At 58.1% G+C, this 53,293-nt stretch carries 60 protein-coding genes and 1 tRNA gene (2 of these 61 cut by a window edge); 36 read left to right on the top strand and 25 right to left on the bottom strand.

What is annotated here, in order from left to right:
- From V6936_RS10610 to mutM, 4 genes are all read right to left on the bottom strand, one after another.
- On the bottom strand, nucleotides 1–35 hold the 5' end (the start) of the coding sequence (locus V6936_RS10610) for a DUF2783 domain-containing protein (protein ID WP_003803823.1). It extends 175 nt beyond the left edge of the window; the window shows 35 of its 210 coding nt (coding positions 1–35); it begins with the start codon at nucleotides 33–35; its stop codon lies beyond the left edge, outside the window.
- Entirely contained in the window at nucleotides 23–1,696 is a 1,674-nt protein-coding gene (locus V6936_RS10605) for an FAD-dependent oxidoreductase (protein WP_059318638.1), read from the bottom strand. The genes V6936_RS10610 and V6936_RS10605 overlap by 13 nt, the downstream gene beginning before the upstream one ends.
- A gap of 24 nt (nucleotides 1,697–1,720) precedes the next feature.
- The gene (locus tag V6936_RS10600; RefSeq protein WP_003803820.1) at nucleotides 1,721–2,677 is read right to left on the bottom strand and encodes an MBL fold metallo-hydrolase; all 957 of its coding nucleotides are present in this window, start codon (nucleotides 2,675–2,677) and stop codon (nucleotides 1,721–1,723) included.
- A gap of 163 nt (nucleotides 2,678–2,840) precedes the next feature.
- Nucleotides 2,841–3,668: a bifunctional DNA-formamidopyrimidine glycosylase/DNA-(apurinic or apyrimidinic site) lyase gene (gene mutM / locus V6936_RS10595; protein WP_131071284.1), complete on the bottom strand. Its 828-nt coding sequence runs from the start codon at nucleotides 3,666–3,668 to the stop codon at nucleotides 2,841–2,843.
- Nucleotides 3,669–3,790: 122 nt separating this feature from the next.
- Here mutM and V6936_RS10590 point away from each other — a divergent pair, with 122 nt between their 5' ends.
- The 9 genes from V6936_RS10590 (at nucleotide 3,791) to ychF (ending at nucleotide 11,690) form a co-directional block, all read left to right on the top strand.
- Nucleotides 3,791–5,536: a tetratricopeptide repeat protein gene (locus tag V6936_RS10590; protein WP_336579835.1), complete on the top strand. Its 1,746-nt coding sequence runs from the start codon at nucleotides 3,791–3,793 to the stop codon at nucleotides 5,534–5,536.
- A gap of 2 nt (nucleotides 5,537–5,538) precedes the next feature.
- Nucleotides 5,539–6,129, top strand: a complete 591-nt coding sequence (locus tag V6936_RS10585; protein WP_059318641.1) for an outer membrane lipoprotein LolB — start codon at nucleotides 5,539–5,541, stop codon at nucleotides 6,127–6,129.
- A gap of 20 nt (nucleotides 6,130–6,149) precedes the next feature.
- Nucleotides 6,150–7,088 carry a 4-(cytidine 5'-diphospho)-2-C-methyl-D-erythritol kinase gene (ispE, locus tag V6936_RS10580; RefSeq protein WP_336579834.1) on the top strand — a complete coding sequence of 313 codons (939 nt, stop codon included), beginning with the start codon at nucleotides 6,150–6,152 and terminating at the stop codon, nucleotides 7,086–7,088.
- 5 nt (nucleotides 7,089–7,093) lie between these two features.
- Nucleotides 7,094–7,170: transfer RNA gene (locus V6936_RS10575), tRNA-Gln, on the top strand.
- Between the two features lie 104 nt (nucleotides 7,171–7,274).
- Complete coding sequence (locus tag V6936_RS10570) at nucleotides 7,275–8,225, top strand: ribose-phosphate pyrophosphokinase (protein WP_003803813.1); 951 nt, start codon at nucleotides 7,275–7,277, stop codon at nucleotides 8,223–8,225.
- Between the two features lie 97 nt (nucleotides 8,226–8,322).
- Nucleotides 8,323–8,919, top strand: coding sequence for a 50S ribosomal protein L25/general stress protein Ctc (locus tag V6936_RS10565; RefSeq protein ID WP_003803811.1), 597 nt, complete (start codon nucleotides 8,323–8,325; stop codon nucleotides 8,917–8,919).
- Between the two features lie 126 nt (nucleotides 8,920–9,045).
- On the top strand, nucleotides 9,046–9,642 hold the full coding sequence (gene pth / locus V6936_RS10560) for an aminoacyl-tRNA hydrolase (RefSeq protein WP_003803810.1): 597 nt from the start codon (nucleotides 9,046–9,048) through the stop codon (nucleotides 9,640–9,642).
- Nucleotides 9,643–9,645: 3 nt separating this feature from the next.
- A complete protein-coding gene (locus tag V6936_RS10555; protein ID WP_003803808.1) occupies nucleotides 9,646–10,467 on the top strand; it encodes a CPBP family glutamic-type intramembrane protease in 822 nt (273 codons plus the stop codon).
- A 131-nt stretch (nucleotides 10,468–10,598) separates the two neighbouring features.
- On the top strand, nucleotides 10,599–11,690 hold the full coding sequence (ychF, locus tag V6936_RS10550) for a redox-regulated ATPase YchF (protein WP_003803805.1): 1,092 nt from the start codon (nucleotides 10,599–10,601) through the stop codon (nucleotides 11,688–11,690).
- A gap of 248 nt (nucleotides 11,691–11,938) precedes the next feature.
- Here the strand turns inward: ychF and V6936_RS10545 are convergent, their stop codons facing one another.
- A complete protein-coding gene (locus V6936_RS10545; RefSeq protein ID WP_336579833.1) occupies nucleotides 11,939–13,174 on the bottom strand; it encodes an autotransporter outer membrane beta-barrel domain-containing protein in 1,236 nt (411 codons plus the stop codon).
- Between the two features lie 270 nt (nucleotides 13,175–13,444).
- Nucleotides 13,445–14,095: a carbonic anhydrase gene (locus V6936_RS10540; RefSeq protein ID WP_003803801.1), complete on the bottom strand. Its 651-nt coding sequence runs from the start codon at nucleotides 14,093–14,095 to the stop codon at nucleotides 13,445–13,447.
- A gap of 108 nt (nucleotides 14,096–14,203) precedes the next feature.
- Between V6936_RS10540 and cynR the strand changes: the two genes are divergently transcribed.
- Entirely contained in the window at nucleotides 14,204–15,091 is an 888-nt protein-coding gene (gene cynR, locus V6936_RS10535) for a transcriptional regulator CynR (RefSeq protein WP_336579832.1), read from the top strand.
- A 42-nt stretch (nucleotides 15,092–15,133) separates the two neighbouring features.
- On the opposite strand, the gene V6936_RS10530 is transcribed toward cynR, so the two are convergent.
- The gene (locus V6936_RS10530; protein ID WP_230406250.1) at nucleotides 15,134–15,676 is read right to left on the bottom strand and encodes an ureidoglycolate lyase; all 543 of its coding nucleotides are present in this window, start codon (nucleotides 15,674–15,676) and stop codon (nucleotides 15,134–15,136) included.
- A gap of 214 nt (nucleotides 15,677–15,890) precedes the next feature.
- Here V6936_RS10530 and ccmA point away from each other — a divergent pair, with 214 nt between their 5' ends.
- Genes ccmA through V6936_RS10480 form a run of 10 tightly spaced genes read left to right on the top strand, consistent with a single transcriptional unit; the run spans nucleotide 15,891 to nucleotide 23,109 of the window.
- On the top strand, nucleotides 15,891–16,511 hold the full coding sequence (gene ccmA, locus V6936_RS10525; RefSeq protein WP_039943770.1) for a cytochrome c biogenesis heme-transporting ATPase CcmA: 621 nt from the start codon (nucleotides 15,891–15,893) through the stop codon (nucleotides 16,509–16,511).
- Nucleotides 16,505–17,173, top strand: a complete 669-nt coding sequence (gene ccmB / locus V6936_RS10520; protein WP_003803794.1) for a heme exporter protein CcmB — start codon at nucleotides 16,505–16,507, stop codon at nucleotides 17,171–17,173. The genes ccmA and ccmB overlap by 7 nt, the downstream gene beginning before the upstream one ends.
- A gap of 5 nt (nucleotides 17,174–17,178) precedes the next feature.
- Complete coding sequence (gene ccmC, locus V6936_RS10515; RefSeq protein ID WP_003803793.1) at nucleotides 17,179–17,910, top strand: heme ABC transporter permease CcmC; 732 nt, start codon at nucleotides 17,179–17,181, stop codon at nucleotides 17,908–17,910.
- A gap of 2 nt (nucleotides 17,911–17,912) precedes the next feature.
- Entirely contained in the window at nucleotides 17,913–18,095 is a 183-nt protein-coding gene (gene ccmD / locus V6936_RS10510; RefSeq protein ID WP_336579831.1) for a heme exporter protein CcmD, read from the top strand.
- Nucleotides 18,088–18,537: a cytochrome c maturation protein CcmE gene (gene ccmE, locus V6936_RS10505; RefSeq protein ID WP_003803788.1), complete on the top strand. Its 450-nt coding sequence runs from the start codon at nucleotides 18,088–18,090 to the stop codon at nucleotides 18,535–18,537. Before ccmD ends, ccmE begins: the two co-directional genes overlap by 8 nt.
- Nucleotides 18,534–20,501, top strand: a complete 1,968-nt coding sequence (locus tag V6936_RS10500; protein WP_003803787.1) for a heme lyase CcmF/NrfE family subunit — start codon at nucleotides 18,534–18,536, stop codon at nucleotides 20,499–20,501. The genes ccmE and V6936_RS10500 overlap by 4 nt, the downstream gene beginning before the upstream one ends.
- Entirely contained in the window at nucleotides 20,498–21,028 is a 531-nt protein-coding gene (locus tag V6936_RS10495; RefSeq protein ID WP_003803786.1) for a DsbE family thiol:disulfide interchange protein, read from the top strand. The genes V6936_RS10500 and V6936_RS10495 overlap by 4 nt, the downstream gene beginning before the upstream one ends.
- Nucleotides 21,025–21,498 (top strand): cytochrome c-type biogenesis protein, encoded by a 474-nt coding sequence (locus V6936_RS10490; RefSeq protein WP_003803785.1) that lies wholly within the window; start codon nucleotides 21,025–21,027, stop codon nucleotides 21,496–21,498. The genes V6936_RS10495 and V6936_RS10490 overlap by 4 nt, the downstream gene beginning before the upstream one ends.
- Nucleotides 21,495–22,370 (top strand): c-type cytochrome biogenesis protein CcmI, encoded by an 876-nt coding sequence (gene ccmI, locus V6936_RS10485; RefSeq protein WP_003803784.1) that lies wholly within the window; start codon nucleotides 21,495–21,497, stop codon nucleotides 22,368–22,370. Before V6936_RS10490 ends, ccmI begins: the two co-directional genes overlap by 4 nt.
- Nucleotide 22,371: 1 nt before the next feature.
- Nucleotides 22,372–23,109 carry a cytochrome c biogenesis CcdA family protein gene (locus V6936_RS10480; protein ID WP_219235648.1) on the top strand — a complete coding sequence of 246 codons (738 nt, stop codon included), beginning with the start codon at nucleotides 22,372–22,374 and terminating at the stop codon, nucleotides 23,107–23,109.
- Between the two features lie 59 nt (nucleotides 23,110–23,168).
- Here the strand turns inward: V6936_RS10480 and V6936_RS10475 are convergent, their stop codons facing one another.
- The 4 genes from V6936_RS10475 to V6936_RS10460 form a co-directional block, all read right to left on the bottom strand.
- Nucleotides 23,169–23,918 (bottom strand): SDR family oxidoreductase, encoded by a 750-nt coding sequence (locus V6936_RS10475; protein WP_336579828.1) that lies wholly within the window; start codon nucleotides 23,916–23,918, stop codon nucleotides 23,169–23,171.
- Nucleotides 23,919–24,142: 224 nt separating this feature from the next.
- Nucleotides 24,143–25,207 carry a bifunctional DNA-binding transcriptional regulator/O6-methylguanine-DNA methyltransferase Ada gene (ada, locus tag V6936_RS10470; protein WP_336579827.1) on the bottom strand — a complete coding sequence of 355 codons (1,065 nt, stop codon included), beginning with the start codon at nucleotides 25,205–25,207 and terminating at the stop codon, nucleotides 24,143–24,145.
- Between the two features lie 219 nt (nucleotides 25,208–25,426).
- Nucleotides 25,427–25,621, bottom strand: a complete 195-nt coding sequence (locus tag V6936_RS10465) for a heavy-metal-associated domain-containing protein (RefSeq protein WP_003803780.1) — start codon at nucleotides 25,619–25,621, stop codon at nucleotides 25,427–25,429.
- A gap of 72 nt (nucleotides 25,622–25,693) precedes the next feature.
- The gene (locus V6936_RS10460; RefSeq protein WP_003803779.1) at nucleotides 25,694–26,131 is read right to left on the bottom strand and encodes an Ivy family c-type lysozyme inhibitor; all 438 of its coding nucleotides are present in this window, start codon (nucleotides 26,129–26,131) and stop codon (nucleotides 25,694–25,696) included.
- Between the two features lie 325 nt (nucleotides 26,132–26,456).
- On the opposite strand from V6936_RS10460, the gene V6936_RS10455 reads away from it, so the two are divergent.
- The 8 genes from V6936_RS10455 (at nucleotide 26,457) to V6936_RS10420 (ending at nucleotide 33,980) form a co-directional block, all read left to right on the top strand.
- The gene (locus V6936_RS10455; protein WP_003803778.1) at nucleotides 26,457–27,626 is read left to right on the top strand and encodes an ABC transporter substrate-binding protein; all 1,170 of its coding nucleotides are present in this window, start codon (nucleotides 26,457–26,459) and stop codon (nucleotides 27,624–27,626) included.
- Between the two features lie 20 nt (nucleotides 27,627–27,646).
- Entirely contained in the window at nucleotides 27,647–28,567 is a 921-nt protein-coding gene (locus tag V6936_RS10450) for a branched-chain amino acid ABC transporter permease (RefSeq protein ID WP_003803777.1), read from the top strand.
- A 3-nt stretch (nucleotides 28,568–28,570) separates the two neighbouring features.
- Nucleotides 28,571–29,533: a branched-chain amino acid ABC transporter permease gene (locus V6936_RS10445; protein ID WP_003803776.1), complete on the top strand. Its 963-nt coding sequence runs from the start codon at nucleotides 28,571–28,573 to the stop codon at nucleotides 29,531–29,533.
- A complete protein-coding gene (locus V6936_RS10440) occupies nucleotides 29,530–30,348 on the top strand; it encodes an ABC transporter ATP-binding protein (protein ID WP_003803775.1) in 819 nt (272 codons plus the stop codon). The genes V6936_RS10445 and V6936_RS10440 overlap by 4 nt, the downstream gene beginning before the upstream one ends.
- The gene (locus tag V6936_RS10435) at nucleotides 30,341–31,045 is read left to right on the top strand and encodes an ABC transporter ATP-binding protein (protein ID WP_003803774.1); all 705 of its coding nucleotides are present in this window, start codon (nucleotides 30,341–30,343) and stop codon (nucleotides 31,043–31,045) included. The genes V6936_RS10440 and V6936_RS10435 overlap by 8 nt, the downstream gene beginning before the upstream one ends.
- Before the next feature lie 275 nt (nucleotides 31,046–31,320).
- Nucleotides 31,321–32,322 (top strand): cytochrome-c peroxidase, encoded by a 1,002-nt coding sequence (locus V6936_RS10430; protein WP_003803773.1) that lies wholly within the window; start codon nucleotides 31,321–31,323, stop codon nucleotides 32,320–32,322.
- 223 nt (nucleotides 32,323–32,545) lie between these two features.
- The gene (gene serA, locus V6936_RS10425; RefSeq protein WP_003803772.1) at nucleotides 32,546–33,754 is read left to right on the top strand and encodes a phosphoglycerate dehydrogenase; all 1,209 of its coding nucleotides are present in this window, start codon (nucleotides 32,546–32,548) and stop codon (nucleotides 33,752–33,754) included.
- Between the two features lie 22 nt (nucleotides 33,755–33,776).
- A complete protein-coding gene (locus V6936_RS10420; RefSeq protein WP_336579826.1) occupies nucleotides 33,777–33,980 on the top strand; it encodes a hypothetical protein in 204 nt (67 codons plus the stop codon).
- Here V6936_RS10420 and V6936_RS10415 read toward each other — a convergent pair.
- The gene (locus V6936_RS10415) at nucleotides 33,966–34,418 is read right to left on the bottom strand and encodes an RrF2 family transcriptional regulator (protein ID WP_003803771.1); all 453 of its coding nucleotides are present in this window, start codon (nucleotides 34,416–34,418) and stop codon (nucleotides 33,966–33,968) included. The genes V6936_RS10420 and V6936_RS10415 overlap by 15 nt on opposite strands.
- A gap of 2 nt (nucleotides 34,419–34,420) precedes the next feature.
- Entirely contained in the window at nucleotides 34,421–34,825 is a 405-nt protein-coding gene (locus tag V6936_RS10410; protein ID WP_003803768.1) for a group III truncated hemoglobin, read from the bottom strand.
- A gap of 344 nt (nucleotides 34,826–35,169) precedes the next feature.
- Between V6936_RS10410 and V6936_RS10405 the strand changes: the two genes are divergently transcribed.
- Both V6936_RS10405 and V6936_RS10400 read left to right on the top strand, forming a co-directional pair.
- Nucleotides 35,170–36,189, top strand: coding sequence for a glycosyltransferase family 2 protein (locus V6936_RS10405; RefSeq protein WP_003803766.1), 1,020 nt, complete (start codon nucleotides 35,170–35,172; stop codon nucleotides 36,187–36,189).
- Between the two features lie 124 nt (nucleotides 36,190–36,313).
- Nucleotides 36,314–37,984, top strand: a complete 1,671-nt coding sequence (locus V6936_RS10400) for an ArnT family glycosyltransferase (protein WP_336579825.1) — start codon at nucleotides 36,314–36,316, stop codon at nucleotides 37,982–37,984.
- Here V6936_RS10400 and V6936_RS10395 read toward each other — a convergent pair.
- A complete protein-coding gene (locus V6936_RS10395; protein ID WP_039943765.1) occupies nucleotides 37,923–38,300 on the bottom strand; it encodes a GtrA family protein in 378 nt (125 codons plus the stop codon). The two genes, V6936_RS10400 and V6936_RS10395, sit on opposite strands and share 62 nt — an antisense overlap.
- 66 nt (nucleotides 38,301–38,366) lie before the next feature.
- On the opposite strand from V6936_RS10395, the gene V6936_RS10390 reads away from it, so the two are divergent.
- Complete coding sequence (locus V6936_RS10390; RefSeq protein ID WP_100214885.1) at nucleotides 38,367–39,125, top strand: ChbG/HpnK family deacetylase; 759 nt, start codon at nucleotides 38,367–38,369, stop codon at nucleotides 39,123–39,125.
- A gap of 9 nt (nucleotides 39,126–39,134) precedes the next feature.
- Here the strand turns inward: V6936_RS10390 and V6936_RS10385 are convergent, their stop codons facing one another.
- Nucleotides 39,135–39,731 (bottom strand): GNAT family N-acetyltransferase, encoded by a 597-nt coding sequence (locus V6936_RS10385; protein ID WP_003803761.1) that lies wholly within the window; start codon nucleotides 39,729–39,731, stop codon nucleotides 39,135–39,137.
- Nucleotides 39,732–39,781: 50 nt separating this feature from the next.
- On the opposite strand from V6936_RS10385, the gene V6936_RS10380 reads away from it, so the two are divergent.
- Complete coding sequence (locus tag V6936_RS10380; RefSeq protein WP_003803759.1) at nucleotides 39,782–40,123, top strand: TIGR01244 family sulfur transferase; 342 nt, start codon at nucleotides 39,782–39,784, stop codon at nucleotides 40,121–40,123.
- An 87-nt stretch (nucleotides 40,124–40,210) separates the two neighbouring features.
- A complete protein-coding gene (locus V6936_RS10375) occupies nucleotides 40,211–40,672 on the top strand; it encodes a universal stress protein (RefSeq protein WP_003803758.1) in 462 nt (153 codons plus the stop codon).
- Nucleotides 40,673–40,837: 165 nt separating this feature from the next.
- Here the strand turns inward: V6936_RS10375 and V6936_RS10370 are convergent, their stop codons facing one another.
- The 5 genes from V6936_RS10370 to V6936_RS10350 are packed head-to-tail and all read right to left on the bottom strand — an operon-like array spanning nucleotide 40,838 to nucleotide 46,993.
- On the bottom strand, nucleotides 40,838–41,089 hold the full coding sequence (locus tag V6936_RS10370; protein WP_219235656.1) for a formate dehydrogenase subunit delta: 252 nt from the start codon (nucleotides 41,087–41,089) through the stop codon (nucleotides 40,838–40,840).
- Nucleotides 41,086–41,952 carry a formate dehydrogenase accessory sulfurtransferase FdhD gene (gene fdhD, locus V6936_RS10365; protein ID WP_003803754.1) on the bottom strand — a complete coding sequence of 289 codons (867 nt, stop codon included), beginning with the start codon at nucleotides 41,950–41,952 and terminating at the stop codon, nucleotides 41,086–41,088. The genes V6936_RS10370 and fdhD overlap by 4 nt, the downstream gene beginning before the upstream one ends.
- A 31-nt stretch (nucleotides 41,953–41,983) precedes the next feature.
- Nucleotides 41,984–44,908: a formate dehydrogenase subunit alpha gene (gene fdhF / locus V6936_RS10360; RefSeq protein ID WP_059318652.1), complete on the bottom strand. Its 2,925-nt coding sequence runs from the start codon at nucleotides 44,906–44,908 to the stop codon at nucleotides 41,984–41,986.
- A 13-nt stretch (nucleotides 44,909–44,921) separates the two neighbouring features.
- Nucleotides 44,922–46,490 carry a formate dehydrogenase beta subunit gene (locus tag V6936_RS10355; protein ID WP_003803749.1) on the bottom strand — a complete coding sequence of 523 codons (1,569 nt, stop codon included), beginning with the start codon at nucleotides 46,488–46,490 and terminating at the stop codon, nucleotides 44,922–44,924.
- Entirely contained in the window at nucleotides 46,487–46,993 is a 507-nt protein-coding gene (locus V6936_RS10350) for a formate dehydrogenase subunit gamma (RefSeq protein ID WP_003803748.1), read from the bottom strand. Before V6936_RS10350 ends, V6936_RS10355 begins: the two co-directional genes overlap by 4 nt.
- A gap of 201 nt (nucleotides 46,994–47,194) precedes the next feature.
- On the opposite strand from V6936_RS10350, the gene V6936_RS10345 reads away from it, so the two are divergent.
- The 3 genes from V6936_RS10345 to mobA all read left to right on the top strand — a co-directional run bounded on the left by V6936_RS10345 (nucleotide 47,195) and on the right by mobA (nucleotide 50,220).
- Nucleotides 47,195–48,301 carry a substrate-binding domain-containing protein gene (locus tag V6936_RS10345; RefSeq protein WP_039943870.1) on the top strand — a complete coding sequence of 369 codons (1,107 nt, stop codon included), beginning with the start codon at nucleotides 47,195–47,197 and terminating at the stop codon, nucleotides 48,299–48,301.
- Between the two features lie 69 nt (nucleotides 48,302–48,370).
- Nucleotides 48,371–49,624, top strand: coding sequence for a GTP 3',8-cyclase MoaA (gene moaA / locus V6936_RS10340; protein ID WP_230406253.1), 1,254 nt, complete (start codon nucleotides 48,371–48,373; stop codon nucleotides 49,622–49,624).
- Nucleotides 49,625–49,638: 14 nt separating this feature from the next.
- On the top strand, nucleotides 49,639–50,220 hold the full coding sequence (mobA, locus tag V6936_RS10335) for a molybdenum cofactor guanylyltransferase MobA (protein WP_081050097.1): 582 nt from the start codon (nucleotides 49,639–49,641) through the stop codon (nucleotides 50,218–50,220).
- Between the two features lie 218 nt (nucleotides 50,221–50,438).
- On the opposite strand, the gene V6936_RS10330 is transcribed toward mobA, so the two are convergent.
- From V6936_RS10330 to moaC, 5 genes are all read right to left on the bottom strand, one after another.
- On the bottom strand, nucleotides 50,439–51,644 hold the full coding sequence (locus V6936_RS10330; RefSeq protein WP_131071297.1) for a molybdopterin molybdotransferase MoeA: 1,206 nt from the start codon (nucleotides 51,642–51,644) through the stop codon (nucleotides 50,439–50,441).
- Nucleotides 51,645–51,747: 103 nt separating this feature from the next.
- A complete protein-coding gene (gene moaB / locus V6936_RS10325) occupies nucleotides 51,748–52,278 on the bottom strand; it encodes a molybdenum cofactor biosynthesis protein B (RefSeq protein ID WP_059318656.1) in 531 nt (176 codons plus the stop codon).
- A complete protein-coding gene (locus V6936_RS10320) occupies nucleotides 52,271–52,750 on the bottom strand; it encodes a molybdenum cofactor biosynthesis protein MoaE (RefSeq protein WP_059318657.1) in 480 nt (159 codons plus the stop codon). Before V6936_RS10320 ends, moaB begins: the two co-directional genes overlap by 8 nt.
- 1 nt (nucleotide 52,751) lies before the next feature.
- Complete coding sequence (moaD, locus tag V6936_RS10315) at nucleotides 52,752–53,036, bottom strand: molybdopterin converting factor subunit 1 (RefSeq protein WP_301606738.1); 285 nt, start codon at nucleotides 53,034–53,036, stop codon at nucleotides 52,752–52,754.
- Between the two features lie 35 nt (nucleotides 53,037–53,071).
- Nucleotides 53,072–53,293: the final stretch of a cyclic pyranopterin monophosphate synthase MoaC gene (gene moaC, locus V6936_RS10310; protein WP_003803737.1), read on the bottom strand. Its footprint extends 282 nt past the window's final position; 222 of the gene's 504 nt are visible here — the last part of the coding sequence; its start codon lies off the right edge, out of view; it ends in the stop codon at nucleotides 53,072–53,074.

Here is a 53,293-nt window from a genome sequence, read left to right as displayed (position 1 = left end):
CGTTCCAAGGGGGTATGGGTATTCAGTGTAGACATGAAGCACTCTCCAGGAAATGGCCACAGGCTTTTTGCAGGGCAATACGCACAGCCTGCCCATCCAGATGACGCCAGCGGGCGCACAGGTGTTGATCGGGACGGATCAGATAGCAGGAGCCGGGCTGAGCGTCATAACGCTGACGCAGCATATCCTGGCTGTCGATGATGTCACCTTGGGCCTGGACAACTGGCGTGCCTGCCGGCCAGACGCGCCGGCGGGTCATGAGACCTTGGGCGACCAATTCTTCTAGCGCTTCAGGCTGGCTGGTCTGGCCTTCGCCAAATTCCAGCAAGGTAAAGCCTCTACCCAATTGACCCAGCCACCAGCCTGCCTGACCGTTTTGCTCGATAGGCGCATCGGGGACGCAGGCGCCCAATGGCGTGGCGCAGGCGGCAAATTCGTGTGTGTCAGCCGTATTCAACGGGCTGTCCGGATAAGCGCTGGGCAAGGACAGGCGACCGCTATTGACCAGCACACGGGCAAAGGCGTGGCGACGCGCCAGAATCAAGGCTGCATCACGGAACAGGCGGCTGACTTCGCTTTTAGGGGTAATGAAATCTGTTGAACGGCTGGAGTGACGAATGTTCTCGTCCGCGGCCAGCTCACGTTCATGACGGTAGCTGTCCAGCAGGCTGTCGGGGGCCTGGGCATTCAGAACCAGATTCAGCTTCCAGGCCAGGTTGTCGGCGTCCTGGATACCGCTATTGGCGCCGCGTGCGCCAAAGGGCGAGACACGGTGGGCCGAGTCTCCGGCAAACAGGATGCGGCCATGACGAAAGCGCTCCATGCGCTCGCAGGCAAAGGTGTAAATGCTGACCCACTCCAGTTCAAAGGGGGCGTCGGCACCGAGCAGGGCGCGAATGCGGGGCAGCACGTTCTCGGGCTTGACGGCTTCCACGGGGTCCGCATCCCAGCCTAGCTGGAAGTCGATGCGCCAGACATTGTCCGGTTGGCTGTGCAGCAAAACAGACTGGTTGGGATGAAAAGGCGGGTCAAACCAGAACCATCGTTCAGCGGGAAAGTCCGCCTGCATGCGCACGTCCGCAATCAAAAAACGGTCCTTGAACACGCGTCCGCTGCTGCTTTCCCCCAAGGCGCGGCGAATGGCCGAGCGTGAACCATCGCAGGCCAGCAGCCATTCTGCTTCCAGAGTGTAATGGCCTTGCCGGGTTTCTATATCCAGATGCACGCCGTTTGCCTGATTCACCACGTTCAGCACTTTATGGCCGGAGCGCAGCTCAATCAGGGGCTGGGCGCAGACCGCTTCGTAGAGATAGCCTTCGCAGTAGTACTGCTGCAAGTTGATGAAGGCGGGACGCTGGTGGCCTTCTTCCGGCAGCAAATTGAAACTCCAGACCTCCTGGTTGCGGAAAAAAACTTTGCCCACATTCCAGGACACGCCTTTGTCCATCATGCGAGCGCCCACGCCCAGGCGGTCCCAGATGTCCAGGGTGCGCTTGGCAAAGCAGATGGCCCGTGATCCTTTGGACAGCGTCGTGTCGTCGTCCAGAATCACGACCTGGTGGCCTTTGGCCGCCAGGTCCAGAGCCATGGTCAGCCCCACCGGGCCGGCCCCCACCACCACGACAGGGTGGCGGTGATGGGCGGCCGGCGGGGGGGCTTGTGTCAGCTCCAGGGTCTGGTAATTAATGTCTCCCATCTTCTCTCTCCCTGGCCTGGCGTCTTATTGACCTTCGAGCTGCTTCCACATTTCCAGATCGCGCTCGGCGGTCCAGATACGTGGGTCTTCGTGACCGTTGACCTCGTCGTAGGCACGGGACACATCAAAGGGCATGCAGTGATCGAAAATGACCCAGTCCGCATAGCGCGGCTTCATGAAATCGTAGGTTTCGCGGTAGATGGTTTTCAGATCTTTGCCCGCCGCAGCGCCTTGCTGCACGCTGGAATACAAGTCGGTCAGAAAGGCACGGGTGCCTGCCAGGGCCTGACGCACCTCCGTAGCGTTCTTCAGCGCAGGGCCACGGCCAGGAACCATTTTCTCTGCCTTGAATTCGTCCAGACGATCTAATGTGCGTGGCCATTCGCGAAAGTAGCAATCGCCTGCGTAGGGAGTGGACTGATACTCGACCAGATCACCGGCAAACAGGATTTTTTCCTTGGGCAGCCAGGCGATGGTGTCGCCTTTGGTATGGCCGCGGCCTACTTGCATCAGATGGACCTCCAGATTGCCCAGGTCCACCGTCATGTGTCCTTCAAACGTCATGGTGGGCCAGGTCAGGCCGGGAGGGATGGATTCGGCGTTGCGAAACAAGCGAGGAAAACGGCCAATTTCGCTGGCCTTGTCCTGCTCGCCACGTTCCACGATCAGGTCGTAAGTGTCACGGCTGGCCAGGATCTCCTGAGCCTGGTAAGCCGATGCGCCCAGTACGCGCACGGCGTGGTAGTGCGACAGCAGCACATACTTGATGGGTTTGTCGCTGACTTCGCGGATGCGGCGAATGACATCCTGTGCCATTACCGGCGTGGCTTGAGTGTCGATCACCATAATGGCCTCATCACCAATGATGATGCCTGTGTTGGGATCACCTTCAGCCGTGTAGGCGTAGGCATGGTCGGACAGTTTTTCAAAGGCAACGACTTTGTCTTCCAGGTCGTTGTGCGAGGCGAAGGACTTGCTCATGAAAATGACTCCACAGTCGATAGGGATGATGTCAGATTAGTTTATGGCGAATCAGTTAGATATAGGTGAATACCTGAATAGGGTATAGGCCTGCTGTTAAAACGCGCGTGCGCCTGCCTGCCGGAACCGGCATGACAGGCAGACAGAAGGGAAGAGAGCGGGCTTAGCGGCGTTGGCAGCGCGAGCAGTAGTAGGTGGCGCGCTGACCCTGAACGATACGTTTGATGGGCTGTTGGCAACGCGGGCAGGCTTTGTCCACCCGTTCGTACACATTGGCGTGAATGGCAAAGTAGGCACCTGGCTCGCCACTGGCGTTCACGTAGTCGCGCAAGGTGCTGCCCCCTGAGTCCAGGGCGGCCTGCAGGGTGCTCAGGATAGCCGCGTGCAGTTTCTCGCAGCGATGCAGAGAAACTTCACCGGCAGGCAGTTCGGGATGAATGCCCGCCAGAAAAAGAGATTCGGAGGCATAGATATTGCCCACGCCCACGACAATCTTGCCGCCGAGCAGAGCCTGTTTGATGGCCATGCGTCGTCCCTGCAAATGCCGGAACAGATAGGCCGGCGTAAACAAGGGGTCAAAAGGCTCAATGCCTAAAGTACGTAGCAAAGGATGGTTTTCCAGCGGGCCGTCCTGGTGGGCATGCCATAATATCGCACCAAATCGTCGTGGGTCATGCAGCAGGAAGCGGGCCTCGTCAAAAATCCATTCCGCATGATCATGTTTGCGGCGTTCTTCCTCCAGCGCCACGCGCCGCAGGGAGCCCGACATGCCCAGATGGATGATCTGCACGCCTTTTTCAAAATGCAACAACAAGTACTTGCCTCGACGCGTGCAGTCAAGAACGGTCTGGTCTACCAGGCATTGGGGCAAGGAGGCGGGCACGGGCCAGCGCAGACGTGGTTCGTGAACCAGGAATTGTCGGACGTTTTTTCCTTGGATAACCGTCGCAATTCCGCGACGAGTTGTTTCAACTTCTGGCAGTTCAGGCATGGGGGGGTGATACCATCAACAAATCTGATTCCTTTATTGTGCCATCGGGCGTTTTATCGCGCGTATCAGGGCACGGGTTTTTCTGGATGAATGCTCTGACCTTAGCACTAAAGCTGGGCCTGATGTCGTTGCTTGCAGCGGTTTCGGCGCAAGCACAAACCTCACTTCCCATACTCAAGGCGGAGCCGCCTGTCGACACCATCCGCTTGCGCAGCGGACAACTGCCGTTGGTAGGCTTGACCTCGGACATCCTCTATCGCATTTTGGTGGCCGAGGTTGCGGCTTCCCGAGGCGAGTACGATGTTGCCAGCCAGACTTTTCTATCCTTGGCTCGTGACACCAGTGATCCTCGGCTGGCTCAGAGCGCGTTTCAATATGCAATGGCCGACCGTGATCTGGGCCGCGCATTGCGGGCTGCCAAAGAGTGGGCCCTGTTAGCCCCCAACGATGCGGAAGCCAAGGCCACTGCCCTGGCGCTGGAAGCGTCCAGCGGTCAGACCGAAGGCCTGGCAGATGCCTTGTGGCTGCGCATTTCACGGGCTGAAGATAAAGAGCAGGCCGTGGTACAGGCCATGAGCATGGTCAGCAAAATGGTGGATCGCCGACTGGCGCTGGAGGTGCTGGACAAGGCCTTGCAGCAGCCGGTGCGTTCTTTGCCTATCGCCCGTCTTGCTCTGGCCGATACCGCCTGGAGTGCCGGTGACGCAGCACGCGCGGAGCGCGAGGCACGGGAAGCCCTGAAACTGGACCCGCATTCTGAAGCAGCCGCGCAGCGAGTGCTGGAATATGGCATCAAGATTGATCCTTCGGCTGCCTTGCAAAGCGCACGTGCCTTCGTACGCGACAATCCGGACAGCCGCAAGCTGCAGTTATTGTTGGCCAATCGTTTGGTCGAGCGTCAACAGTTTGACGAGGCCCAGGCCATTGTCAGCGCCTTGCAGCGCGCTAACCCGGAAGACTTTGACCTGCTCTATACCCAGGCCGAAATTCACATCCGCGCCAAGGAGTATGCGCAGGCCCGCCAGTTGCTGGAACAATATATTACGGTTCAGCAGCAGCGCCGCCAGTCCTTGAATGACGCCGTCAATACGGCTTTGGCCAGCATCTCCGAAGCTCGCTTGTCCCTGGTGCAGATTGCCGAGGCGCAGGGTGATCTGAACGAGGCTATTCGTCAGCTGGATTTGATCGAGGAGCCTGCGCTGCGTTTTCAGGCGCAGATTCACAAGGCGGTTCTGCAGGCCCGTCAGGGCAACTTGCCCCTGGCACGCCGTACTTTGGAAAGCTCCCGCCCGCGAGATATGAGTGAGCAGGTGGTGGTGGCCCTGACCTATTCCTCCATTTATCAGGACAGCGGTCGTACGGATCAGGCTCTGGAAGTGTTGGAGCGCGCTGACCGTGAGCTGCCCGACAGCCCTGAAATCAAATACAACCTGGCCATGCTGTACGAGCAGCGGGCCAAGCATGATCAGTTCGAGGCTCTGATGCGCCGCGTTATCGAGTTGCGCCCTGACCACGCGAATGCGTATAACGCCTTGGGCTATACCTATGCGGATCAAAATCGCCGTATGGACGAGGCCCAGGATTTGCTTGAGCGCGCCATGGAACTGGAGCCGGACAACCCCTATATTCTGGATAGCGTTGGCTGGTATCTGTTTCGCATCGGTGATTTGCAGGCCGCGCTGGAGTATCTGCAACGTTCCTACGAGCGTTTGCCCGAGGCGGATGTGGCTGCCCATCTGGGAGAAGTGCTCTGGGTCAAAGGCCGTCGCGAAGATGCCATGCTGGTCTTTCGGGCGGGCTTGAGTAAAGATCCAGACAATCGCACTTTGACTGAAACCCTCAAGCGACTGGGAGTGCCGCTGCCGTGAAGATGTTGAAACAGCGCTTATGGTATCGGGCTGCGGCCCTGACGCTGCTTGCCGTGCTCAGTGCCTGTGCCACCCCCCCCCAGCCCAAGGACGGCAGTGGCGCCGAGGCTGATCAGGCCTCCAGCGCGTTGTCACGTTCAGGTCGCTTTGCCGTAAGCGTGACGCACTCCAGCTCGCAGGTCGAAGCCGTGCAGGGTGGTTTTTCCTGGCGTGATGATGGGCGCAAGCTGATGCTGGATTTGAGCAATCCATTGGGTAATACCTTGGCGCGTGTCTGGGTACTGCCGGGGCAGGCCATTTTGGAGCGTACCGACGGAAGCCAGGAGCTCGCCACTCATCCGGATGCGTTGGTGGAACAGGTTCTGGGCAGCCCCGTGCCCGTGGCCGGCTTGCGGGACTGGCTGCATGGCCGCACGGGCAGTGCCCCCGTTCAAAGTGAACGCAGGGACGATCAGCAAAAACTGAGCAGTTTCGAGCAGTCCGGCTGGCGTGTGACGCTGTCGCGTTACGACGAACAAGGCCCGCGCTTGCTCCAGTTGAACCGTCATGAAGCCAATCGCTCCATCAGCGTGCGTTTGGTTGTGGACCAGTAAAGCGCGAGCAGGTTTGTGTCATGGCGCTCTACAACGTCCCGGCTCCGGCCAAGATCAATCTGTTTTTACACGTCACGGGTCGTCGTGAAGACGGCTACCATTTTCTGCAAACCGCCTTCCGCTTTGTGGATCTGAATGACTACCTGAGCTTCGTTCCACGTAGTGACGGACAAATCTGCCGGGTACACAGTACCTTGAGCGATGTGGAGCCTGAACAGGATCTGGTGATCAAAGCCGCTCGTGCCCTGCAACAAGCGACGGGCACCCGGCAAGGCGTGGATATTTCTTGTGTCAAGAACATTCCGTCGGGAGCGGGGATGGGCGGTGGCTCCAGCGATGCGGCCACGACCCTGATTGCCTTGAACCGTTTGTGGAACCTGGGCCTGAGCCGTCAGGCCTTGATGGATATTGGCTTGCCTCTGGGCGCCGATGTGCCGGTTTTTGTATTCGGACAGGCTGCATTTGCGGAAGGGGTAGGGGAACAATTGCAGGCCATTCAGATGCCGCCCCGGGACTACATCATCATTCGGCCACCGCAATTTATATCCACAGGAAAAATATTTAGCGCCGAATGCTTGACACGCGATGAGAAACCGATCACAATAACGTTCTTTACTGATTGGCAAGAAAAATTCTGGCAAGCCAAGGATAATAATCCTTATTTTGGCAGAAACAATCTAGAGTCGGTTGCATTTAATCTTTATCCTGATTTGTTGCTGTTAAAGCAGGGTTTGCAAAGTTTAAAATTAAATGCTAGAATGACGGGCTCAGGTTCTTGTTTGTTTGTTGAGTGCAGAGACAAACAAAGCGCCATGAAAGGTCAGTTTGAAATTGACCGAAATAGCAGTAAAATAGATTTTTCTGGTAGCGAAGAATCAAATAGTGGTAAATTGCTGGTCGATCAAACATGGGTTTGTTCTGGTTTGCAAGATCATCCGCTACGCTACTGGATTAAGTAAGTATTTGGGGAATCGCCAAGCTGGTTAAGGCACCGGATTTTGATTCCGGCATGCGAAGGTTCGAATCCTTCTTCCCCAGCCACCTTTCAGGCCTGGCCTGCGATAATGTAAAGCTGTTGAGTCGTTTCCTTGTAGGGGTTTCGATCAACAGCTTTGCTTTTCCTGCATCAAAATCTATCTCCCATCATGGCACAAGACCGATTCATGATCTTCACCGGCACGGCTAATCCTCGCCTTGCTGTCGATGTCGTCAACCACCTTGATATGTCGCTGGGGAAAATGACGGTGGGTCGCTTCTCTGACGGGGAAGCCATGGTTGAAATCAACGAGAACGTGCGCGGTCGCGATGTTTTTGTTCTGCAGCCCACCTGCGCTCCCACTAACGACAATCTGATGGAAATCATGGTGATGGTCGATGCCTTGCGCCGCGCGTCGGCCGGTCGCATCACCGCTGCCATCCCTTACTTTGGTTACGCCCGCCAGGATCGACGCCCCCGTTCGGCGCGTGTGTCGATCTCGGCCAAAGTCGTGGCCAATATGTTGCAAGTGGTCGGTGTTGATCGCGTCATGATGATGGATCTGCACGCAGACCAAATCCAGGGTTTCTTCGACATCCCGGTCGACAATATCTACGCTTCCCCCATTTTGCTGGGCGATATCTGGCGCTGTAATTACCAGGACATGGTGGTTGTCTCGCCTGACATCGGCGGCGTGGTGCGCGCACGTGCACTGGCCAAGCAACTGGAAGTGGATCTGGCCATTATCGACAAACGTCGCCCGCGTGCCAACGTATCCGAAGTCATGAACATCATTGGTGATGTCAACGGACGCACCTGCATCCTGATGGATGACATGGTGGATACGGCCGGTACGCTGTGCAAAGCGGCCGAAGCCCTGAAAGAGCGCGGTGCCAAGGCGGTTTACGCTTACTGTACGCACCCTGTGCTCTCGGGCGAAGCCATCGAACGCATTACGCAGTCCCAATTGAACGAGCTGGTTGTGACGGACACCATTCCGTTGTCCGCCAAGGCCCGCGAGTGCAGCAAGATTCGTCAGCTGTCCTGTGCAGCACTGCTGGGCGAGACCATCTTGCGTATCTCGAACGCCGAGTCGGTCAGCTCCTTGTTCAGCGATTAAGTTTTTTAACGTGTGCTGGTCGCGGCACACGTCAACTAGGTAGTCCGCTACCACTTTTCAGCAGTACGCCTCAAGCGTTCTGCCATTGGAGTTTTAAATGAAATTCACCGCTACGTCGCGTGATGTACAGGGTACGAGTGCGAGCCGCCGCCTGCGTCACGCTGGTCGAGTTCCTGCAATTGTTTACGGTGGCGAAGAACAGCCCGTCGTAATCTCGCTGGACCATAACGAGATCTACCACAACCTGCGCAAAGAAGCGTTCCACGCATCCATCCTGACGATGGAACTGGACGGTAAAGCTGAAAAAGTGCTGTTGCGCTCGGTTCAGTGGCACCCCTACAAGCAGCAGGTTCTGCACGTTGACTTCCAACGCGTTCTGGCTTCGCAAGCCATCACCACCAAAGTTCCTCTGAACTTTGAAGGTGGTGAAGTGTCCCCAGCTGTCAAGCTGAGCGGCCAGGTCATCAGCCACATCCTGACCGAGCTGGAAATCACCTGCTTGCCCGGTAACCTGCCTGCGTCCATCACGGTGGATCTGAGCGGTATGACGGCTAACGCCAACCTGCACCTGGACAGCATCAAGCTGCCACTGGGCGTGACTTACGCTGGCAACGACACCAACCCTCTGCTGGCTGCTGCCTTGCCAGTGGGTGGTGCTGCTGCTTCGGAAGAAACCGAAGAAGGCGCCGAGTAATCAAGATTGCCTGTCGGCTTTGGCCGGCTTGCAGCTTGGCGAATCAACCCCTGTCAGCGTATGCTGGCGGGGGTTTGTTATTTCTGCCTGCGCCATTGCTGGTGTATGCCTCCTGCGAAAACATTCATGTCTGAGCCTATCCGTTTGATTGTTGGCCTGGGTAATCCCGGCCCCGAGTATGAAGCCACCCGTCATAATGCGGGCTTTTGGTTGGCAGACCAGTTGGCCGATGATCTGCATGCGAGCTTCAATCTGGAAAAGTCATTTTTTTCCTGGGTCGCCAAAGCGCGCTTTGAAGGTGAGAACGTCATCATCGCCAAACCCATCACCTTCATGAACAAGTCTGGGCAAGCCGCCGGGGCCTTGATGCGTTTTTACAAGCTCAAGCCCGAGCAGGTGCTGGTCCTGCATGACGAGCTCGATTTGCTGCCCGGACAGGTGAAGATGAAAAAAGGAGGCGGGCACGCGGGGCATAATGGCCTGCGCGATATTCAGTCCGCCTTTGGCACGCCGGATTTCTGGCGCTTGCGCCTGGGGATTGGTCACCCTCGCACCCTGGGCCTGGCCCAGCAAGTGGTGAATTTCGTACTGCATGCGCCCCGTCAAGAAGAGTTGCGCGAGATTGAAGATGGCATGAACCGGTGCCGGCTTATGATGCCTGCCTTGCTGCGTGGCGACTTTGAGCAGGCCACCCGCCAGCTTTATGCTCCGCAGAAGGCCTGATGCATGAAGTCAGTGCCTAGTAGCCCGCTGCGTTTTAGGGATGAGCTCAAAGACTTCTTTTACTTTTTGCGCCATCCCCGCAGCGCCCGACGCTTGCCTGGCAGGGTACCGGGTGATGGCTGGTATCTGGACTGGTTTGCTCCCTTGCCCTGGAAGCGTCTGCTGCAATGGGCGGGCATGCTGTGGCTGATTAATGCATTGGTACTGGGCCCAATCGCGGTCTCGGTGGCGGGTCTAGGTGGTGCACAGCATCGTCTGGACCCGACCCGCATTCCTTGGGCGCAAGCCATCATCTGGGCGCCCATTGTGGAAGAGCTGGTTTTCCGCTTTGTGCTCAGACGTCCGTCCCAATGGCTGACAGTGGTCCCCTTGGCCGTGTTTCTGATGTTTCAGGGACCAAGTGGGTGGTTGATACAAGCACTGCTGGTTTTGTGTCTGGCCGTCTGGATCAGTCGTTATACCGGCATGCCCCGTGAAGCCTTGCCCGCAGATAGCGGATGGTGGCGCAGGTTGGTGGGAGCAGTGCAGGGGAGGGCATGGCGTTTTTCATCCATGCGACGCTATTGGCGTTGCTTTCCCTGGGTGTTTTATGGTGCAACGCTGGCCTTTGGCGCATTGCATTTGTATAACTTCCAGCTCAACAGCATGAGCTGGTATTTGCTGCCCTTGCTGGTCCTGCCCCAATGTATGACCGGACTGGTGTTGGCCTGGCTGCGTGTGCGTCGAGGCATGGGCGCCTCGATTGTGCTGCATGCCATCTTTAACGGTGGCCCGGTCTTGCTGATTATCGGACTGCTCAAGTTGTTTGACGGTATTCCGGTTTAAGAATACCTGCCGTTCAAGGCGCTCTCCTGTGTCCCCGGCACGACTGTTCTGATCCGTCTGCAGGCGCTGTAGCGCCCAAGGGCGCTACAATAGCGCATCGTTTATATAACTCTTTGATTTTCAGGATACTCATGGCACTGCAATGCGGCATCGTTGGCTTGCCCAACGTTGGTAAATCCACTCTGTTTAACGCTCTGACCAAAGCCGGCATTGCGGCTGAAAACTACCCCTTCTGCACTATCGAACCGAACGTCGGTGTGGTCGAAGTTCCTGACCAGCGTTTGCAAGATCTGGCTAAGATCGTGAATCCCGAGCGCATTTTGCCTGCCGTGGTGGAATTCGTAGACATTGCCGGTCTGGTGGCGGGCGCCTCCAAGGGTGAAGGTCTGGGTAACCAGTTCCTGGCCAATATCCGTGAAACCGACGCAACCGTGCATGTGGTGCGCTGTTTTGCCGATGAGAACGTGATTCACGTTGCCGGCAAGGTGGACCCCTTGGCAGACATTGAAATCATCAATACTGAATTGGCGCTGGCTGATCTGGGCGTGGTCGAGAAAGCCCTTCACCGCAATCAGAAACTGGCTCGTTCGGGCGATAAAGACGCTGCCAAGCTGGTTGCCTTGCTGGAGCGTATCGAAAAAGCGCTGGGCGAAGGCAAGTCCGTGCGCTCGCTGAAGCTGGACGAAGACGAACTGCACCAGATCAAATCCTACGGCTTCATCACCGCCAAGCCCACCATGTACGTGGCCAACGTGAAAGAAGACGGCTTTACCAACAACCCACACCTGGAAGCCGTGCAGAACTACGCTGCCGCTGATGGCGCTCCTGTGGTTGCCGTATGCGCTGCCGTGGAAGCCGAAATCGCTGAGCTGGACGACGCCGACAAGATCGAATTCCTGTCCGATCTGGGCATGGAAGAACCTGGTCTGAACCGTGTGATTCGCGCCGCCTACAGCTTGCTGGGCCTGCAAACCTACTTCACCGCAGGTGTCAAAGAAGTGCGTGCCTGGACCATCCGCGTGGGCGACACCGCCCCTCAAGCCGCTGGCGTGATTCACACCGATTTCGAGCGCGGCTTCATCCGTGCCCAGACCATCGCCTTTGACGACTTCGTGGCTTGCAAGGGCGAACAAGGTGCCAAAGAAGCTGGCAAAATGCGTGCGGAAGGCAAGGAATATGTCGTGAAAGACGGTGATGTGCTGAATTTCCTGTTCAACGTCTAAGCGAGTTGTGCCGGTGGTAGAAATGGCAGGCCCCTCTCGGGGGCCTGCTTTTTTATGCTTCCGTTGTGCCCGGACACGACTCTTGCCTCAGGTGTCGGGCTGCCACTGTTGTGCGAGGTGTGGTTTTAGTGAGCGTGCCGCGCGAGTCGTCTGGAGCCGTTTCTGAATAGAGTGACGGTGCCCTGAGCAATTGGGCTCTGGCTCAGGCGCGAGGCAGAACGCGGCAAGGAGCGGCAAGACAGACCAGCCTAGAAAAGATAGGCCGTATTCAAGTACATGGCTGTTTGTGGACGGGTGCCTGGAGCCAGCTGCACGCTGATGCCTGCACCCAGTGTCCAGTGATGGCTGAGCTGACCCATTACCCCCCATTCCAGCAGTCCTGCATCACGCGCCTCTTCCTGATCCGTGGGCAGGTAAAGGTGGCGTTTACTGTAGGGGCCGTCCTGCAAACGTGCGCCTAGCAGTTCCGCCGGTTTTCTGAATTCGTGCAGCCACTCTGCGGAAGTGTACAAGGACCACTGATGGCTGATGGCGACATTGATTTGGTAGCCCACACTGCTTTGCACAGAACGTTGGGACTGTGCATCAAAACTCATGGTGGTGGACAGATTCGGATCATCTTCGGATAAAGGCTTGATCCGGGATTGTTGCATGCTCAGGCTCAAGAGCGGCCCGTGAGTCACACTACCTGTCTGCCAGTCGTAGCCCGTGCTGATCTTGCCGCCATACTGCTCGCCCCCCGCTTTGGCCTGATGCTCTCGCGCCGCCGTGCCCAAATACAGATGGCGGCGGGTCTTGTTATCCAGATCGCTGTAGAACAACTGAGCATTCACCCAAAATTTCTCGGATTGCCAGCGTCCGTACAGACCTGCCGATTGGCGCTTTTGACTATATGTTCCTTCCTCGTCCGTGTCGCCATCCAGGTTCTCGTAAGACAGATAGGCGCCCAGTGTCCACGCATCCAACGGTTGGTCCACGCCCAGTTTCCAGGCGGTCTGAATACCCTCCGGGCGCGCATTCGCGCTGTTGCGACTGCCGGTTATGGCTTCTCCCTGAAACCAGACGGCCAGCTCTGAATCCTGGGAGGCGCTGAGCGTTTGCAGACGACGGTCAATATGCTGCATTTGCATTTGGCCGGCCGTGTTGGCCGAGGAGGCCAGCATGGCAACCTGGCTAGGGGCGCTGACGACAGACTGTGCATATTCGGCAAGGAGCTTGTGATGCTCTTCGCCTGTGGCTACCGGAGTGACGCCATAAGCCTGCGGGTCGGCAGCGATCTCCTGCAAAAGTGCTGACACATTCAGGGAAATAGTCTCGGTCGCCGGATCGCTTATTGGCCCAGCCAGCGCGTGGTTGTAGACGTTTCCTGGCAAGAGGGCGGCAGTTGCGCGGGCGTGAGCGGCGGTCTCTTTGTCGGAACCGGCTTGGGCTTGGGTGGCGGCGTGCAGGGCCATCAGAGCCAGAGCAAGACAAGTTTTCTTCATGGGCCTGCTCATTCTGTAAAGAGCCTTTCATCGGCCTGGGCGGTACCGCTTTGAATTGTGTGTGTTGCGGTGTTCACCCTGCCGTGGCAGCTCGGATGGAACAGAAGGATGACGCATTATCGGATTACCGTCCATCTTAGCGAGGGAGCGTTTATTTCTGTGGGACGCTGGCGCGGCGCGTGCTGGTGGGCTAAAGGACCGTTACAAGCAGGTTCAAAGACGAAAAAAAACGCCTGGCAACGGCCAGGCGTGAATCAGTCCCGGATACGTTTACACGCGTCTTACCGGGGCGGCAGCAACGTCTGGGTTGTCTGCCAGCGACACGAATTTCATGCTGCCACCGTCATAGGCATCAATCGTGCCGGACTCAATGTCGTAAACCCAGCCGTGCAGGGTCAGGCGACCTTCTGACATGGCCAGCCGCACGGAAGGGTGGGTCTGGATATTGGCCAATTGAGCCACCACATTCTCGCGCACCATGGAGGCGATGCGCTCTTGTTCGTTGGCGTGAGTACGCGCCTCGTTGACCAGGCGAGCCGAGTCTGCGTAGCGTAACCAGTGCTCGACGGCAGGCATATGATCCAGACACTGGCAGGACGCGATGGCAGTCATGGCGCCGCAGTCCGAATGTCCGCAGATCACCACATCCGACACGCGCAGAGCGGATACCGCGTATTCCACCGAGGCGGTGACCCCTCCCGGTTCCGGTCCGTAAGAGGGAACGATATTGCCCGCGTTGCGAATCACGAACAGATCGCCCGGCTCACGCTGTGTGACCAGCTCGGGGACCAGGCGGCTATCGGAGCAAGAAATAAACAAGGCGCGGGGGTTTTGCTGTGTAGCCAGATTTTTGAAAAGCTTGGCGCGCTTGGGATAGGCCTCCCGCTGGAATTTCAGGAAACCGTCGATAATGTCTTTCATCCTTGTCCTTGTAGTTCGGCGTGGATAGAAGGTTAACGCGTCCGGGTCATAAGGTAAAATACCGAATTCTGATGCTTTTTATTGGGTTTACTTATAGAAAGGCCCCCTATGCTTTTGCGCCATCTTAATTACTTTCTCGCGGTTGCCCAGTATCAGAGCTTCACCCGCGCTGCGCGCGCCCTGCATGTCTCGCAACCGGCTTTGTCTCAGCAGGTGCGTCAGCTTGAAGAGCATCTGGGGGCGCAACTCTTTGACCGTACGGGGCGTCTGGTTCGTTTGACGGATGCTGGCGAAGTCTATCTGCGTTATGCCCGGCAGGCTTTGCAGGATCTGGAAGAGGGGCGTCGTGCCTTGCACGATGTCAGTGATCTGAGCCGCGGCTCCTTGCGGGTGGCGGTCGCGCCCACATTTACCTCGTATCTGATTGGCCCCTTGGTAGAGGCCTTTCACCGTCGTTATCCTAATGTGCGGTTGGTGGTACAGGAAATGCTGCAGGAGCGTGTGGAAACGCAGTTGGTTGAGGACGAGCTCGATATCGGTATTGCTTTTGAGAAGCCCACTTCGGCGGCGGTTGAGTTTCAGGCCCTGCTGATTGAGACACTGGCCTTGGTGATGAGCCGCACTCACCCCCTGGCCGAGCGGCGCAGCATTGATCGAGAAACCTTGATGCGGGAATCCCTCGTTTTACTGACTCCTGAGTTTGCTACACGCGGGCAGATTGAACGCTATTGCCGTGAGTACGATCTGGACTTGAATGTATCAATGGAGTCCAACTCGCTCAATGCGGTGATTGAAGTAGTAAGGCGTACGGGTTTGGCGACCTTGCTGCCGGCTGCCATTGCTGGCAATAGCGAGTATCTGGTGGCCGTCAGCCTGGACCCGGCACCGCCGCAACGACGCGCGATCCTGATGCAGCGCAAGGGCGCTTATCAGTCGGCAGCAATGCGTGCCTTTATTGAGTTGGCGCTGAAATACGGTGCGGCCTCGACATTCTGATCGGGCATTGTGCGCTGGCCGCCAGGCGACCAGGCAGACCCTTTACAGAATCACACGCACGCTCTGCTCCAAGGGGCGAAGCTCGCTTTCGCGCGCGGGTTGACCCTGGCTTAAATGCGCCACCAGATCGACGGTGGTAGACAGGCGTGTCAGCATCAGACAGGTCACTTCCTTGCCGGCGACTCGGCTGCTGTGCCAGCAGCCGGGCCGCATGCACACGCCTTGCCCTGGAATGATCCGGAACGCTTTGAGGGTCTTCAGGTCCGGGCCGCCCTCGGGTGTACTTTGGGCCACGATATGAATCACCTCCCCGGTCAGCGGAATCAGAGCCTGCTGGGTCAGCAGGTGATTTTCCAGTGTCGTAATCGAGGGGTCCTGAATGCGGTAATTCACCCACAGCACTTCGGTCTGACCACTTGGACCTGTGTCAAAGGCGTGTTCGTGCCAGAAGTCAGTGGCGGCATTGCTAAATGCGGCTGTGGCTGGGGCAGTGGTCAAACCTTTACCTAACATCCAGCCGTAGGGGGCGAAAACCTCTGGGCTGAGAGACTGAGGGGTGAGGGTGATAGGGCTTGTCATGGGCATCACTCAAAGAAGTGCTAAGGCACCATAGTAACAAGACCGAGGCCTAGTGTCGGATTTGGCCTAGATCAAAAAGCCTGCATTTCGAGGGGTTATTGCGGAACTAAGTCTGGCATCCCCTGTCTTGAAGGAGGCTCGCGATGACTTGGCGGGCCAGTAAAGCCGCCTTTTTGCTCGGGCGGCTTCGCGCTGTTGGCTTTCATGATAAGGGGGTGCTGTGCTTGAAGCGGTTTCGCTGTCCTGCCGACGAGGGCAGCGTCGTGTGTTCTCTGACCTGAGTGTCAAGCTTGAAGCCGGCCAATGTTGTCTGGTCAGTGGCCCCAATGGCAGCGGCAAAACCAGCTTGCTGCGTATTCTGGCCAACATCGCCCAGGCTGATGCGGGGCAACTGCTTTGGCATGAGCGCCCTGTACAGCGTAATGACAGTGATTATCGCCGCAACTTGATGTATGGCGGGCATGCCCCCGGGCTGAATGCCAATTTGTCCGTGCAGGAAAACCTGGACAGCCTCTTGCTGCAGGATCGGGTTGCATGGGAGCGCCAGGACTACGATCAGGCTTTGCGGGCAGGCGGTTTGCTGGCGTACCGCCGCGTGCCGCTGCGGCAGTTGTCTGCCGGGCAGCGGCGGCGCGTATTTCTGGTGCGTTTGTCCCTGAGCAATCGCCCTTTGTGGATTCTGGATGAACAGCTCACCGCACTGGATAGCGCCGGCCAGCATTTCCTGGGCGAGCTGATTGCGCAGCATCTGCAAAGGCAGGGGGCCGTCATTCTGACCAGTCATCAGGCCTTGCCCTGGAAGCTGGACGTGCAGCACCTGGATCTGGGGTCGGCATGTTGAGTCTTTTCCTGGCCCTTCTGAAACGTGAATGGCGTCTGGCGGTGCGTCGCCCCGGTGACGTCCTGATCCCCCTGGTGTTCTTTCTGGTGGTGTGCAGCCTTTTTCCATTGGGAGTCGGTGCCGACGCCGCCTTGCTCTCCAAGATGGCTCCGGGCGTGCTGTGGGTTTCAGCCTTGCTGGCTACCTTGTTGTCGCTCAGTCGGCTGTTTGAGCAGGACGAGCAGGATGGCGCCCTGGAGCAGGTTCTGTTTTCTCATTTGCCTCTGGGCTGGTGGGTGTTGGGCAAGGTTCTGGCGCATACCTTGCTGACGGGCGTGCCCTTGCTGCTGCTGGCCCCCATTTTAGGCCTGCAATTTAGCTTGCCCCCAGCCAGTCTGGGGGTGTTGATGCTGTCGCTGGCGCTGGGCCTGCCTGTCCTGACTTTGCTGGGAGCGATTGGCGCGGCCTTGGTGCTGGGCCTGCGTTCAGCAGGGGTGTTGTTGGCTTTGTTGATTTTGCCTTTTTATGTTCCCGTGCTGGTCTTTGGCGCGGGGGCCGTGCAAGCGGTTCAGGCCGGGTTGGGAGCGCAAGCGCACCTGTCCGTTCTGGTCGCTTTTTTACTGTTGGCTTTGTTCTTTGCGCCCCTTGCTACGGCAGCGGCGTTGCGCCTTGCTCTTGAGTAAATGTCATGAATTTTTTGTATCGCTACGCCGCCCCTCAAAACTTTTATGCCCTGGCCGGACGCATGGTGCCTTGGGCTGCGTTTCTGGCGCTGCTGCTGTTTGTGGCGGGGGCGTATGTGGGCTTTTTCCTGGCTCCCACCGATTTTCAGCAAGGCGAGGGCTATCGCATTATTTTTCTGCATGTGCCCGTGTCATGGATGTCCATGCTGATTTATCTGGCCATGGGCTTCTGGTCCCTGATCTGCCTGGTTTTCAATAGTCGTACGGCCGCCATGATGGCTGCCGCGCTGGCTCCGACCGGTGCGATCTGTACGGTGCTGTCGCTGGTTACGGGCGCCTTGTGGGGCAAGCCCATGTGGGGCGCCTGGTGGGTCTGGGATGCCCGTCTGACGTCCGAATTGTTGCTGCTGTTTCTGTACATGGGGTTTATGGGCTTGCGCGGAGCGATTGACGATCCGCGCCGCGCGGACAAGGCCGCCTCCATCCTGGCCTTGGTCGGGGTGGTGAATGTGCCCGTTATCTATTTCTCGGTGCAGTGGTGGAACACCTTGCACCAGGGAGCATCGGTATCGCTGACCAGTTCGCCGTCCATGGCGACCGTCATGTTGACGGGCATGCTGCTGATGAGTCTGGCCATGTGGTGTTACTGCATTGCCATTGCACTGTACCGGGTGCGCAACTTGATTCTTGAACGTGAGGCGCATACCGCCTGGGTTCGCAACTTGCCGGAGGGCTGAGGATGCATTGGTCGAATGTGAGCGATTTTTTCGCTATGGGCGGCTATGCCGTGTATGTCTGGGGTTCGGTGCTGGCCTGTGCCGTGCTGATCCTGGGCGAGGTGCTGGTTGCACGGGCAGGGCGGGCACGCGCCTGGCAGCGCGTGCGTGACGAGCGTGCTCTGGGAGAGCAAGGTCATGACTAAGCGACAGAATCGTCTGGTACTGATTTTGGGGGCTCTGGTGGTACTGGGCGCTGCGACGGCCCTGATCCTGAATGCCTTTCAAAGTAGTCTGGTGTTCTTCTTTACCCCTACCGAAGTCAGCCAGGGACAAAGCCCCGAGAACCGCACCTTCCGAGTCGGTGGCATTGTGCAGATGGACAGTATCCGTCGCGGTGGAGATCAAGGCATGGCCGTGAACTTTGTGGTCACCGATGGTGCGGCCCAGGTGCCCGTCAGCTACACCGGGATTTTGCCCGACCTGTTTCAAGAAGGGAAAGGCGTCGTGGCCCAAGGTCGCTTGAACGAACAGGGACATTTTGTGGCGGAAGAAGTGCTGGCCAAGCACGATGAGAACTACATGCCGCCGGAGGCCATGCACGCCATGGAGCAGGCCGAGCGTGCGAAACAAGGAGCTCAGCCATGATCCCGGAACTTGGGCACTTTGCCCTGATTCTTGCGTTTGTGCTGGCACTGGCCCAAGGCATTGTGTCCTTGTATGGGGCCTGGCGCGGCAATCTGGCCTGGATGGCCTTTGCCCGTCCAGCGGCCCGCTGGCAGTTTGGTCTGGTGGCCTTCAGCTTGCTGTGTCTGGCCTGGTCCTTTGCCAGTTTTGATTTCTCCGTGGCTTATGTGGCGCAGAATTCCAGCACCAAGCTGCCTTTGTTCTATCGCATTGCTGCGGTGTGGGGCGGGCATGAAGGCTCGCTGCTGCTGTGGATGTTCATGCAAACGGGCTGGGCCTTTGCCGTCAGCATTTATTCGCGCTCCTTGCCTGAGGCCATGCTGGCTCGTGTACTGGGTGTGCTGGGTCTGATCACGGCCGGTTTCTTGCTGTTTGTGCTGATCAGCTCCAACCCCTTCGAGCGCATGTTCCCGGTTCCGGCAGAAGGTCTGGATCTGAACACGCTCTTGCAGGATATTGGCCTGATTGTTCACCCGCCCTTGCTGTACATGGGGTATGTGGGTTTTTCGGTGGCCTTTGCCTTTGCAATTGCCGCTTTGTTGGCCGGGCGTCTGGATGCCAGCTGGGCGCGCTGGTCGCGTCCCTGGACGACAGCTGCCTGGCTGTTTCTGACCCTGGGTATCGCTGTAGGCAGCTGGTGGGCCTATTACGAGCTGGGTTGGGGCGGCTGGTGGTTCTGGGACCCGGTGGAGAACTCCTCCTTTGTGCCGTGGTTGGCGGGTACCGCCTTGATTCACTCTTTGGCGGTCACGGAAAAACGCGGCAGCTTCAAGAACTGGACGGTTCTGCTGGCAATCAGCACCTTCTCGCTGTCGATTCTGGGCGCCTTTCTGGTGCGCTCCGGTGTGTTGACATCCGTACATGCGTTTGCAACTGACCCGGCTCGCGGTGTGTTCATTTTGAGCCTGTTCGCCGTCATCGTTGGCAGCTCCCTGATCCTGTTTGCCTGGCGGGCGCCGCGTGTTGGCGCAGGTGGGCAGTTTGCCGTGGTATCGCGTGAATCCTTGCTGCTGGTCAACAACGTCCTGCTGGTCGTCGTGACGGGCACGGTTCTATTGGGGACTTTGTACCCCCTGATTATGGATACGCTGGGTCTGGGCAAAATTTCCGTGGGGCCACCTTATTTCAACAAGGTGTTTGTGCCTTTGATGATCCCGGCGCTGGTCCTGATTGTGTTTGGTGTGCTGGCTAACTGGAAGCGGGCCAACTTGATGGACATCGTGCGCCAGTTGGCCTTGGTGATTGTGTTCAGCGTGGTGCTGGGCGCAGCCATTCCTTTGCTGTACGGCCAGTGGCAGGGTACCGCCGCTTTGGGCGCCGGCCTGGCCATGTGGATTGTGCTGGGCAGCTTGTTTGATGTGGTCAAGCGTGTGCGCGCCACGCGTTCAGGCGTGTTCTCTCAGCCGCGCAGCTGGCTGGGCCAGCATCTGGCTCATATCGGCGTGGCCGTCTTTGTGCTGGGAGTGACCATGGTCAGCCACTACGAGACAGAAACCGATGTCTTGTTGCAGCCTGGCCAGACGGCGCAGGTGGGCGCGTATGACGCGCGCTTTCAGGGCGTGCGTATTGTGCCCGGCCCGAACTACTCGGCCGAGCGTGGCACGGTGGAGCTGCTGCAGGACGGCAAAGTAGTGTCGACCTTGTACCCGGAAAAGCGTACCTATCTGTCCTCGGCTTTGCCCATGACGGAATCGGCGATCAACGCCAATGGCTTGCGCCATATTTACGTGGCGCTGGGCGATAACTTTGAGCAGGGTGGCTGGAGTGTGCGTCTGTACTACAAGCCCCTGGTGGACTTTATCTGGCTAGGCTGTTTGCTGATGGCCCTGGGCGGTGGACTGGCAATAAGTGATCGACGCTATCGCGCCAGGCAAACCCGTGCCGCTGTGCAGAGCAAAGCCATGAATACGCAGGTACAGGCATGAATCGTTTTACTGTTCCTCTGATTGGCTTTGTCCTGTTGCTGGTTTTTCTGGGCATCGGTCTGACGTTAAAGCCGAGCGAAGTGCCTTCACCGTTACTGGACAAACCTGCACCCTCTTTCAGTTTGCCTCAGTTGCACAATCCCGAAGTCAGCTTTTCGGGCGAGCAGATGAAGGGGCGTGTCTGGCTGCTGAATGTGTGGGCGTCCTGGTGCTATCCCTGTCTGACCGAACACCCCTTTATCAAAGAGCTGTCCACTGAGCACAAGGTGCCGGTGGTGGGGTTGAACTACAAGGACGTGCCTGAGGAAAGCCGCGAGTGGCTGCTGCGCAACGGCAATTCTTACGAAGTGTCCGTTATGGACAGGGATGGCCGCGTAGGCATTGATTTTGGCGTGTATGGCGTACCGGAGACCTTTGTCATCGACAAGCAGGGCATTGTGCGCTTCAAGCATATCGGCCCTGTCTCGCGTGAATCCATGGAGGAGACCTTGTTGCCCTTAATCCGTCGTTTGGAGCAAGAGCCATGATGATGCGTGTATGGATGGCCGCTTTCCTTGCCAGTATGTGGCTGCTGGTACCGACCGCTCAGGCGCAGTCTGACGCGCAGGGAGCTCAGGAGTCAGTGATGTTGGAAATTGCCGCCGAGCTGCGTTGTCTGGTGTGCCAGAACGAGTCTATTGCGGCTTCGCGTGCCGAGCTGGCTGTGGACTTGCGCCATCAGATCATGGAGCAGTTGGGGCAGGGCCGCAGCCCGGATCAAATCCGCTCGTATATGGTGGACCGCTACGGCGACTTCATCTTGTATCGCCCGCCCTTCAAGTCCACCACGGCACTGCTCTGGCTGGGACCAGCCCTGTTGTTACTGACTGGCTTTCTGGTTTATGCCTTTACCCTGCGCCGTCGACGCCGTGCGGGTGATGAAACGGCCCTGACGGATGAGCAACGCCGTCAAGCCGATGCCCTTTTGCAGGGTTCTTCTCGGGATGAACAATCGTGACTATTGTTTTTTATAGCGTAGCCGCGCTGCTGGTACTGCTGTGTGCGGCCTATCTGATGCTGAGCGTCAAACGCAAGCCAGCCTTGCAGCGTGTGGTTGAACACAAGCAGGCGAACCTGGCGATTTTGCGCGAGCAGTTGAAAGAAATTGAGCGGGACAAGCAGGCCGGTGTCTTGTCCGCTCAAGATTTCGAGCAGGCGCAGATGGATTTGCGTCAGCGCGTACTGGAAGAGAGCGAAGGGCTTAAAACGGAGACTGTTCAGCACACTGGCGCCCCCAGGCTGGCCTGGACCCTGATGATCAGCATCCCGATTGCTGCCATCGCCCTGTACTTTTATCTGGGTAACCCGGTGATGCTGGACCCTGCCGCCGTGCAGCAACAGGCTAACGCACAGCCCGTGGATATTGAGGCCATGGTGGCCCGTCTGGAACAGCGTCTGAAAGAAAACCCGGATGACCCGGGGGCTTGGTTGATGATGGCCCGCTCGCACCGTTACTACGGTCGTCATCAGCAAGCGGCAGAGGCCTATGCCAAAGCCATGCCGGTGGTGGACGGAGACCCGACGGCACTGGCTGAATATGCCGAGTCCATGTTGCTGGCTGGAATCGACACCCTGGATGGGTTGCCCGGCCGTTTGGTCAAACGTTCCCTGGATCTGTATCCGGAAGAGCCCTTGGGCCTGATGCTGGCGGGGGCTGCGGCTTTGCACAAGGAGCAGTATCCGGCCGCCATCGATTACTGGCAGCGTTTGCTGGCGCAGTTCCCGCCCGATTCGGAAACCGCCAAGGTCGTGAATCAGGGCTTGCAACTGGCGCGTGAGCGTATGCGTATGCCAGCGAACTCGGAACCGGAACCTGCCGCGGCTCCCTGATATGGAAATAGCGTCTCTGGATTTGGGCCTGATTGCCCTGATAACGGCGTTTCTGGCGGGCATGGCTTCGTTTTTGTCCCCCTGTGTCTTGCCTTTGGTTCCCGGCTACCTGTCCTATCTGGCCGGGGACGGCCAGGTGTATACCCAGGTCAAGCGCAGCCAGTTACTTGGCCGCAGCGTGTGCTTTGTTGCCGGCTTTTCGCTGGTGTTCATTGCCTTGGGGGCCAGCCTGTCTTACCTGGGTCAGATCTTGATGGCCTACCGTTATGAGTTGAATGTGGCGGCAGGCGTGATGGTGGCCTTAGCCGGTTTGAGTGTGATGGGTGTGCTGCGCATGCCCATGAGTCTGCAACGGTACTACCGTTTTGAGTCCGGTAAAGCGGCGGGCCCCGGTGGCGCAACGCTGATGGGGCTGGCATTTGGATTTGGCTGGACTCCCTGCATCGGCCCGATTCTGGCTGGCATTCTGATGATGGGGGCCAGTACCGCCAGCGCAGGCAAAGCCAGTATCCTGCTGTCTGTATATGCGTTGGGCCTGGGTGTTCCCTTCATTCTGGCCGCGTGCTTTTTGACGCCCTTTTTGCAGCGCATGACGCAAATTCGCACGATTGGACGCTATGTGCGTTGGGGTGCGGGTCTGGTGTTGATTGTGATGGGCTGGGCCATGGCAAGCGGTGAACTGGCCCGTTTTGCGATCTGGGTGCTCAAAACATTCCCGGTGTTAGGACAACTGGGCTAAGCCTTTGTCCGCCGGGAGTCCGTGCAGGGACTCCTCTGTGCTCAGGACGCAGTGCGGCGTCACTTTACGGCGGCATTGCCGCCATCCGCGAACAGGGCTGATCCGGCAACAAAACTGGACAAGGGGCTGGCCAGAAAGAGCGCAGCGGACGCAATTTCGTCTGCTTGGGCGATGCGCTTCAGGGCATGCAGCCCCGCTGCCCATTCCTTGGTGCTGGGGTCTCCGGCTATGTCTGTATCGGTGCCGCCAGGCAAGAGGGCATTCGCCCGTATGCCTTGAGCCGCATAGTCAGCCGTAATGCCTTTTACCAATCCCATGAGTGCGGCTTTTGAAGCCCCGTAGGCCGCCATGCCAGGAAGGCCCGCGCTGGTGCCGACAAAGCTGGAGGTGAAAATCAGTGAACCGCTGCCACGCATGAGCATGGCCGGAATCTGGCTGCGGGCCCCTAGAAAGGCTGCGGTCAGATTGGTCTGGAGTGTGTGTTGCCATTCCTCAGGGCTTATCGCCACCAGAGGTTTGAGGGGGCCGATGATGCCGGCGTTATTGACGGCGATGTCCAAACCGCCGAATCGGTTCAGGGCGACTGCAACCAGCCGCTCATGGGTTTGGGCCTGAGTAATGTCGCCGACCACCAGCTCGACCTCTCCGCCATCGTGCCGGATGGTGCTGGCAAGTTCCTCAAGCAAGGCACCACGTCTTGCCGTCAGAACCAGTGCCGCCCCGTGGGCCGCAAACATCAGTGCCGTGGCGCGTCCGATACCCGACGATGCCCCCGTGACAATTGCCACTTTGCCATCCAGTAAAGCCATTTGTGAAACCTCCCACTGGGTTCATTGAGAGCTCACATCGTAATGATCCTGAGCTCGCGCGGAACTCCGTTTCTTGTTCTCGAATTCGGCAGGCTCAAGGCGTGAAGGAGACGGTTCGCATGACAGGCCTGGTGGCCGTGGCGTCGTGTTGTTTGGCAGGTATTGCAAGCGCGGGTATCTGTCCTGACCGAGGGAGCCGCAGTTGCCGGGCAGTTGGCCCGTCCTCAGTCTTGTGCCTCGCGGCGCAGCAGCTCGCGTTTGCGTTCCACGCCCCAGCGATAGCCTGCCAGATCGCCGTCGCGTCGTACGACGCGGTGGCAGGGAATCGCGACCGCAAGGTGGTTGGAGGCGCAGGCCTGGGCCACCGCGCGTACTGCCTTGGGTGAGCCGATGCGATCAGCAATCTCGGTATAACTGGCCGTAGCGCCGGATGGGATCTCGCACAGCGCACGCCAGACACGTTGCTGAAAGGCGGTGCCTTGCACATCCAGGGGCAAGTGCAAACCGATCGATGGGTTCTCGACAAAACCCACCACTCGGGCGATCAATTGCTCGAACTTAGCGTCGCAGCCAATCAGTTCGGCTTTGGGAAACTGGTCTTGCAGGTCGCGCAGCAATTGCTCGGGGTCCTCACCCAGCAAGATAGCGCAGATGCCGCGCTGGCTCTGAGCGACCAGGATGGCACCCAGCGAGCATTGGCCCACAGCAAAGCGGATGACGGCCCCGGCGCCACCGGCCCGGTAGTCGCGCGCGCGCATGCCCAGCAATTGACCGGAGGCCTCGTAAAACCGGCTGTTGGAATTGAATCCACTGTCGTAGATCGCATCGGTAATGGAGGTGTTTGGGCTGCTCAGTTCTTCGCGCAGTCGGCGTGCCCGGGCGGCCGAGCTGTAGGCTTTGGGCGTCAGACCGGTTTCTGCCTTGAAGAGTCGATGAAAGTGAAAGGGGCTTTTGCCAACTTGCGCGGCCAGCTCTTCCAGTGACGGCGGGGTGTCCGAGGCCTCGATAAGACGGCAGGCGCGTGCGACAAGGGCCGCCCGCTCGGCGGCAGCGCTGCTCTGGTCTTTACTGGGATGACGGCTGCAACGGTAGCCGGCCGCCTCAGCCGCTTGGGCAGAATCGAAGAATTCAACGTTTTCACGTTTGGGCAGCCGACTGCCGGCACTTGGGGGACAGTACACGCCCGTTGTGCGCACGGCATAGACAAAATGGCCGTCGGCGGCGGCATCCCGCGCTTGTACGGCCGCCCAGCGCTGCTCGTCGGTTTCGTAAGCAAGGTCCGTCTTCATGGCAAAAGCCCTGTCAATGTTGATGACGACGCCAGAATACGCGGGTCTTTCATCGCCAGCACTCCGATTCTTGCGGTCAACGGCGGGTACCTCGGCCAAGGTGGCTGTTGTGATGCCAACCTTGCCAACAGGTGTTCTTGCCCCAGGCAGAGCACAAAGGCCGGTTGATACCGGCCTTTGTGGTGTGAATGCGTGGGCTGTGCACCCGGCGCTGTGTGTTTACACCGGGCTGGGCGTGTAACCCGCTTCTTCAATCACTTTCAGGGCTTGTGCGCTATCCAGACCCTGCACGGTGACCTGATGTTTTTCCAGGTCCGTGCTGACCGTGGCTTGAGGCGCAACGGCCTGAATGGCCTCAGTGATGCTGCGTACACAGTGGCCGCAGGTCATGTCGGGAACAGAAAAGGTGGACATGGCTGACTCCTTGGATAAAAACAATGAAGCGAGCTTAAGGCTTGCCACAGGGGCAAGGTCAAGCCCTGTTTCCTAAAACAGGGCCGGTGCCATCAGACGGATCTGGTCAAGTTCCGGATTGCCCAGCCATTGAATTTGGCTGCTGTCCAAACCTAAGCCTGCTTCCTTGTTCTCCACGAACGCACCCTGGGTCAGGGTCTGCTTTTCCGTATCCATCAGAACGACATAGCTGGCACGGGGGCAGTCATGTGGTTTGCAGCCGGAAAAGACTTGATAGTCGCGTCCATCCAGAGAAACGGTTTGGCCTGGTGAGGCGGTGCCGAAGTCCTTGACCCAACTGGCATTGTTGGCCACGTCCTGCATCAGCTTTTGGTATTGCTGGGCTACGTGCGGATTGGACTTGGCCAGATCTGCCAGATAAACGGATTCCGGGGACTGTGCATGGCTCAGAAAGGGAAGGAGCAGGGCGCTGCCCAGGACCAGGCGGCACAGGGAATGGGAAATACGCATGGGATCTCCAAGAATGAGGCGAGCGCCCAGTTTAGCAGCCGACCAGCGGCGATACTGTTAACAAAATCAAGGAAAACGTGCATAAACGACGGTGTCCGCAGTCGTTATAGTGCTTATCCGTCCCTGCGATTGGCACAGGTTCGTGTTTCCTGTCGCATGAGCAGGATTTCGAGGAGGTGTAGGTAAAAACCACAGCTTGCCAGCAAAATTGTTTCATAACTAAACTATTTATAAATGAACGGTTGGCCTGGTTGCATTTGTGGTTCGATCTGCTGTGCATCTTAGATAAAGACAGCCTATAAGCGCGGTGGCGCAAGGAGATAACATGAAAGGTATTGCATTGACCGTGGCCTTGGCTGCGGCTTTTGGCGGTTCTTTGGCTCAGGCCGAAACCATCAAGGTGGGGATGGCAATGGACACCTCGGGTCCGTTTGCTGCCGTGGGGGGCGAGGTTCGTGACGGTTTTAATCTGGCCATCAAGCAACTGGACGGCAAGCTGGGCGGCTTTCCGGCCGAGTTCATCCAGCAGGATATGGCCGGTAATCCCGACCAGGCCCGCCAGTTGGTCAATCGTTTCGTGCAGCGTGACAAGATCGACTTCTTTACCGGGCCTGTCGGCTCCAACGTGGCGCTGGCTGTCGCTCCTGCTCTGTTCTCGGCCAAGGTGCCTTACCTGACCAGCAATCCAGGCCCCAGCCAACTGGCCGGCGCAGGCTGCAATCCTTATTTCTTTGGGGTGTCCTATCAGAACGATGCGTTTGACGAGGCGGCCGGCAAAGTGGCGGCAGACCGCAACTACGAGAAGATGTTCATCATTGCTCCTGACTATCCAGCCGGCAAGGATCATCTGAACGGTTTCAAACGTGGGTATGGCAAACCGGTCAGCGATGAGCTCTACACCAAGCTCGGTCAAATCGACTACTCGGCAGAGCTGGCCCAGATTCGTGCCGCCAAGCCTCAGGCTGTGTTTTTCTTTCTGCCCGGCGCCATGGGCATCAACTTCATCAAACAGTTTGTGGCGGCTGGCCTGAACAAAGATGTGGTCTTGCTGGGCCCGGCTTTCTCGGGTGACGAGGACATCATCCCCGCCGTGGGCGAGCCGATTTTGGGCATGCTCAATACCGCGCAGTGGTCGCCTGATCTGGACGTTCCGGCCAACAAGACCTTTGTTGAGGAGTTTCGCAAAGCCTACGACGGCCGTTACCCCTCGGTGTATGCCGCGCAGGCCTATGACGTGATTCTGGCGATCGATGCCGCAGTCAAGCAAGTGGACGGCAAAGTCTCGGACCGTGAGGCGGTGCTCAAGGCATTGAAAGCGGCCGACTACAACTCGGTGCGTGGCCCCTTTACCTACGGCAACAACAACTTCCCTATCCAGGCTTATTACCTGCGTGAAGTGGTCAAGGACCAGGATGGACGTCTGGTCAACCGTATGGTCAGCAAGGTGTTTGACTCCTACCAGGACGTCTACGCCAAAGATTGCAAACTTAATTAAGATTCACAGGTGGTAAAAGCATGTCGCTCATTCTGATTAGCGAGCAATTGCTGAATGGTTTGCAGTTTGGTTTGATGTTGTTTCTGATTGCCGCGGGCCTGACATTGGTCTTTGGCATTATGGATATCATGAACCTGGCCCACGGCTCCCTCTATATGGCGGGAGCCTATGTGGCCGCGGAAACCATGCAGCGTACAGGGTCTTTTACCGCCGCCATTGTGGTGGCGGTGGCAGTGACAGCCCTGGTCGGTATTGCCCTGGAAATTCTCATTCTGCGCAAGCTGGTCACTCGTGACCACTTAGCTCAGGTACTGGGAACCTACGCCGTTATTTTGATCGCCAACGATGTGGTCAAAATGATTTGGGGGCCAACCCCCGTAATGTTGAATATGCCCGCCTTGTTGTCCGGGCCGGTAGAACTCTTGCCTGATTTCCTCTATCCCGCCTTCCGTCTGATGATTATTGCGGTTGGTCTGGTGATGGCGCTGGCCTTGTATGCCTTCGTGACCAAAACACGAGCCGGTGTGCTGGTGCGGGCAGGCGCCTCCAACCGGCAGATGGCCACCCTGATGGGTGTGCGGGTGCCTATTTTGTTCCTGGGCGTGTTCACGCTGGGCGCCGCCTTGGCTGCGCTGGCCGGTGCGCTGCTCGGCCCGATTACCGCGGTTCAGATCGGTATGGGCGAGGATATTCTGATCCTGGTTCTGGTCTGTATCGTGATCGGTGGGATCGGCTCGATTCGCGGCGCTTTTGTGGGCGCTCTGCTGGTGGGGATGGTCGATACTGCTGGCCGTGCGTTCCTGCCCATGTTGCTGCGTAATATCTTCCCGGCTGACGTCGCTTCCAGCGTCGGGCCTACGATTGCTGCCATTTCGATTTACGTTCTGATGGCGGTGGTTCTTGTTTTCCGTCCTTCGGGCCTGTTCCCGGCGCGAGGTTAATGTATGTCTACTTCGCGTATTTTGTCGGCCCTGGTGCTGCTGGCTTTGCTGGCCTTTCCCTTGATTGCACCGATGTATGGGCTTGAGTTCTACATTTCGTTTGTTCGCCGCATTTTTATCTATGCCCTGGCGGCCAGTGCCTTGAATTTGGTGCTGGGCTATGGCGGGATGGTGGCGCTGGGTCATGCCGCCTTTTTTGGGGCAGGGGCCTACACCGTCGGTATTCTGGCCACAGAAGGTGTGCAAAGCGGTCTGGTCGCCTGGCCTGCTGCCATGCTGATCTCCGGTCTGCTTGCGTTCCTGACGGGGGCGGTGTCGCTGCGTACCCGTGGTGTGTACTTCATCATGATTACCCTGGCCTTTGCCCAGATGATCTTTTATATGTTCATCTCCTTGCGCCAGTACGGGGGTGAGGACGGCCTGAATATGTATAGCCCCTCGTCGCTGCCCGGAATCGATCTGAGCAATGACCTGAGCTTTTACTACCTGGTTCTGGCTATCCTGCTTGTGGTTCTGTTCCTGTTCAACCGTCTGGTCAATGCCCGTTTCGGACAGGCCTTGATGGGCACCCGTGAAAACGAAAGTCGCATGACGACCCTGGGTTACCCGGTCTATCGCATCCGTTTGACGGCGTATACCCTGAGTGGCGCCATCATGGGCCTGGCCGGTGCCTTGCTGGCGAACCACAACCTGTTTGTCTCGCCCAGCCTGATGAACTGGACCCAGTCGGCCGACCTGATCATCATGGTGCTGGTCGGAGGGATTGGACTGTTGTATGGCGGTGCGCTGGGGGCATTCGTGATGTTGGTGCTGGAAGAAATCCTGCGCAACTGGACGGAGTACTGGCATATGCCGCTGGGTATTTTGTTGCTGCTGGTGGTGTTTTTCGCACCCAAAGGACTGGCCGGACTGGTACGTGTCCGTTCGGCTGCTGATCCGGCAACGGCCGCCAAGGAGCAAGCATGACGAACACGATAGCCGCCGCCAAGGCGGGCAGCGGCACAGCCGCTTTGCAAGCCCGTGGTCTGATGAAGCGCTTTGGTGCTTTGCAGGCTACCAATGATGTTTCCCTGGATCTGGTTCCCGGTGAAATCCATGGTCTGATCGGCCCGAATGGGGCCGGTAAATCGACCCTGATTCACTTGTTGTCGGGTACCCTGAGCCCGGACTCGGGGCAACTCTTGCTGGGAGGGCGCGATGTGACGGCCCTGTCCGGTCACCAGCGCGTTGCCGCTGGGCTGGCACGGTCCTTCCAGATCACGAATATCTTCAAGAACTACACGGTACTGGATAACTTGGTACTGGCCCTGCAGGCCTGTAGTGGCAGCAGTTTCCGCTTCTGGCGTGCGCGGCAGACGGAAACCGAGCTGTATGAACAAGCCCGTGCCCTGGCTGCCGAATGCGCCATTGATGCCTCGCTGCTGCATACCCAGGCCGGTGTTTTGCCGCATGGCGAGCAGCGCAAGGTGGAGTTCGCCCTGGCCTTGGCCAGTCGGCCGCAAGTCCTGTTGCTCGATGAGCCTATGGCAGGCATGGGGCCGGACGAAACGCTGCGTTTGACCGAGCTGATCGAGACCATGCGCGGCAAGGCCACCATGTTGCTGGTCGAGCACGATATGGAGGCGGTGTTCCGCCTGGCTGACCGGATCTCCGTGCTGGTGGCTGGCCACATTATTGCGACTGGTACTGCGGCCGAGATCCGCGACAACGAGGCGGTGCGCCAAGCTTATCTGGGCGACGATGACACGCCAGCTCCAACCAAGGTGGAAAGCCATGCTTGAAACGACTCAATTACAAAGTGGCTATGGCGCCAGTCAGGTGCTGTTTGGGGTAGATCTGTTCATTCGCAGCGGTCAGGTAGTGACAGTGCTGGGTCGCAATGGCATGGGCAAGACCACCTTGCTGAAAACCATTCTGGGCCAGTTGCCCGTGCGCGGCGGCGATGTGAAGTTCGACGGCCAGTCCATTGCAGGCTGGAATCCGGACCGTATCGCCCGGGCCGGTATCGCCATTGTGCCTGAAGGGCGTCAATGCTTTCCCAATCTGACGGTGGCCGAGCACCTGACGGCCTTTGCCTGCAATCGCAACCCCAAGGCGCACAAAACCTGGACGCCTGAACGTGTCTATGATTTTTTCCCGCGTCTGCGGGAGCGTGCGTCCAATATGGGCAATCAGCTCTCGGGTGGTGAGCAACAAATGCTGGCCATTGGCCGTGCCTTGGTCACCAACCCCAAGCTGCTGATTCTGGATGAAGCATCCGAAGGTCTGGCGCCCAAGGTACGTGAGGAAATCTGGAACTGTCTGGCCGTGTTGCGTGAAGAAGGGCAGACCATCTTGCTGATCGACAAATATGTCGAGCGCCTGATGGCCTTGTCGGATCACCACATTATTCTGGAACGGGGCAAATTGGTCTGGCAGGGAAATTCTGAGGCACTGGGAGCGGACCGCACGTTGTGGACACGCTATCTGGGCGTGTAAAAAACACAATTTGCAATAATTGTCCTCAAACCGCCTGTTCATGCACAGGCGGTTTTTTTTGTCTCAGACTTTGGAGTTTCATAGGAGCGGCTTGTCAGGCAGGGGGACTTTTCACCGAAAGTTCCCTAACGATCTGAAGAAAGATTCTTTCCTTGCGATGTATCAATGTGTAATGAAATGGCATTCCTTACGATGTCCATAAGGCCAGCAGGGTTATGCGTCCTACCCGGACTCCTTACTGGCAGGAAGCTCTGTCATCCCATAAGGAAGTTGTTATGAAATTACGCCTGTTCACTCTCTCTGCTCTGGCTGCCGGTTTGTTGCTGGGCACTGCCGCGCAGGGCCAGGAAAATGAACCTGTACAGCCCATCCCTGCCGCCGTTGTCACGGACCCTGCACGGGTGGAGCTGGGTAAAAAGCTGTGGTTTGAGCCCCGTTTGTCACGCTCGGGTTTTATCTCCTGTAATTCCTGCCACAACCTGAGCATGGGGGGCACGGACAATATCCGCACCTCTATTGGGGATCGCTGGCAGGAAGGCCCGATCAACTCACCGACCGTCCTTAACTCCAGCCTGAACCTGGCCCAGTTCTGGGATGGTCGAGCCAGCGATCTGAAAGAGCAGGCCGGCGGCCCCATTGCCAACCCGAAGGAAATGGCATTTACACATGAACTGGCCATGGAGTTTCTGAGCTCGATCCCCGAGTACAAGGCCGAGTTCAAGCAGGTATTTGGCAAGGACGATTTCGGTATTGATGAAGTCACCTCGGCGATTGCGGCGTTTGAAGAAACCCTGGTGACCCCGGACTCCCGCTTTGACTTGTGGTTAAAGGGTGACAAAAAAGCCATTACAGATCAGGAACTGGCCGGTTATCAACTGTTCAAAGGCAGTGGCTGCGTGGCTTGTCACAATGGTCCCAACCTGGGCGGCACCTCTTTCCAGAAAATGGGCCTGGTCGAACCCTACCAGACCACGAACCCTGCAGAAGGTCGTGCAGCTGTAACGGGCAAGGATGCCGACCGTTTCAATTTCAAGGTGCCCACGTTGCGTAATGTGGAGTTGACCTACCCCTACTTCCATGACGGCGCGGTCAATACTCTGACCGAAGCGGTCGACACCATGGGCCGGCTGCAGCTGGGACGCAGTTTCACTGCGGAAGAAAATGCCCAGATCGTGGCGTTCCTGAAAACGCTGACGGGCAAGCAGCCTGAAATCACGTTGCCTATTTTGCCCCCATCGCGTGACAACACACCCCGTCCGGTGCCATTTGGTTCCTGATAGGGAGCTGTTCCGCGGCGGCCGCTAGTGATCCGGCGCCGCCTGTACGACTAACCCAGGACTTGGAAGCAGTTTTCCAAGCCTGGGTTTTTGCTGTTGGGCGCGGATTGAGGGTCCGGTTCTGCCCTCCGTCCAGCAATCCCCTGTTGCTATTGTTGATGCTCACTCAGTCAGGTCAAAAAAATAGTACCATTTAGATACTATTTAAATGACTGGAACCATCATGAGTCGCATTGTCCTGTTTGAGAACATTCATCCTAGCGCCCGTGAAGTTTTTGAGGCGGCGGGCTTGACCGACATTCAGACCTACAAGGGAGCCTTGTCGGGTCAAGAGCTGCTGGAGGCTGTCAAAGGCGCAGAAGTTGTGGGCATCCGTTCCCGCACTCAGTTTGACCGCCGGGTGCTGGAACAGGCAGACCAGCTCAAAGTGCTGGGCTGCTTTTGTATCGGGACCAACCAGGTGGACCTGGAGCAGGCTCAAAACCGCGGTGTCCCGGTCTTTAATGCGCCGTTCTCCAATACGCGCTCGGTTGCCGAGCTGGTGCTGGGTGAGGCCATCTTGTTGCTGCGTCGTATCCCCGAGAAAAACCTGCGTGTGCATCAGGGCTTTTGGGACAAAAGCGCCGATGGTGCCTTCGAGATTCGCGGCAAGACGCTGGGTGTGATTGGTTACGGCAATATCGGCTCTCAAGTCGGCACCTTGGCAGAGGCCTTGGGTATGCGCGTGCTCTATCATGATGTCGAATCCAAGCTTCCTCTGAGCAATGCGCGTGTTTACGGCAGCTTGAAACAGATGCTGGCTGAATCTGATGTAGTGACCTTACACGTTCCCGGTGGCCAGGGAACGCAGAACATCATGAATGCCGAGACCATCGCGGCCATGAAGCCGGGTTCCATTCTGATCAACGCATCGCGCGGTACGGTCGTGGACATTGATGCCTTGCATCAGGCGCTGGTCAGTGGCCATCTGGCAGGGGCGGCGCTGGACGTTTTTCCAGTCGAGCCGAAAAGCGTGGACGAGCCCTTGAAGAGCCCGTTGATCGGTATGCCCAATGTTATTTTGACACCGCATATCGGCGGCAGCACGCAGGAGTCGCAAGAGAATATCGGCCGTGAAGTGGCGGAAAAGCTGGTCAGTTATCTGCGCAGTGGTGCGACCAAGGGGGCCGTGAATTTTCCGGAGGTGTCGTACTACGACATCCAGGGGGCGGTTCGTTTGCTGCATGTCCATCGCAACGTGCCGGGGGCGATGGGCAGCCTGAACAATATTCTGGCTCAGCACGGCATTAACATCACTCGTCAGCAACTGCAAACGCAGGGCGAGTTGGGTTATGCCATGACAGACCTGGATCGTGTGCCTGATCAGGAGGTGCTCGATGCAATCCGCGCGCATCCCGGCACGGTTCGTAGCGATTTGATTTTCCCGGCGTAAGACGAGCCCTTAGATCGTGCAAATGGCCCCGGATTCCAAGGAATCCGGGGCCATTTGCCACCTGCTGCGCTGCCACCTGCTGCGCTGCCACCTGCTGCGCTGCCACCTGCTGCGCTGCCACCTGCTGCGCTGCCACCTGCTGCGCTGCCACCTGCTGCGCTGCCACCTGCTGCGCTGCCACCTGCTGACTAGCGCTCTCCTGTGTGCCCGCTCAGGCGGAGTGTAGGGACCGGGTTGGCCAGGCGATGGTCTGTTCGGGGCTGCTGCCCGGAACAATAATGTCACGCAGGGTGTAATTGTCCAGATAGCTCAGGAACTGGACCAGGGCCTGCTTGAGAATGCTGCTGAGATTGCAGCGCCCACTCAGAATGCAATGGGTGCCGCTGCCCAGGCATTCCACGACGGCAAGATCTGTTTCGGTGTAACGGACCAGCTCGCCCAGATTGATGTCCTCGGCAGGGCGTGCCAAGCGCATCCCACCATTTTTTCCTCGCTGCGTCTGAATCCAGCCGCCCTTGGCAAGCAGATGGGTTACTTTCATCAGGTGGGCCTGGGAAATCTGGTGGTACTGGGCAATTTCCGCGATGGTGCAGAGCCTGTCTTCATTCTGGCCCAGATACATCAATTGACGCAGGGCATAATCGGTAAGATTGGTCAGACGCATGATCAGGGCAGTTGCAACTCTGTGGCTACTTGGGTGGGGTTGTGCTGGAACTGGTAGCCAAACCAGAAGCTGCGGGCGATGCGCTGGGCATATTCCAGTGCCAGCTCGGCCATGGCCCGGTTTTCACGCTCCTGGCAGGTTTCTTTGAACAGACGCAACCATTGTTCAAAGTGACTGGCTTGAATGTGCTGGAGCGACAAGTGCTTGGCCATCGGGTTGCCATTGAAGCCGTCTGTCTTGAGCAGCAAGGAGGACCAGAACTCCTCCATGACGCCCAGATGCGTATCCCAATCCTTGATGCGTTCTGAAAAAATCGGGCCAAGAACATCGTCCATCCGGATACGGTCATAGAAATCCCAGACCAGATCATGAATTTCCTGGCGGGTACATAAAGGATTGAGAGCCATAATATTTTGAATTTAAAGATATATATTTTATCTATCTTATTGGCAGCGCTCGCCGGGGTCAAGCCGGAAAGGAAACATCTGGTTTACACACATTGCTGTGCTTGATTTCACGCAGATTCAACGCCTGTGTCCCTACACTCGACTGCAGTTTCAGAAGTGTAGATGTAGCGTTCTGAACGCTTGGCCGGTTAAGCCGGCAGGGCAAAGGTGGATCAGGTTTTGAACAGCGTTCTTTATAAAACACAAGTATCACGGAAGGTAAATTGCACTAGGCGGGCTGGCAAGCTACGATTACTTTTTGTTGGCTGAATCCTATTTTGTTACAACATGGTGCGCTAGGAATAATGATTACAAAAAGACAGGCCCAAACGCTTTCTTGCGTCATCCCTGGTTTGAATGAAGCAGAAAACCTGCCCGCTTTGCTGCCGGTTCTGGTGGCGAAGTTGCGCGAACTGGTCCCGGATTTTGAAATCATTTTCGTCGATGATGGCAGCACGGACGCAACCCCGTTGGTGGTTGAGCAGTTGCGGCAAACCTATCCTCAACTGGTGTATCTGCAGTTATCCCGCAACTTTGGCAAAGAAGCGGCGTTGACGGCAGGTCTGGAGGCCAGTCGCGGGCAGGTCGTGGTGTGTATGGATGCGGATTTGCAGCATCCCCCCGCCTTGATTGAAGCCATGTTGGAGCGTTGGTCCACGGGTCTGGAAATGGTCTATGCCGTGCGCGAAACCCGCGATGATGAGACCTGGATGAAGCGGGCTGGCACCAGCTTGTTCTACAAGCTCATGCGTACGTCCAATGGCTTGCGGGTGCCACGCGACGCGGGGGATTTTCGCCTCATGGATCGTTGTGTGGTCGATGCCTTGTTGGCCTTGCCCGAGCGCAGCCGTTTCATGAAAGGCTTGTTTGCCTGGGTGGGCTTTCCTTCCGAACCTATTTATTACTCGCCTGCGGAGCGTCTGCATGGTGTTAGCCGCTTTCGTCCTGCAAAGTTGTTGCGCTTTGCCGTGGACGGTCTGACGGCCTTCACCACCTGGCCGCTGCGCTTGCTAAGTTTGCTAGGTGCGATACTGGCCATGCTGTCATTCAGTTATGGCTTGTTCATTATCTTTAAGCATTTGCTCTATGGCGATGCGGTGCGGGGCTGGGCCAGCTTGATTACGGTGGTGCTGTTTTTTGCCGGCGTGAACATGCTGTCGCTGGGTGTCGTGGGCGAATATGTCGCCAGCATCTTTGCCGAGGTCAAGAACCGGCCCTTGTATCTGGTTCATCGCCGTCGGGGGCAGGGCTTGTCCTCCGTTCCCGTGCCGTCGCAAAGCCAGGAGCCGAACGCCTCCCAGCGTCAGGCTCCATCAGGGGATTGAAGGTGATTTTTGCCGTTTAATGGGCAAAATGCCGTCAAATGTAATTGAACGCTACAACGATATTCTGATTCATGTCGACAGCCACGACAGTGGCTGCCTCACTCTCTTGGTTTGATCGTGAACGATGAGTATCGATAATTCATTTTCCCCTTCTGGCGCAACGGTCCCACATGGGCAGTCTGATGGGATGGCCTGCTGGCTGCGCCGTGGCGTAGAGCGCCTGGGTACGCTGCCCAGCGCCTGGGTGGGACTGCTCGCACTGCTGTGGTTCGCTCTGACGCTGGGAGTCTACCCCTTGCTGATTCCGGACGAAGGACGCTATGTGGGTGTTGCCCTGTCCATGCTGGAGTCCGGTGACTATCTGGTGCCGCGTCTGGATGGTTTGCCTTTTTTTCATAAGCCACCGCTGCATTACTGGCTCACCGCCTTGAGTCTGAAAGTGCTGGGCGTCAATTTTGTCGGCGCCCGTCTGGTCCCGGCCCTGATGGCCGCGCTGCTGATTGCCGGAATGCATGCCTTTTTGAAGCGTCATGCCAGTCGGCAACATGCCGCCTGGACGGCTTTGATCCTGACCAGCAGTCCTTTGCTGTTCGGCGCTTCCCACTACGCCAATCTGGATATGACAGTGGCGGCCTTGATCAGCAGCTGTGTGCTGCTTGGTGCACATGCCGCCTTGCAAATGGAGCAGGGACGCGCCTATCGGCTGGCATTGATGGGGCTGTATGTCATGGCGGGTCTGGCCTTTCTGGCCAAAGGCCTGATCGGGATTCTGATTCCCGGTGGCGTGCTGGTGTTCTGGTTGCTGGGGCGTGGTCAGTGGCGCGTCTTGCTGCGGCTGTTTTCCTGGACCGGCCTGGGCCTGCTGGCATTGGTGGCCACGCCCTGGATGTGGGTCATGCAAGCCCGCTATCCGGGATTTTTCGACTATTACATCGTCTACCAGCATTTCCAGCGCTTTCTGGAAACGGGTTTTAACAACCCGCAACCCTTCTGGTTCTACTTCGCCTTGATGCCGGTGGCCACCTTAGGGTGGACGCCCTTTTTGTTCCGGCGGGGCCGAGGCGCCGACCACACGCCGGATGGCTTGGGGGCGGTACGGGGGCTGATGTTGTCGGCTTTGCTGACGGTCCTGATTTTTTTCTCCATACCCACGTCCAAGCTGCTGGGCTATGTGCTGCCCGCCATGGGGCCCTGGGCTTTTTTTCTGACCGATGGTCTGATCCGCCAAAGCCAGCGGGAGGGGGAAGCGAAAGTAGCGCGTTTTGCTGTCGGGAGTGTGGCGGTTTGCCTCACGGTCTGTCTGGTCGCGGTATTGACCATGGTGCTACGTCCACAGGTCAATAGTCAGGCCTTGGGCCGCGTTCTTGCCCCCCAGTACCACAAGGGAGATCGTATCGTTTATCTCAATGACTACCGCTACGATCTGGGGTTTTATGTACCGGGCATGTCGAACGTCAGTGTGATGGGCCGTTGGGATGATCCGGAGATCATGCATACGGATAGCTGGCGTAAGGAGCTAGTGGAAGCGGCACGTTTCGAGCCTCATCGCGGGGCGCAGATCTTGATAGACCGGCCAACCCTGCGCCAGCAGTTGTGCCGGGACCGGGCAGCCGTAGTGTGGCTGATCGGTGCGCCTGACGCGGTGCGCCAAAGCCAGGTGCTCAACCATGCCCAGCGCCTGTATGATGACCAGCGCATCGCCTTGTGGCGCTTTGATAGCGATGAGTACGAGCTTATGTGCGGCGAAACGCCCACAGTCGCCCAGCCAGAAACGTCAGCACCGCCAGGCCAATAAGAATCAAGCCCAGCAGCAGGTCGTAACGCAGGCCGGAGTGATTCAGCAAGAAAGCGTAGCTGGCTTCGTTCACGGCGAAGCCAGCAGCCGACACCAGAAAAAAACGGGATAGCGCGGGCAGGAAACGGGCATTCTGGGACCGGAAGGTCAGCCAGTAATGGCCACCAAATGACACCAGAAAGGCAGTCAGCCAGCCAAAAAGATTGGCCAGCAAGGGCGACAGGCTCAGCGTTTGCACCAGGGCGATTACAATCCCCCAGTGCGTGAAGGCGGCCAGGGTGCCGACCAGAATGAACAGAATGATTTGACGAGACATAAAGCGAAAGCGGAGCGAGCGGTGGCCAAAGACAGGCAGATCAGTATATGCGCGGATGATTTCGGCATGGCCCAGGCTGTAGACGAGGCCATCTTGAGCTTGGCCCAGGCCCGGCGCCTGACAGGAACCTCCTGCCTGGTCGATGGGAACAGCTTTATACAAAATGCTCCAGCGCTGCGTCAGAGTACCTTGCAAAAAGGCTTGCATCTGAATTTTACCGAGTTTGCCGGACAAGCGGGTGTTTATGCGATGCCGCTCAAGCAGGTCATTATTCGCAGCCTGCTGAATCGTCTGGACAGCCAGAAGATCAAGGACAGCGTGGCCCGCCAGCTGGATAAGTTTGAGCAGGTGATGGGACAGGGGCCTGACTACATTGATGGGCACCAACATGTGCATCAGCTACCCATGATTCGTGAGGCCTTGTTGGCCGAAGTGGAGCGTCGCTATGCCGCCCGCTTGCCCTGGCTGCGCTATACCGGCGCTGATCGACTGGCAAGCGGCTTTGCGTTCAAGGACCGATTCAAGGCACGGATTATTGCGGCCCTCGGTTCCAGCCAGTTGTCACGCTTGGCCCGGGCCCGGGGGATCACCTTGAATACCGGCTTTACCGGTGTGTACGATTTCCAGGGAGGCAGGCAGCGCTACGGTGAACTGGTCAGGGCCTGGCTGGCTGTCATGCAGCATGGAGACAGCATGATGTGCCACCCCGCGCTACGCAGTGTGCCTGATGACCCGGTGGGCGCACAGCGGCTGGCGGAGTATGAGGTGCTCGCCAGCCCGCAGCTGCAACAATGGCTGGATCAGTACAGTCTGAGAATCGCCTGAACCGGGTTGCTAGACTTGGGTGGCAGGCAGGCTGTGGCTGCCTTCTCCCAGGCTGCGCTGCATGATGACCACATCAATCCATTGCTGGAATTTATAGCCCACCGCCGGTTGGGTGCCGACATGGGCAAAGCCCAGTGAACGGTGCAATGCGATGGAGCCCCGACTGTCATGGCCGGCGATAATAGCCACCATTTGTCGCCAGGGACCTTTTTCGCACTCCATCACCACTTGTTCCAATAGCGCCTTGCCCAGGCCTTTGCCAATCTGCCCCTGAGCCAGATAGATGGCGTTCTCTACCGTGAAGCGGTACGCAGGGCGGGATCGGTAGCTGGTGGCATAGGCATAACCGACGATTTGCCCATCCAGTTGTGCGACCAGCCAGGGTAGGCCCAGCTCCTGCACCTGGGCAAAACGGCGACGCATTTCCTGTTCGTCAGGCGGGCTTTGTTCGAAGGTCGCCGTACTGTGCAGCACATGATAGGCATAGATGGCTTGCACCGCCGCCATGTCTTCCAGACTGGCGGGGCGGATCAGCAAGGTGCTGGCCTGGCTGCCTTTAGGCAGGGACGAGGCGAAAGGGGCTTGCGTACTCTCGGGGGGGAACATACTATTTTTCCTTTGAACTGATTTAGTTTATCCCGACTTCAGGAGTGTCTATGTCCTTTCCACACCAGTTTTTGACCGAGCAATTGGCCGTCGCCCCTCAGTTGTCGGGAGAGGACATGCAAGCGGTAGCCGATGCGGGCTTCAAAAGCGTTATTATCAACCGGCCTGACCTGGAGGGCGGCCCCGATCAGCCTTTGTCAGCTGATGTGATGAAGGCCGCTCAGGCAGCAGGCTTGCAGGTAGAGTATCAGCCGGTGGTCGGTAGTGCCATTACCCCTGCTGATGTTGCCCGTTTTGGCCAATTATTGGAAGCCTTGCCAGCCCCGACCCTGGCCTATTGCCGCACCGGCACACGTTGTGCCGTATTGTTTCGCGCATTGAACGAAACCTGACCTGGCTCAAGGTTCAGGTGTTTATCCGCTTGTCCTGCGCCTGTAAGCAGCGCTAAGCTATCTGTCTCCATTCAAAGGGGTTATGCCATGTTCAAGAAAATTCTGATTCCAACTGACGGTTCCGAGCTCTCCTCTCAGGCAGCCAACAAGGGCGTGACCTTTGCCCGCCAAATGGGAGCCGAAATTCTGGCTTTGCACGTGACGCAGCCGTTTGCCGCCACGGTGGGTTTTGATGGTATGGCCGCGGCTTACGCCATCACCGACGAGGACTACGACAAAACCGCCAAAGAACAGTCACAAAAATACCTGCAGCAGATTTTGGATCGTGCCGAAACCGCGGGTGTAAAGGCGACCGGTAAATCCGTGTCCAACTTTAACGTGGCCGACGGTATTGTGCAGGTCGCCGAGCAGGAAGGGTGTGATCTGATTTTTATCGGCAGCCACGGCCGCAGTGGTCTGTCCCGCCTGTTGCTGGGCAGTGTCACCATCAAGGTGTTGAACATGGCCAAAAACACCGTACTGGTGTATCGCGTCAAAGAACACGACTGATCGTTTTCAGGTCCCTAAAAAAACCCGCCCAGGCGGGTTTTTTTATCTTCACAGCCTGCCGTGGCCAGGCCTGATCCGCGCGTTTACTGAAGAGGTATGGCATCAAAAAAGCCAGCCTGGGGGCTGGCTGTAGGCACAGTGGCCGCAGGCTTGCGCAGAGCCGGTTTATTGCTGGCGCGGCTCTAGCTGCTGCCTGTGCGTGAGGACAGCTTGCAGCACGATGGCGGTCAGCTCGCCATCTTCACTTTTGCCATTCGGGTGCTGCTCTACAAAATCCAGCAGGGAGCGACGCATGCGCGGGTCCCAGAATTTCTGTATATGGTCGGCAATTTCGCGTAGACCCTGCTCCCGATTGCTCAGGGTTTCAAAGAACTGGCCGATCTGGTTGGCCATGGGAATCAAAGGGACAATATTCATGGTGAGGTGGCCGAGGCAGACTCGGCAGAATTCAGGTAGTGGGGATGGCTGTACAGCGTGAAGCTGCGGTCACGGGCAAAGGCGGCCAGCATGACGCCCAGTTCATCGGCAATCTGTACAGCATAGGTGGTGGGGGCGGAGACGGCCACCACGAAACTGATGTCCATGGCAGCGGCTTTCTGGACCATCTCGAAGCTGGCACGGCTGGAAATCAGCACCATGCCAGAGCGGGGATCAATATCGTTGCGCAGCAGGTGTCCCAGCAGCTTGTCCAGCGCGTTGTGACGGCCAACATCTTCGCGAACGGCCAGGATATCGCCTTGCAGATTGCACCAGGCAGCGGCGTGAGTGGCCCCGGTCAGGCCATGCAAGGGCTGGCTGGAGCGCAAGGCATCCAGAGCCCGGAAGATGGCGTTGGCATCGGGCCGGTGATGGGGAGCTTGCAGACGGGGCAGCGCCCGGCGTACCTCGTCCAGGCTTTCCAGGCCGCACAGACCACAGCCTGTACGGCCTGCCAGCTGACGGCGGCGTGCCTTTAACTGATGCTGACACGCACTGGCAATCTCGATCTGCAACAAGCTGCCACGTTCGCCTTCCAGCACATCCACGCTGCGTATATCGTCTGCATCGCGGATGATGCCCTCGGTCATGGAAAATCCGTAGGCCAGATCTTCCAGATCGCTGGGACTGCATAGCAAGGCGCTATGGCTGATGCCATTGAATTCCAGGGCAACGGCTTGTTCGCGGGCCAGCATGTCCTGGTCCTCCTGGGGCAGGTTTCCGGTGTTGGCTTGCGCCGGGGTACGCGCCTGCCGCCATACGGTGGCAGGGGCACTGGCATCACGAAAATCTGCCTGGCTCACGTGGCAACTCCTTAAGGTCGGTTAGTACGCATCATACTTTCGCGACCGCCGGGGCATGCTCCGGCGAGCAGGGGTGATCCTCCGGGTCTGGCAGGTCCGCGGCGGGGACAGTCTCGCCTTGCAGGAGGCGCTGCTGAATCTCGTTGAAGCGGTTCCAGCGGTTTTGCCACGCCGAGTCGGACGTGACGCGTTGAATCTGCACAGCCGTCACTTTGTACTCGGGGCAGTTGGTGGCCCAGTCCGAATTGTTGGTGGTGACCACATTGGCGCCCGACTCGGGAAAGTGGAACGTAGTATAGACCACCCCTGGCTGCACCCGTTCGGTGACCGTTGCACGCAAGACCGTCTCGCCCGCCCGGCTCTTGACCGAGACTTTGTCACCACTGCGAATGCCTCGGTCCTCGGCATCTGCCGGGTGAATTTCCAGCAAATCTTCGGCATGCCAGGCGACGTTCTCGGTACGGCGGGTCTGAGCGCCCACGTTGTACTGCGACAAGATGCGACCGGTGGTCAGCAGCAAGGGGAACTTGCGGCTGCTGCGTTCTTCAGTCGGGACGTACTGGGTCAACATGAAGCGCCCCTTGCCTCGCACGAATTGGTCAATGTGCATGGTGGGGGTGCCATCCGGGGCCTGTTCGTTGCAAGGCCACTGCACGCTGCCGCCCAGTTCCTGAATGCGCTGGTAGGACACGCCGGTAAAGGTGGGGGTCAGGCGGGCGATCTCGTCCATGATCTGGCTGGGGTGATCGTAGCTCATGGGGTAGCCCAGAGCTCGGGCCAAGGCGCAGGTGACTTCCCAGTCGGCCATGCCGGCTTTGGGCTCCATGACCTTGCGCACGCGCGAGATGCGGCGCTCAGCGTTGGTGAAGGTGCCGTCTTTTTCCAGGAAAGACGAGCCAGGCAGGAAAACGTGCGCGTATTTGGCGGTTTCGTTCAGGAACAGATCCTGCACCACCACACACTCCATGGCGGCCATGGCGGCGGCCACGTGCTGGGTATTGGGGTCTGATTGAACAATGTCCTCGCCCTGGCAGTACAGCCCCTTGAAACTGCCACTTAAGGCGGCCTCAAACATATTGGGAATGCGCAGCCCAGGTTCGGACTGCAGGGGCACGCCCCAGGCCTGTTCAAATTGCTGGCGTACGCTTGTGTCGGAGACATGACGGTAGCCGGGGAACTCATGCGGGAACGAGCCCATATCGCAGGAGCCTTGCACGTTGTTCTGACCACGCAGCGGATTGACGCCCACGCCTTCGCGCCCCACGTTGCCGGTGGCCATGGCCAGGTTGGCAATGGCCATCACCGTGGTGGAGCCCTGGCTGTGCTCGGTCACGCCCAGACCGTAGTAAATCGAGCCGTTGCCGCCGGTGGCGTACAGACGGGCTGCACCACGGATGTCGTCCGCGGACACGCCGCAGATCTCGGCCATGGCTTCTGGCGAGTTCTGGGGCTGGCTGACAAATTGGCGCCACTCCTCAAAAGCGGCCGTATCACAGCGTTCGGCCACGTAGGATTCGTTGACCAGATTCTCGGTAACGATGACGTGAGCCATGGCGGTCAGAATGGCGGTGTTGGTGCCGGGGCGCAGCGGCAGGTGGTAATCGGCCTGGATGTGCGGCGAGCTGACCAGCTCGGTCTGGCGCGGGTCAATCACGATCAGGCGTGCGCCCTGGCGCAAGCGTCGTTTCAGGCGCGACGCAAAGACGGGGTGTGCCGCGCTGGGGTTGGCGCCGATCACAATCACCACATCGGTGTGCATGACCGAGTCAAAGGTTTGGGTACCCGCCGATTCACCCAGTGTCATTTTCAGACCATAACCGGTCGGAGAGTGACAGACGCGGGCGCAGGTGTCCACGTTGTTGGTACCAAAGGCGGCGCGAACCAGCTTTTGCACCAGATAGGTCTCTTCGTTGGTGCAGCGCGAGGAGGTGATACCGCCCACGGCGTCACGACCGTGCTGATCCTGAATGCGACGGAACTCGGAGGCGGCGTAGTTGAGAGCCTCCTCCCAGGACACTTCCTGCCAGGGGTCGGTGATCTTCTTGCGAATCATGGGGTTCAGGATTCGATCCTGGTGCGTGGCGTAACCCCAGGCGAAACGACCTTTCACGCAGGCGTGGCCACGATTGGCCTTGCCGTCTTTCCAGGGCGTCATGCGAATGACCTTGTCACCCTTCATTTCGGCCTTGAAGCCACAACCTACGCCACAGTAGGCGCAGGTGGTGATGACGGCGTGTTCGGGCTGACCCAGGTCGATGATAGATTTCTCCATCAGCGAAGACGTGGGGCAGGCCTGGACGCAGGCACCGCAGGAGACGCAGTCACTGCCCAGAAAATCATCATTCTGGCCGGCAGTGATGCGCGACTCAAAGCCGCGCTTGTCTACGGTCAGCGCGAAAGTGCCCTGTACTTCCTCACAGGCACGTACGCAGCGATTGCAGACAATGCATTTGCTGGAGTCATAGGCAAAGTAAGGATTGGAGTTGTCGGTGGTGTCGTCCAGATGGTTGGCGCCGTCAAAGCCGTAGCGCACGCTGCGCAGGCCCACGACGCCGGCCATGTCCTGCAGCTCGCAATTGCCGTTGGCAGGACAGGTCAGGCAGTCCAGCGGGTGATCGGAGATGTACAGCTCCATCACGTTGCGGCGCAGCTTGTGCAAGGTGTCGTTTTCGGTCTGCACGACCATGCCTTCTTCCACTAGCGTCGTGCAGGAGGCAGGGTGGCCGCGGCGGCCTTCGATATCCACCAGACACAGGCGACAGGAGCCAAAGGCTTCCAGTGAATCGGTGGCGCACAGTTTGGGAATGTTGATGCCAGCCAAGGCGGCGGCATGCATTACGGAAGTGCCCACGGGCACTTCAATCAATTGGCCATCAATGGTCAGCCTGACCATCTCGGTCTGGGTCGAGGCTGGGGTGCCCAGGTCACGTTCGCGTACGGCGACTGTTTCTTTCATGGTGATCTCCGTCTTAGACCTTGGCCAGGTCCTGCTCGGTTTGCGGGGCCAGTCCAAAATCCTGGGGGAAGTGTTCCAGCGCGGACAGGACGGGGTAAGGGGTCATGCCGCCCAAGGCGCACAAGGACCCGGAGAACATGGTGTCGCACAGATCGCGTAGCAGCTCGACATGGTTGTCCATGTCTTCGCGGCGACGGATCTTCTGGATGGTTTCCACGCCACGCGTGGAGCCGATCCGACAGGGAGTGCATTTGCCACAGGATTCGATGGCGCAGAACTCCATGGCGTATTGCGCCATGTGGGCCATATCCACCGTATCGTCAAAGGCCACCAGACCACCGTGACCGACCATGGCATTGATCTTCATGTAGGCTTCGTAGTCCAGAGGGACATCCCACTGATGCTCAGGCAGATAAGCACCCAATGGGCCGCCGACCTGGACCGCACGCAAGGGACGACCGCTGGCGCTGCCGCCACCGTAGTCGTACAAGAGTTCACGTAGCGTGACGCCGAAGGCTTTTTCCACGAGGCCGCCGTTTTTCAGATTACCCGTCAACTGGAACGCCAGGGTGCCGCGCGAGCGGCCCATGCCGTAGTTCTGGTAATAGGCACCGCCCTTGGCCAAAATGATGGGCACAGAGGCCAGGGACACCACGTTGTTGATGACGGTGGGTTGACCAAACAAGCCTTTGATTGCCGGCAAGGGTGGTTTGACTCGCACCATGCCGCGCTTGCCTTCCAGGCTGTCGAGCAGGGCGGTTTCTTCGCCACAAATATAGGCTCCTGCCGCTTTGCGCACTTCCAGATCGAACTCGCGCCCGCTGCCCTGTATGTTCTTGCCCAGCCAGCCTGCTGCACGCGCTGCCTCAATGGCTTCGTTCAATGCTTGCACCGCCAGCGGGTATTCGGAACGCACATAGATGTAGCCATAGGTCGCACCGACGGCCAGACCAGCAATCGTCATGCCTTCTACCAGGCAAAGCGGATCGCCTTCCATCAGCATGCGATCGGAGAACGTGCCCGAGTCGCCTTCGTCGGCATTACAGACAATGTATTTCTGCTGTGCCGGGGTGTTCAGTACCGTGTTCCATTTGATGCCGGTCGGGAAAGCCGCACCGCCCCGACCACGCAGGCCGGAGTCAGTGACTTCTTTCACAATGGCGGCCGGCTCCATGGCCAGCGCTTTGCTCAAACCTTCAAAGCCACCACAGGCCTGATAATCGGCCACGCTGACCGGATCAATAATGCCCACGCGGGCAAACGTCAGGCGTTCCTGATTCTTCAGGTAGGGGATGGCGTCCGTCAGACCGTGACACAAGGTATGTGCACCGCCTTGCAGGAAACCAGCGTCAAACAGGCCAGGCAGATCCTCGGTCTGGACAGGGCCGTAAGCCACACGGCCTTCTGCCGTTTGCACTTCCACCATGGGCTCCAGCCACAGCAAACCGCGCGAACCATTGCGCACAATTTGCACATCCAGACCGCGTTCCTTGGCCTGGGCCGCCAGTTGCCGGGCGAGCTGATGCGCACCCATGGCAACCGCCGCGGTATCGCGCGGAATATAAACGGTAATGGTGCTCATGATTGGGACTCCGGGCGGCTTAGCAGCGCGTCCAGCTTTTCGGGCGTAACGCGTGCGTGGGGAACACCGTCCAGCATGACGGCAGGAGACTGGGCGCACAGGCCCAGACAGTAAACAGGCTCCAGCGTGTACTGACCGTCCTCGCTGTTTTCATGAAAGTCACAGTTCAGACGGCGGCGGGCATGAGCGCTCAGTTCCAGTCCACCCCGCGCCTGGCAAGCTTCGGCCCTGCAGATTTCCAGGGTGTGAGTTGCGTGGGGCTGGCTGCGGAAATGGGCGTAAAAGGAGATCACGCCATGAATTTCTGCCCGTGACAGGGCGAGCTGCTCGGCCAGCACCGGCACCACGGAATCGGGAATACAGGCTAGCCGGTCCTGAATCGTGTGCAATATAGGCAACAAGTTACCTTTTTGACCGGCGTGCTCCTGCACGGCCTGCAAGGCAAGCTCTTCAGGTGTCAGGCCGGACCGGGCCTGTTCCTGCGCATGGGGGGTAGTTTGCATGTCCTGTGTGCGCGGTGCCCGGAACGGGAGCCTGCGCCTCCATATTTTTATGCACAGCCGTGCATATTATTTGATTGTGTTTTCCCCCGTAATCTAACCACTTAAGTACGTAACTTCAATAAGCAATTATTCGCATATATAATGTTTGGTACATGCAGCACAGAACATAAATACGAAAACACGACCGGTCTTAAAAAACACATGACCAAACAAAAATTCAAAGCCCGGCTGCGCTCTGAATGGATTCTGGAAAATGCAGACGGCGTTGAGCTTCCCATGGGAGACGTGCTGCGTCTGTTAGGTGCCATCGAACGATTGGGGCATCTGGCCGGAGCCAGCAAGGAATGCCGGTTTTCCTATAGGCATGCCTGGGGCTTGTTGCGCAATGCTGAAAAACAGTTTGATGCGGCCCTGCTGGAGACGTCCCGCCGCAAAGGCACCAAGTTGACCGAGTTCGCCCAGCGTTTGCTGTGGGCGAACCGGCGTCTGGATGCGCGCCTGACGCCAACCCTGGAGAGCATGGCTTCCGAGCTGGAAGAGGAACTGGGTCGTTTGTACGCTCAACCCTTGGACCGTCTGCGGTTTCAGGCCAGCCATGGATTTGCGATTGAAGGCTTGATGCGCTTTGCCAACGAGCGTGAGGGTTTGCCTCTGGAGCTGCGTTACCGCACCGCGATCGAGGCCCTGGCCTCATTGGAGCGCGGGGATTGCGATCTGGCCGGCTTTCAGGTGCCAGTGGGTGAGTTTGAGGCGGCGGCTTTGCGCCGGTACGGACAGTGGCTGTCACCGGCGCGTCACCGACTGATTTTTCTGTCTACCCGACGCACAGGCCTGTTTGTGGAAAAGGGCAACCCCAAGAACATCACGGGCATGGCGGATTTGCTGCGGCCCGATGTGCGCTTTGTAAACCGGCAGATGGGTTCCAGCACCCGCTTTCTGGCTACCTTGCTGCTGGGTCAGTTAGGGGTAAACACGAATGCGGTGCTGGGCTTTGAAACAACAGAATTGACGCATATGGCGGTGGCAGCGCATGTGGCCAGTGGCATGGCCGATACCGGCCTGGGCGTGGAAACGGCGGCCAGCCGTTGTGGGCTGGAGTTCATACCCCTGGCGCAGGAACGTTACTTCATTGCGCTCGAGCAGGAATTGCTGGATAAGGCTCCTATGCAGCAATTGATGAACGTGATTGGCGGTTGCGCGTATAGTCAATTTATGGAAGATCTGGTGGGTTACGACCCACGGGGGCTAGGTCAGATCATGACGCTGGAACAGGCATTTGGGCGGGCTGCCGATTTGCTTTGGCGTTAAGCCCCTTTGCATGACGAAAACACACACCATGAGACGGGGACGAACCCTGTCCTTGAAAAAGAGAACACCATGAGCGATGAGCATGGGCCAAAACGTGAGCCTCTGTCTGTAGACAGCGCTCAGGCCAGGCCATATCAAGAGGCGAGTTCTTCGGATTCGGAGATCGCTTTTCCTGGGCGAGGCGATACGCCGCCCTCTGGATCGGAGCTTGCACAGGCGGTGCTAGCCCGCCCTGAGCAGACGCCGCAAACGGGCCGTGTCGACGCGTCCCGTCGCCCTACCGTGCGGTTTGCGCCGGTCGAGGGGCAGCCCCGGGACAAACGTCAGCGTCCCTTGCGTGATTTGCGCATTTCCCTGACGGACAAATGCAACTTCCGCTGTACCTACTGTATGCCGCGGGAGGTATTTGGTACGGACTACGAGTTCCTGCCCCATTCTTCCCTTCTCAGTTTTGAAGAGATCGAGCGGGTGGCACGACAGGCTGTGTCGTTGGGCGTGCGCAAGCTGCGGCTGACAGGAGGCGAACCGCTGTTGCGACGAAACATCGAAGTGCTGATCGCGATGCTGGCCAAGCTGCGCACCCCGCAGGGTGAGCCGGTGGAACTGACGTTGACAACCAATGGCACTTTATTGGGTCGCAAAGCCCAGTCCTTGAAAGAGGCGGGCTTGAATCGTGTCACTGTCAGCCTGGATGCGCTCGATGACGCCCGTTTCACGCAGTTAAGTGACAGTGGCGTTTCCGTCTCCACGGTGTTGGAAGGCATTGCCAAGGCGCAGGCGGTAGGCTTGAGCCCGGTCAAGGTCAATATGGTGGTGCGCAAAGGTCTGAATGACGATCAGATTCTGCCCATGGTGGAACACTTCAAGGGTTCGGGCCAGATCCTGCGTTTTATTGAGTACATGGATGTGGGCACCAGCAACGGTTGGAACCTTCAGGAGGTGGTCAGCGGAGCGGAGATAGTGGCACGTATCCAGTCCCGCTTTGCGCTGGAGCCCGTTGCGGCACAGTATCGTGGGGAAGTCGCCAGTCGCTGGCGTTTTAAGGATGGCTCTGGAGAGGTGGGGGTGATTACCAGCGTGACCCAACCTTTCTGTGGCGACTGTTCGCGCATGCGTCTTTCCCCGGAAGGGCGTCTGTTTCTGTGCCTGTTTGCGTCTCAGGGGTATGATGTGCGGGCGCAATTGCGCTCGGGCGCGTCCGACGAGCAGTTAGCCGCCTATATGCACGGGGTCTGGACCGGACGGCAGGACCGATATTCCGAGATTCGTGGCGAGCAAACCACGAGTCGTGACCGTATAGAAATGAGTTACATCGGCGGATGATAAGCACACAGGACATGAGCGGTATCGTGCTGGCAGGCGGGCGGGCCCGGCGCTTTGATTTGTCGGGCCAGATTGATAAAGGCTTGTTGCTCTTGCAGGGCCAGCCGCTGGTTCAGCATGTGGTTCGTCGCCTGCGCCCGCAGGTCGGCCCTGTATTGATCAGTGCCAATCGCAATCCTGAGCAGTATGTGCATTGGGGCCGCGTGGTCCCCGATGCGCTTGAGCTGGAGGGCTATCTGGGCCCCCTAGCCGGTCTGGCCAGTGTGCTCGATCAGGTCACCACACCCTGGGTCTTGTCCTGTCCGGTCGATTTGCCTTTTGTTCCCAGCGATCTGGGTAAACGCCTGAGCAGGGCCGTAGAAGAACAGGGTGCCGTTGCCGCTTATGTGCAGGCCGAACGCAGCCACCCCCTTTGCCTGTTGCTGCGTGCCGATCAGGCTGCGGTGCTGAAAGCGTATTTGCTCAGTGGTGAGCGTCGTGTCATGAATTTTCTGCAGAGCATAGGTGCGATAGCGGTGGATTTGCGCGATGCCCCCGAACATGCCTTTTTCAATATCAATACGCCACAGGATCTGGATCAGGCGCAAAGCTGGTAGGCCTGTTGGGGCTCCTCTGTTTCCCCTGAACGCATACATGCAGAAAAGAGGGGGCGATAGGGTCGTTCACGTATCCGCGTGTCCTGACGTGAACGCGTTAAGGGCAGAGTGTCTGTCGCGGCGACATCCGAGAATTGCGTCAACACACGGCATAAAAAAACCGCCCCGAGCAGGGCGGTTTTGTAGGGCCAAGCCAAAAGCGGAATGAGCCCCTGAAGCTAGGCCTGCCACTGGCTGTATTCATAGAGCCGAACGGCATCACCCGGCACTACGGTGGTGTCTGCGGGGATGCGGGCCAGTGCCTGGGCCCAGGGCAGAGAACTGATCACGCCAGAGCCCTGGTTGCCGAATGGACGCACCAGCAGGCGGCCCAGCTCGTCGTTGTCCACCTGTACCCGGATAAACTCTTCGCGGTCACCCTTGAATTGGCGCTCGCCTTGCAAAATGCCGAAGCGTGTGGCGGGCAGTGCGTCTTTGCGGCCTTGCAGGCGGCGAATCAGCGGAGAGACCATCAAGGAAAACACAGCGTAGGAAGAGACCGGGTTGCCGGGCAGGCAGACCAGCGGCTTGTTGTCGATGTAGGCCAGCGCCAGGGGTTTGCCAGGCTTCATGCGCACTTTCCACAGATCCAGCTGTCCGCCCATGCCTTCGATGGCAGGTTTGACAAAGTCTTTCTCGCCGACGGATACACCGCCGACTGTCAGAACCAGGTCGCAGCGTTGCAGCAAGTCTTTCAAGGCGTCCTGAATAGCGTCCAGCGTGTCTTTGGCATGGACGGCGTGCACTGACTCCACGCCCAGCGCCTGCAGTTGCGCACGCAGCATGGGGGCGTTGGAGTTGTAGATCTGGCCGGCTTGCAAGGGCTGTCCGGCAGGAGTCAGCTCGTCGCCTGTGGTCAAAATGCCGACAGTCAGTTGTGGATAGACCGGTAGCTGAGCGTGGCCTTGCGCCGCCAATTGCGCAATATGGGCCGCAGTCAGTTTGGTACCTGTGGTGATCAACACGTCACCCATGCGCATGTCCTCGCCCCGGCGACGGATGTTCACGCCAGCCACGGGCATTTCCAGAATGCGCACCCCGTGCTCATCTTCCTGGCAGTTTTCCTGAATGACGACGGTATCGGCGCCGGCTGGCAACATGCTGCCGGTAAAGATGCGGATCGCCATACCTGCTTGCAAGGGTTCGGGAATATCCCCGGCATAGCAGCGTTGCTGAATGGGCAGTTCCTTGCCCTCGACAATGTCGCTCAGGCGCAGCGCATAGCCGTCCATGGCACTGTTGTCGGCGGGCGGCATGTCCAGTTGGGCGGTGATGTCCTGAGCCAGAATACGTCCCAGGGCGTGGGCCAGTTCGCAGTGCTCGGTTTGGGTGGGGGCTTGTCCCGCTTGGGCCAGGCGCTGCTGAGCTACGTCAAATTCGATCATAGGATTGGATACAGTCGATAAAACAAGGTCGTGGCTGAAGCAGGGGAGGGGCAGGCCCCAAAGAACCGTTTGGGGGTGCGGATGGCCCCGGTGCTTTCAGGCTTTAAGGGGAATGCGGTTCCAGATACTGGGAGGCAAAATTGCAGGGACGATGACGGCTGTCCAACTGTTCTTTCAGGATATTTTCCCAGGCCAGTGCGCAGGCGCCGCCCGAACCGGGAAGGCAAAATATCAGCGTGCGGTTGGCCGTTCCCGCCAAGGCATCGGACTGCAAGGCCGAGGAGCCAATATCCTGATACGACAAATACCGGAACTGTTCGCCAAAGCCGGTAATGACTTGATCCAGTAACGGTGTTACCGCCGCAATGGTGGATTTTTTATGGCTGAAGCCGGTACCGCCATTGCAAAGGATGACATGGATGTCGGGGTCTGCAATCCATTGGCTCAAGATGGCGCGAATGGCATAAATATTGTCTTTGCTGATGGCGCGCTGCACACAATGGTGACCGCTTTCGCTCAGGCTGCTTGCCAGGTAATCGCCCGATGTGTCCTCGTCGGGGCCACGGCGCTCTGAGATGGTCAGAACCGCCACGTTCAAACGTGCGGCAGGTCGGTCGGTCTGGGCTTTAGACATGCTTGCTGGTGTCCGCAGTAGTGTTCCAGGAATCGGTTTTTCGGGCGTCGCTGTCGCGCTGCTGCACCCAGAAACGCTGGCCGTCGGCCAGGGTTTCGCGCTTCCAGAAGGGCGCACGGGTTTTGAGCACATCCATGATGAACTCGCAGGCACGAAAGGCATCGCCGCGGTGGGCGCTGGTGACCCCAACATAGACAATCTGTTCGTTCAGATGCAGTTCGCCTACGCGGTGCACGACCAGCGTATCCAGAATGGGCCAGCGCTGGCGCGCCTGCTCGCACACGGTTTCGATTTCGCGCTCGCACATGCCAGGATAGTGTTCCAGGAACAGGGATTCGGTGGCGGTGCCATCGGCCTGATCGCGTACATAACCTGTAAATGTCACCATGGCACCGGCCTTGCCGCCTGCCGTGGCACGCAGCTCGGCATTCAGGGCCGCCACATCAAAGTCTTCGGTCTGGATACGTACCATTTTAACCTCCAGTGACGGGCTCAAAGACGGCCACTTCATCGCCGGGGCGCACAGGGTCGGTGGGTTTGGCGTGAAACTGGTTAACCGCTACATGCAGTCGGCCGGCCATGTCGCTCAAATTTGGGTGGCGCTCCAGCAGGGCATCGGTCCATTGCTGGACGGTGCCTTCCTGCGGCCAGTCCCAGGTTTCCTGACGCTGGCCGGTGCGTTCGGCTACCTGGGCAAAGTACAGGACACGTAATGTGAAGCTCTCAGGTCTGTTGGTCGGGGTCAAAGGGCTTGTCATGCTATCTCCGTGAAAGGGCTTAGGGTCAACAGGCCCTATACCGAGGCCGTCCAGGTCCCGCTTTTGCCGCCGGTTTTTTCCAGCAAACGGGTCTGCTCAATCACAATGCCTTTGTCAGCCGCTTTGCACATATCGTAAATCGTCAGCGCCGCAATCGAGCAGGCGGTCATGGCTTCCATTTCGACGCCCGTGGTGTAGCGGGTCCGGCAGGTGGCCAGTACGGCAATGGTGCCCGCTGCGGCATCGCTTTCAAACTC

This window comes from Alcaligenes sp. CHO6, from assembly GCF_037120595.1.
Classification (GTDB): Bacteria; Pseudomonadota; Gammaproteobacteria; order Burkholderiales; family Burkholderiaceae_B; genus Alcaligenes; species Alcaligenes ammonioxydans.
The sequence above is the reverse complement of the archived record's forward strand: the minus strand, read 5'-3'. Positions and strand labels throughout refer to the sequence as shown.

What these genes read in the sequence shown, in the direction of transcription:
- moaA (WP_230406253.1), top strand. Translation starts at nt 48,371, where the DNA reads ATGAGCGATGAGCATGGGCCAAAACGTGAGCCTCTGTCTGTAGACAGC.
- fdhF (WP_059318652.1), bottom strand. Translation starts at nt 44,908, where the DNA reads ATGAAAGAAACAGTCGCCGTACGCGAACGTGACCTGGGCACCCCAGCC.
- V6936_RS10590 (WP_336579835.1), top strand. Translation starts at nt 3,791, where the DNA reads ATGTCGTTGCTTGCAGCGGTTTCGGCGCAAGCACAAACCTCACTTCCC.
- V6936_RS10450 (WP_003803777.1), top strand. Translation starts at nt 27,647, where the DNA reads ATGTCGCTCATTCTGATTAGCGAGCAATTGCTGAATGGTTTGCAGTTT.
- V6936_RS10420 (WP_336579826.1), top strand. Translation starts at nt 33,777, where the DNA reads ATGGCCCCGGATTCCAAGGAATCCGGGGCCATTTGCCACCTGCTGCGC.
- V6936_RS10545 (WP_336579833.1), bottom strand. Translation starts at nt 13,174, where the DNA reads ATGAAGAAAACTTGTCTTGCTCTGGCTCTGATGGCCCTGCACGCCGCC.
- V6936_RS10390 (WP_100214885.1), top strand. Translation starts at nt 38,367, where the DNA reads ATGGCCCAGGCTGTAGACGAGGCCATCTTGAGCTTGGCCCAGGCCCGG.
- V6936_RS10465 (WP_003803780.1), bottom strand. Translation starts at nt 25,621, where the DNA reads ATGTCCACCTTTTCTGTTCCCGACATGACCTGCGGCCACTGTGTACGC.
- V6936_RS10540 (WP_003803801.1), bottom strand. Translation starts at nt 14,095, where the DNA reads ATGAAAGACATTATCGACGGTTTCCTGAAATTCCAGCGGGAGGCCTAT.
- V6936_RS10430 (WP_003803773.1), top strand. Translation starts at nt 31,321, where the DNA reads ATGAAATTACGCCTGTTCACTCTCTCTGCTCTGGCTGCCGGTTTGTTG.
- ccmB (WP_003803794.1), top strand. Translation starts at nt 16,505, where the DNA reads ATGTTGAGTCTTTTCCTGGCCCTTCTGAAACGTGAATGGCGTCTGGCG.
- V6936_RS10530 (WP_230406250.1), bottom strand. Translation starts at nt 15,676, where the DNA reads ATGCCCATGACAAGCCCTATCACCCTCACCCCTCAGTCTCTCAGCCCA.
- moaB (WP_059318656.1), bottom strand. Translation starts at nt 52,278, where the DNA reads ATGTCTAAAGCCCAGACCGACCGACCTGCCGCACGTTTGAACGTGGCG.
- V6936_RS10455 (WP_003803778.1), top strand. Translation starts at nt 26,457, where the DNA reads ATGAAAGGTATTGCATTGACCGTGGCCTTGGCTGCGGCTTTTGGCGGT.
- V6936_RS10415 (WP_003803771.1), bottom strand. Translation starts at nt 34,418, where the DNA reads ATGCGTCTGACCAATCTTACCGATTATGCCCTGCGTCAATTGATGTAT.
- V6936_RS10435 (WP_003803774.1), top strand. Translation starts at nt 30,341, where the DNA reads ATGCTTGAAACGACTCAATTACAAAGTGGCTATGGCGCCAGTCAGGTG.
- V6936_RS10440 (WP_003803775.1), top strand. Translation starts at nt 29,530, where the DNA reads ATGACGAACACGATAGCCGCCGCCAAGGCGGGCAGCGGCACAGCCGCT.
- V6936_RS10445 (WP_003803776.1), top strand. Translation starts at nt 28,571, where the DNA reads ATGTCTACTTCGCGTATTTTGTCGGCCCTGGTGCTGCTGGCTTTGCTG.
- V6936_RS10350 (WP_003803748.1), bottom strand. Translation starts at nt 46,993, where the DNA reads ATGCAAACTACCCCCCATGCGCAGGAACAGGCCCGGTCCGGCCTGACA.
- V6936_RS10460 (WP_003803779.1), bottom strand. Translation starts at nt 26,131, where the DNA reads ATGCGTATTTCCCATTCCCTGTGCCGCCTGGTCCTGGGCAGCGCCCTG.
- V6936_RS10395 (WP_039943765.1), bottom strand. Translation starts at nt 38,300, where the DNA reads ATGTCTCGTCAAATCATTCTGTTCATTCTGGTCGGCACCCTGGCCGCC.
- ispE (WP_336579834.1), top strand. Translation starts at nt 6,150, where the DNA reads ATGGCGCTCTACAACGTCCCGGCTCCGGCCAAGATCAATCTGTTTTTA.
- moaD (WP_301606738.1), bottom strand. Translation starts at nt 53,036, where the DNA reads ATGACAAGCCCTTTGACCCCGACCAACAGACCTGAGAGCTTCACATTA.
- V6936_RS10490 (WP_003803785.1), top strand. Translation starts at nt 21,025, where the DNA reads ATGATGATGCGTGTATGGATGGCCGCTTTCCTTGCCAGTATGTGGCTG.
- V6936_RS10355 (WP_003803749.1), bottom strand. Translation starts at nt 46,490, where the DNA reads ATGAGCACCATTACCGTTTATATTCCGCGCGATACCGCGGCGGTTGCC.
- ccmE (WP_003803788.1), top strand. Translation starts at nt 18,088, where the DNA reads ATGACTAAGCGACAGAATCGTCTGGTACTGATTTTGGGGGCTCTGGTG.
- ccmC (WP_003803793.1), top strand. Translation starts at nt 17,179, where the DNA reads ATGAATTTTTTGTATCGCTACGCCGCCCCTCAAAACTTTTATGCCCTG.
- ychF (WP_003803805.1), top strand. Translation starts at nt 10,599, where the DNA reads ATGGCACTGCAATGCGGCATCGTTGGCTTGCCCAACGTTGGTAAATCC.
- V6936_RS10475 (WP_336579828.1), bottom strand. Translation starts at nt 23,918, where the DNA reads ATGGCTTTACTGGATGGCAAAGTGGCAATTGTCACGGGGGCATCGTCG.
- V6936_RS10495 (WP_003803786.1), top strand. Translation starts at nt 20,498, where the DNA reads ATGAATCGTTTTACTGTTCCTCTGATTGGCTTTGTCCTGTTGCTGGTT.
- pth (WP_003803810.1), top strand. Translation starts at nt 9,046, where the DNA reads ATGTCTGAGCCTATCCGTTTGATTGTTGGCCTGGGTAATCCCGGCCCC.
- V6936_RS10380 (WP_003803759.1), top strand. Translation starts at nt 39,782, where the DNA reads ATGTCCTTTCCACACCAGTTTTTGACCGAGCAATTGGCCGTCGCCCCT.
- V6936_RS10400 (WP_336579825.1), top strand. Translation starts at nt 36,314, where the DNA reads ATGAGTATCGATAATTCATTTTCCCCTTCTGGCGCAACGGTCCCACAT.
- V6936_RS10405 (WP_003803766.1), top strand. Translation starts at nt 35,170, where the DNA reads ATGATTACAAAAAGACAGGCCCAAACGCTTTCTTGCGTCATCCCTGGT.
- mobA (WP_081050097.1), top strand. Translation starts at nt 49,639, where the DNA reads ATGAGCGGTATCGTGCTGGCAGGCGGGCGGGCCCGGCGCTTTGATTTG.
- V6936_RS10385 (WP_003803761.1), bottom strand. Translation starts at nt 39,731, where the DNA reads ATGTTCCCCCCCGAGAGTACGCAAGCCCCTTTCGCCTCGTCCCTGCCT.
- V6936_RS10500 (WP_003803787.1), top strand. Translation starts at nt 18,534, where the DNA reads ATGATCCCGGAACTTGGGCACTTTGCCCTGATTCTTGCGTTTGTGCTG.
- V6936_RS10410 (WP_003803768.1), bottom strand. Translation starts at nt 34,825, where the DNA reads ATGGCTCTCAATCCTTTATGTACCCGCCAGGAAATTCATGATCTGGTC.
- mutM (WP_131071284.1), bottom strand. Translation starts at nt 3,668, where the DNA reads ATGCCTGAACTGCCAGAAGTTGAAACAACTCGTCGCGGAATTGCGACG.
- V6936_RS10570 (WP_003803813.1), top strand. Translation starts at nt 7,275, where the DNA reads ATGGCACAAGACCGATTCATGATCTTCACCGGCACGGCTAATCCTCGC.
- V6936_RS10480 (WP_219235648.1), top strand. Translation starts at nt 22,372, where the DNA reads ATGGAAATAGCGTCTCTGGATTTGGGCCTGATTGCCCTGATAACGGCG.
- ccmD (WP_336579831.1), top strand. Translation starts at nt 17,913, where the DNA reads ATGCATTGGTCGAATGTGAGCGATTTTTTCGCTATGGGCGGCTATGCC.
- V6936_RS10585 (WP_059318641.1), top strand. Translation starts at nt 5,539, where the DNA reads ATGTTGAAACAGCGCTTATGGTATCGGGCTGCGGCCCTGACGCTGCTT.
- ada (WP_336579827.1), bottom strand. Translation starts at nt 25,207, where the DNA reads ATGAAGACGGACCTTGCTTACGAAACCGACGAGCAGCGCTGGGCGGCC.
- V6936_RS10555 (WP_003803808.1), top strand. Translation starts at nt 9,646, where the DNA reads ATGAAGTCAGTGCCTAGTAGCCCGCTGCGTTTTAGGGATGAGCTCAAA.
- V6936_RS10345 (WP_039943870.1), top strand. Translation starts at nt 47,195, where the DNA reads ATGACCAAACAAAAATTCAAAGCCCGGCTGCGCTCTGAATGGATTCTG.
- V6936_RS10320 (WP_059318657.1), bottom strand. Translation starts at nt 52,750, where the DNA reads ATGGTACGTATCCAGACCGAAGACTTTGATGTGGCGGCCCTGAATGCC.
- V6936_RS10600 (WP_003803820.1), bottom strand. Translation starts at nt 2,677, where the DNA reads ATGAGCAAGTCCTTCGCCTCGCACAACGACCTGGAAGACAAAGTCGTT.
- serA (WP_003803772.1), top strand. Translation starts at nt 32,546, where the DNA reads ATGAGTCGCATTGTCCTGTTTGAGAACATTCATCCTAGCGCCCGTGAA.
- V6936_RS10370 (WP_219235656.1), bottom strand. Translation starts at nt 41,089, where the DNA reads ATGAATATTGTCCCTTTGATTCCCATGGCCAACCAGATCGGCCAGTTC.
- V6936_RS10565 (WP_003803811.1), top strand. Translation starts at nt 8,323, where the DNA reads ATGAAATTCACCGCTACGTCGCGTGATGTACAGGGTACGAGTGCGAGC.
- cynR (WP_336579832.1), top strand. Translation starts at nt 14,204, where the DNA reads ATGCTTTTGCGCCATCTTAATTACTTTCTCGCGGTTGCCCAGTATCAG.
- V6936_RS10330 (WP_131071297.1), bottom strand. Translation starts at nt 51,644, where the DNA reads ATGATCGAATTTGACGTAGCTCAGCAGCGCCTGGCCCAAGCGGGACAA.
- V6936_RS10375 (WP_003803758.1), top strand. Translation starts at nt 40,211, where the DNA reads ATGTTCAAGAAAATTCTGATTCCAACTGACGGTTCCGAGCTCTCCTCT.
- V6936_RS10605 (WP_059318638.1), bottom strand. Translation starts at nt 1,696, where the DNA reads ATGGGAGACATTAATTACCAGACCCTGGAGCTGACACAAGCCCCCCCG.